Annotated in this window: 59 protein-coding genes (2 of these 59 running past the window's edge); 8 read left to right on the forward strand and 51 right to left on the reverse strand. The window is 31.5% G+C overall.

Features of this window, described 5'->3' with window-relative positions:
• From G6042_RS10830 to G6042_RS10925, 20 genes are all read right to left on the reverse strand, one after another.
• On the reverse strand, nucleotides 1-63 hold the 5' end (the start) of the coding sequence (locus tag G6042_RS10830; RefSeq protein WP_169524455.1) for a tetratricopeptide repeat protein. The gene continues 1,287 nt to the left of window position 1, outside the view; the window shows 63 of its 1,350 coding nt (coding positions 1-63); the start codon lies at nucleotides 61-63; the stop codon falls past the left edge of the window.
• Between the two features lie 84 nt (nucleotides 64-147).
• Nucleotides 148-1,158, reverse strand: a complete 1,011-nt coding sequence (locus G6042_RS10835; protein ID WP_169524456.1) for a sugar nucleotidyltransferase — start codon at nucleotides 1,156-1,158, stop codon at nucleotides 148-150.
• Between the two features lie 39 nt (nucleotides 1,159-1,197).
• Nucleotides 1,198-1,512, reverse strand: coding sequence for a GIY-YIG nuclease family protein (locus G6042_RS10840; protein ID WP_169524457.1), 315 nt, complete (start codon nucleotides 1,510-1,512; stop codon nucleotides 1,198-1,200).
• 131 nt (nucleotides 1,513-1,643) lie between these two features.
• A complete protein-coding gene (gene dut / locus G6042_RS10845; protein ID WP_169524724.1) occupies nucleotides 1,644-2,078 on the reverse strand; it encodes a dUTP diphosphatase in 435 nt (144 codons plus the stop codon).
• On the reverse strand, nucleotides 2,078-3,538 hold the full coding sequence (locus tag G6042_RS10850) for a lipopolysaccharide biosynthesis protein (protein WP_169524458.1): 1,461 nt from the start codon (nucleotides 3,536-3,538) through the stop codon (nucleotides 2,078-2,080). Before G6042_RS10850 ends, dut begins: the two co-directional genes overlap by 1 nt.
• Nucleotides 3,539-3,643: 105 nt before the next feature.
• Nucleotides 3,644-4,501 (reverse strand): ATP synthase F1 subunit gamma, encoded by an 858-nt coding sequence (atpG, locus tag G6042_RS10855; RefSeq protein ID WP_169524459.1) that lies wholly within the window; start codon nucleotides 4,499-4,501, stop codon nucleotides 3,644-3,646.
• A gap of 72 nt (nucleotides 4,502-4,573) precedes the next feature.
• Nucleotides 4,574-6,151, reverse strand: a complete 1,578-nt coding sequence (gene atpA / locus G6042_RS10860; protein ID WP_169524460.1) for a F0F1 ATP synthase subunit alpha — start codon at nucleotides 6,149-6,151, stop codon at nucleotides 4,574-4,576.
• A 21-nt stretch (nucleotides 6,152-6,172) separates the two neighbouring features.
• On the reverse strand, nucleotides 6,173-6,706 hold the full coding sequence (gene atpH, locus G6042_RS10865; RefSeq protein ID WP_169524726.1) for an ATP synthase F1 subunit delta: 534 nt from the start codon (nucleotides 6,704-6,706) through the stop codon (nucleotides 6,173-6,175).
• A complete protein-coding gene (locus G6042_RS10870) occupies nucleotides 6,706-7,206 on the reverse strand; it encodes a F0F1 ATP synthase subunit B (protein ID WP_169524461.1) in 501 nt (166 codons plus the stop codon). The genes atpH and G6042_RS10870 overlap by 1 nt, the downstream gene beginning before the upstream one ends.
• A gap of 81 nt (nucleotides 7,207-7,287) precedes the next feature.
• Nucleotides 7,288-7,479 (reverse strand): ATP synthase F0 subunit C, encoded by a 192-nt coding sequence (atpE, locus tag G6042_RS10875; RefSeq protein WP_008255642.1) that lies wholly within the window; start codon nucleotides 7,477-7,479, stop codon nucleotides 7,288-7,290.
• A gap of 33 nt (nucleotides 7,480-7,512) precedes the next feature.
• The gene (atpB, locus tag G6042_RS10880; protein WP_169524462.1) at nucleotides 7,513-8,667 is read right to left on the reverse strand and encodes a F0F1 ATP synthase subunit A; all 1,155 of its coding nucleotides are present in this window, start codon (nucleotides 8,665-8,667) and stop codon (nucleotides 7,513-7,515) included.
• Between the two features lie 115 nt (nucleotides 8,668-8,782).
• Nucleotides 8,783-9,172, reverse strand: coding sequence for a DUF6168 family protein (locus G6042_RS10885; protein WP_169524463.1), 390 nt, complete (start codon nucleotides 9,170-9,172; stop codon nucleotides 8,783-8,785).
• A 17-nt stretch (nucleotides 9,173-9,189) separates the two neighbouring features.
• Complete coding sequence (locus tag G6042_RS10890; protein ID WP_169524464.1) at nucleotides 9,190-9,417, reverse strand: AtpZ/AtpI family protein; 228 nt, start codon at nucleotides 9,415-9,417, stop codon at nucleotides 9,190-9,192.
• Nucleotides 9,386-9,790 carry a bactofilin family protein gene (locus tag G6042_RS10895; protein ID WP_169524465.1) on the reverse strand — a complete coding sequence of 135 codons (405 nt, stop codon included), beginning with the start codon at nucleotides 9,788-9,790 and terminating at the stop codon, nucleotides 9,386-9,388. The genes G6042_RS10890 and G6042_RS10895 overlap by 32 nt, the downstream gene beginning before the upstream one ends.
• Nucleotides 9,790-12,642 (reverse strand): type IX secretion system periplasmic lipoprotein PorW/SprE, encoded by a 2,853-nt coding sequence (porW, locus tag G6042_RS10900; RefSeq protein WP_235933285.1) that lies wholly within the window; start codon nucleotides 12,640-12,642, stop codon nucleotides 9,790-9,792. Before porW ends, G6042_RS10895 begins: the two co-directional genes overlap by 1 nt.
• A 142-nt stretch (nucleotides 12,643-12,784) precedes the next feature.
• The gene (locus G6042_RS10905; RefSeq protein ID WP_169524467.1) at nucleotides 12,785-13,483 is read right to left on the reverse strand and encodes an ABC transporter ATP-binding protein; all 699 of its coding nucleotides are present in this window, start codon (nucleotides 13,481-13,483) and stop codon (nucleotides 12,785-12,787) included.
• A 39-nt stretch (nucleotides 13,484-13,522) separates the two neighbouring features.
• Nucleotides 13,523-14,989 (reverse strand): DUF5687 family protein, encoded by a 1,467-nt coding sequence (locus tag G6042_RS10910; protein WP_169524468.1) that lies wholly within the window; start codon nucleotides 14,987-14,989, stop codon nucleotides 13,523-13,525.
• Between the two features lie 143 nt (nucleotides 14,990-15,132).
• Nucleotides 15,133-15,834, reverse strand: coding sequence for a hypothetical protein (locus G6042_RS10915; protein WP_169524469.1), 702 nt, complete (start codon nucleotides 15,832-15,834; stop codon nucleotides 15,133-15,135).
• The gene (locus tag G6042_RS10920) at nucleotides 15,831-16,457 is read right to left on the reverse strand and encodes a hypothetical protein (RefSeq protein WP_169524470.1); all 627 of its coding nucleotides are present in this window, start codon (nucleotides 16,455-16,457) and stop codon (nucleotides 15,831-15,833) included. Before G6042_RS10920 ends, G6042_RS10915 begins: the two co-directional genes overlap by 4 nt.
• Nucleotides 16,458-16,460: 3 nt before the next feature.
• Nucleotides 16,461-16,793: a PadR family transcriptional regulator gene (locus G6042_RS10925; protein WP_169524471.1), complete on the reverse strand. Its 333-nt coding sequence runs from the start codon at nucleotides 16,791-16,793 to the stop codon at nucleotides 16,461-16,463.
• A gap of 165 nt (nucleotides 16,794-16,958) precedes the next feature.
• Here G6042_RS10925 and G6042_RS10930 point away from each other — a divergent pair, with 165 nt between their 5' ends.
• Both G6042_RS10930 and G6042_RS10935 read left to right on the forward strand, forming a co-directional pair.
• Complete coding sequence (locus G6042_RS10930) at nucleotides 16,959-18,008, forward strand: ferredoxin--NADP reductase (protein WP_169524472.1); 1,050 nt, start codon at nucleotides 16,959-16,961, stop codon at nucleotides 18,006-18,008.
• Between the two features lie 57 nt (nucleotides 18,009-18,065).
• Nucleotides 18,066-18,374: a hypothetical protein gene (locus tag G6042_RS10935; protein WP_169524473.1), complete on the forward strand. Its 309-nt coding sequence runs from the start codon at nucleotides 18,066-18,068 to the stop codon at nucleotides 18,372-18,374.
• A 118-nt stretch (nucleotides 18,375-18,492) separates the two neighbouring features.
• Here the strand turns inward: G6042_RS10935 and G6042_RS10940 are convergent, their stop codons facing one another.
• Nucleotides 18,493-19,491, reverse strand: coding sequence for a glycosyltransferase family 9 protein (locus tag G6042_RS10940; protein WP_169524728.1), 999 nt, complete (start codon nucleotides 19,489-19,491; stop codon nucleotides 18,493-18,495).
• Nucleotides 19,492-19,578: 87 nt separating this feature from the next.
• A complete protein-coding gene (locus tag G6042_RS10945) occupies nucleotides 19,579-20,184 on the reverse strand; it encodes a DUF4254 domain-containing protein (RefSeq protein WP_169524474.1) in 606 nt (201 codons plus the stop codon).
• A gap of 78 nt (nucleotides 20,185-20,262) precedes the next feature.
• On the opposite strand from G6042_RS10945, the gene upp reads away from it, so the two are divergent.
• Entirely contained in the window at nucleotides 20,263-20,916 is a 654-nt protein-coding gene (gene upp, locus G6042_RS10950) for a uracil phosphoribosyltransferase (RefSeq protein WP_169524475.1), read from the forward strand.
• Here the strand turns inward: upp and G6042_RS10955 are convergent.
• Entirely contained in the window at nucleotides 20,911-21,840 is a 930-nt protein-coding gene (locus tag G6042_RS10955) for a DUF6427 family protein (RefSeq protein WP_169524476.1), read from the reverse strand. The genes upp and G6042_RS10955 overlap by 6 nt on opposite strands.
• 45 nt (nucleotides 21,841-21,885) lie before the next feature.
• Here G6042_RS10955 and G6042_RS10960 point away from each other — a divergent pair, with 45 nt between their 5' ends.
• On the forward strand, nucleotides 21,886-22,116 hold the full coding sequence (locus G6042_RS10960; RefSeq protein WP_169524477.1) for a DUF6341 family protein: 231 nt from the start codon (nucleotides 21,886-21,888) through the stop codon (nucleotides 22,114-22,116).
• Nucleotides 22,117-22,160: 44 nt separating this feature from the next.
• Here G6042_RS10960 and purD read toward each other — a convergent pair whose 3' ends face one another.
• On the reverse strand, nucleotides 22,161-23,432 hold the full coding sequence (gene purD / locus G6042_RS10965) for a phosphoribosylamine--glycine ligase (RefSeq protein ID WP_169524478.1): 1,272 nt from the start codon (nucleotides 23,430-23,432) through the stop codon (nucleotides 22,161-22,163).
• Between the two features lie 116 nt (nucleotides 23,433-23,548).
• Between purD and G6042_RS10970 the strand changes: the two genes are divergently transcribed.
• Complete coding sequence (locus G6042_RS10970) at nucleotides 23,549-24,859, forward strand: phenylacetate--CoA ligase family protein (RefSeq protein WP_169524479.1); 1,311 nt, start codon at nucleotides 23,549-23,551, stop codon at nucleotides 24,857-24,859.
• Here the strand turns inward: G6042_RS10970 and G6042_RS10975 are convergent.
• Genes G6042_RS10975 through G6042_RS11045 form a run of 15 tightly spaced genes read right to left on the reverse strand, consistent with a single transcriptional unit; the run spans nucleotide 24,856 to nucleotide 40,877 of the window.
• Nucleotides 24,856-25,608: a glycosyltransferase family 2 protein gene (locus G6042_RS10975; RefSeq protein WP_169524480.1), complete on the reverse strand. Its 753-nt coding sequence runs from the start codon at nucleotides 25,606-25,608 to the stop codon at nucleotides 24,856-24,858. The two genes, G6042_RS10970 and G6042_RS10975, sit on opposite strands and share 4 nt — an antisense overlap.
• Nucleotides 25,608-26,975 (reverse strand): undecaprenyl-phosphate glucose phosphotransferase, encoded by a 1,368-nt coding sequence (locus G6042_RS10980; RefSeq protein WP_169524481.1) that lies wholly within the window; start codon nucleotides 26,973-26,975, stop codon nucleotides 25,608-25,610. The genes G6042_RS10975 and G6042_RS10980 overlap by 1 nt, the downstream gene beginning before the upstream one ends.
• Nucleotides 26,976-26,981: 6 nt before the next feature.
• On the reverse strand, nucleotides 26,982-27,965 hold the full coding sequence (locus G6042_RS10985) for a UDP-glucuronic acid decarboxylase family protein (protein ID WP_169524482.1): 984 nt from the start codon (nucleotides 27,963-27,965) through the stop codon (nucleotides 26,982-26,984).
• Nucleotides 27,966-27,973: 8 nt separating this feature from the next.
• The gene (locus G6042_RS10990; RefSeq protein WP_169524483.1) at nucleotides 27,974-29,323 is read right to left on the reverse strand and encodes an O-antigen ligase family protein; all 1,350 of its coding nucleotides are present in this window, start codon (nucleotides 29,321-29,323) and stop codon (nucleotides 27,974-27,976) included.
• Entirely contained in the window at nucleotides 29,262-30,371 is a 1,110-nt protein-coding gene (locus G6042_RS10995) for a DUF1972 domain-containing protein (RefSeq protein ID WP_169524484.1), read from the reverse strand. Before G6042_RS10995 ends, G6042_RS10990 begins: the two co-directional genes overlap by 62 nt.
• Before the next feature lie 35 nt (nucleotides 30,372-30,406).
• On the reverse strand, nucleotides 30,407-31,570 hold the full coding sequence (locus G6042_RS11000) for a glycosyltransferase family 4 protein (protein ID WP_169524485.1): 1,164 nt from the start codon (nucleotides 31,568-31,570) through the stop codon (nucleotides 30,407-30,409).
• 3 nt (nucleotides 31,571-31,573) lie between these two features.
• Nucleotides 31,574-32,248, reverse strand: a complete 675-nt coding sequence (locus G6042_RS11005; RefSeq protein WP_169524486.1) for an acyltransferase — start codon at nucleotides 32,246-32,248, stop codon at nucleotides 31,574-31,576.
• The gene (locus G6042_RS14560; protein WP_317168083.1) at nucleotides 32,241-33,494 is read right to left on the reverse strand and encodes an O-antigen ligase family protein; all 1,254 of its coding nucleotides are present in this window, start codon (nucleotides 33,492-33,494) and stop codon (nucleotides 32,241-32,243) included. The genes G6042_RS11005 and G6042_RS14560 overlap by 8 nt, the downstream gene beginning before the upstream one ends.
• 36 nt (nucleotides 33,495-33,530) lie before the next feature.
• Nucleotides 33,531-34,343: a glycosyltransferase family 2 protein gene (locus G6042_RS11015; protein WP_169524488.1), complete on the reverse strand. Its 813-nt coding sequence runs from the start codon at nucleotides 34,341-34,343 to the stop codon at nucleotides 33,531-33,533.
• Nucleotides 34,344-34,355: 12 nt separating this feature from the next.
• On the reverse strand, nucleotides 34,356-35,648 hold the full coding sequence (locus G6042_RS11020) for a flippase (RefSeq protein WP_262887312.1): 1,293 nt from the start codon (nucleotides 35,646-35,648) through the stop codon (nucleotides 34,356-34,358).
• 60 nt (nucleotides 35,649-35,708) lie between these two features.
• A complete protein-coding gene (locus G6042_RS11025) occupies nucleotides 35,709-36,254 on the reverse strand; it encodes a hypothetical protein (RefSeq protein ID WP_169524490.1) in 546 nt (181 codons plus the stop codon).
• Nucleotides 36,255-36,309: 55 nt separating this feature from the next.
• Nucleotides 36,310-38,157: a glycosyltransferase family 39 protein gene (locus tag G6042_RS11030; protein ID WP_169524491.1), complete on the reverse strand. Its 1,848-nt coding sequence runs from the start codon at nucleotides 38,155-38,157 to the stop codon at nucleotides 36,310-36,312.
• 4 nt (nucleotides 38,158-38,161) lie between these two features.
• Entirely contained in the window at nucleotides 38,162-39,283 is a 1,122-nt protein-coding gene (gene rffA / locus G6042_RS11035; protein ID WP_169524492.1) for a dTDP-4-amino-4,6-dideoxygalactose transaminase, read from the reverse strand.
• Nucleotides 39,280-39,957 carry a GNAT family N-acetyltransferase gene (locus tag G6042_RS11040; protein WP_169524493.1) on the reverse strand — a complete coding sequence of 226 codons (678 nt, stop codon included), beginning with the start codon at nucleotides 39,955-39,957 and terminating at the stop codon, nucleotides 39,280-39,282. The genes rffA and G6042_RS11040 overlap by 4 nt, the downstream gene beginning before the upstream one ends.
• On the reverse strand, nucleotides 39,954-40,877 hold the full coding sequence (locus tag G6042_RS11045; protein ID WP_169524494.1) for a glycosyltransferase family 2 protein: 924 nt from the start codon (nucleotides 40,875-40,877) through the stop codon (nucleotides 39,954-39,956). The genes G6042_RS11040 and G6042_RS11045 overlap by 4 nt, the downstream gene beginning before the upstream one ends.
• Before the next feature lie 136 nt (nucleotides 40,878-41,013).
• Here G6042_RS11045 and G6042_RS11050 point away from each other — a divergent pair, with 136 nt between their 5' ends.
• On the forward strand, nucleotides 41,014-44,364 hold the full coding sequence (locus G6042_RS11050) for a CotH kinase family protein (protein WP_169524495.1): 3,351 nt from the start codon (nucleotides 41,014-41,016) through the stop codon (nucleotides 44,362-44,364).
• Here G6042_RS11050 and rfbD read toward each other — a convergent pair whose 3' ends face one another.
• From rfbD to G6042_RS11095, 9 genes are all read right to left on the reverse strand, one after another.
• Nucleotides 44,365-45,219 (reverse strand): dTDP-4-dehydrorhamnose reductase, encoded by an 855-nt coding sequence (gene rfbD, locus G6042_RS11055; protein WP_169524496.1) that lies wholly within the window; start codon nucleotides 45,217-45,219, stop codon nucleotides 44,365-44,367.
• A complete protein-coding gene (rfbC, locus tag G6042_RS11060; RefSeq protein WP_169524497.1) occupies nucleotides 45,213-45,764 on the reverse strand; it encodes a dTDP-4-dehydrorhamnose 3,5-epimerase in 552 nt (183 codons plus the stop codon). The genes rfbD and rfbC overlap by 7 nt, the downstream gene beginning before the upstream one ends.
• Nucleotides 45,765-45,831: 67 nt before the next feature.
• Entirely contained in the window at nucleotides 45,832-46,689 is an 858-nt protein-coding gene (gene rfbA / locus G6042_RS11065; protein WP_169524498.1) for a glucose-1-phosphate thymidylyltransferase RfbA, read from the reverse strand.
• Between the two features lie 3 nt (nucleotides 46,690-46,692).
• Nucleotides 46,693-47,673, reverse strand: coding sequence for a hypothetical protein (locus G6042_RS11070; protein ID WP_169524499.1), 981 nt, complete (start codon nucleotides 47,671-47,673; stop codon nucleotides 46,693-46,695).
• 2 nt (nucleotides 47,674-47,675) lie between these two features.
• The gene (locus G6042_RS11075; protein ID WP_169524500.1) at nucleotides 47,676-49,367 is read right to left on the reverse strand and encodes a DUF6909 family protein; all 1,692 of its coding nucleotides are present in this window, start codon (nucleotides 49,365-49,367) and stop codon (nucleotides 47,676-47,678) included.
• Nucleotides 49,368-49,409: 42 nt separating this feature from the next.
• Nucleotides 49,410-50,285, reverse strand: a complete 876-nt coding sequence (locus G6042_RS11080) for a carboxypeptidase-like regulatory domain-containing protein (RefSeq protein ID WP_169524501.1) — start codon at nucleotides 50,283-50,285, stop codon at nucleotides 49,410-49,412.
• A 144-nt stretch (nucleotides 50,286-50,429) separates the two neighbouring features.
• Complete coding sequence (locus tag G6042_RS11085) at nucleotides 50,430-51,914, reverse strand: GH3 auxin-responsive promoter family protein (protein ID WP_169524502.1); 1,485 nt, start codon at nucleotides 51,912-51,914, stop codon at nucleotides 50,430-50,432.
• 4 nt (nucleotides 51,915-51,918) lie between these two features.
• Entirely contained in the window at nucleotides 51,919-52,284 is a 366-nt protein-coding gene (locus G6042_RS11090; RefSeq protein ID WP_187656080.1) for an SdpI family protein, read from the reverse strand.
• A gap of 1 nt (nucleotide 52,285) precedes the next feature.
• Nucleotides 52,286-53,155 carry a M23 family metallopeptidase gene (locus tag G6042_RS11095; protein WP_169524504.1) on the reverse strand — a complete coding sequence of 290 codons (870 nt, stop codon included), beginning with the start codon at nucleotides 53,153-53,155 and terminating at the stop codon, nucleotides 52,286-52,288.
• A gap of 161 nt (nucleotides 53,156-53,316) precedes the next feature.
• On the opposite strand from G6042_RS11095, the gene tatA reads away from it, so the two are divergent.
• Nucleotides 53,317-53,499: a twin-arginine translocase TatA/TatE family subunit gene (gene tatA, locus G6042_RS11100; protein ID WP_169524505.1), complete on the forward strand. Its 183-nt coding sequence runs from the start codon at nucleotides 53,317-53,319 to the stop codon at nucleotides 53,497-53,499.
• Nucleotides 53,500-53,574: 75 nt separating this feature from the next.
• On the opposite strand, the gene G6042_RS11105 is transcribed toward tatA, so the two are convergent.
• The 3 genes from G6042_RS11105 to G6042_RS11115 form a co-directional block, all read right to left on the reverse strand.
• The gene (locus G6042_RS11105; RefSeq protein WP_169524506.1) at nucleotides 53,575-55,701 is read right to left on the reverse strand and encodes a Tex family protein; all 2,127 of its coding nucleotides are present in this window, start codon (nucleotides 55,699-55,701) and stop codon (nucleotides 53,575-53,577) included.
• Nucleotides 55,702-56,075: 374 nt separating this feature from the next.
• Nucleotides 56,076-56,507 (reverse strand): ribose 5-phosphate isomerase B, encoded by a 432-nt coding sequence (gene rpiB / locus G6042_RS11110; RefSeq protein ID WP_169524507.1) that lies wholly within the window; start codon nucleotides 56,505-56,507, stop codon nucleotides 56,076-56,078.
• A gap of 637 nt (nucleotides 56,508-57,144) precedes the next feature.
• Complete coding sequence (locus G6042_RS11115) at nucleotides 57,145-57,378, reverse strand: DUF2007 domain-containing protein (RefSeq protein WP_169524508.1); 234 nt, start codon at nucleotides 57,376-57,378, stop codon at nucleotides 57,145-57,147.
• 111 nt (nucleotides 57,379-57,489) lie between these two features.
• Here G6042_RS11115 and rnr point away from each other — a divergent pair, with 111 nt between their 5' ends.
• On the forward strand, nucleotides 57,490-57,671 hold the 5' end (the start) of the coding sequence (gene rnr, locus G6042_RS11120) for a ribonuclease R (RefSeq protein ID WP_169524509.1). Its footprint extends 1,999 nt past the window's final position; 182 of the gene's 2,181 nt are visible here — the first part of the coding sequence; the start codon lies at nucleotides 57,490-57,492; its stop codon lies beyond the right edge, outside the window.

A 57,671-nucleotide genomic window follows, 5' to 3' on the forward strand; every position in this document is an offset into this window, starting at 1 on the left:
CAAAAGCGTGTTGGGAATAAAAAATATTCCGAGAAGTAAACCGAAAACAAGAATTTTTTTCATCTATTTATTTTACACGAATTGCACGAATTTGCACGAACTTATTATATTAATGAAATTACACTAACCTTGATATGGTTGTACTTTCTATTCTAAAACGGAATAATCTCCGATGCTTATACTTTTAAAATTGCCATCAAACGCAGCATGATTTCCAATCATAGCATTGTCTAAATTGGCATTTTTAATATGTGCGTGTGTTTGAACCAAACTGTTTTTAATTTTTACATCCGTTAAATGGGTTGCTTTTCCTAGCGAAACATTTGGTCCAACTATAGAATTAATCAACACTACATCATCATCAATAAAACACGGTTCAATAATGGTTGAGTTTTCTATTCTAACGGTTGGAGCAATTAAATTTTCACCATCATTATGTAAAAACCCAAGCATTCTTCCATTAGTTTCTACCGTAACATCTTTGTTTCCGCAATCCATCCATTCATCTACTTTTCCTGGTACAAATTTCATGCCTTTTGCCATCATTTGCTTAATCCCGTCGTTAATTTGGTATTCGCCGCCGTGAATAATGTTGTTGTCCAAAACGGATTGCAGTTCATTTTTCAAAACCGCTACGTCTTTGAAATAGTAAATTCCGATAACCGCCAAATCAGAAACAAATTCCTTTGGTTTTTCTACCAATTCGATTATTTCGCCATTAGCATTTAGATTTACCACACCAAAAGCTTCAGGTTGATCAACTTGTTTTACCCAAATAACGCTATCGGCATTTTGATCTAAATCGAAATCGGCACGAATTAACGTATCGGCATATGCAATAACCGCTGAACCGCTCAAAGAATCTTTGGCACACATAATGGCATGACCTGTTCCAAGTGCTTCGTTTTGATAATAAATGGTTCCTTTTGCACCTAATTTTTCAGCAATGGCAATTAAATCTTCTTCTACTTTTTTACCAAAACTTTCGTGAATGATAAACGCAACTTCTTCTATCGGTTGATTTAAAACGCCTGCGATATCTTCAACCAAACGGTGAACGATTGGTTTTCCTGCAATTGGAATTAATGGTTTTGGTATTGTTAATGTATGTGGTCTTAATCTTGAACCACGACCAGCCATTGGTACTATTATTTTCATATAATTGCCCGCGAATGCGGGTATCTTTTAGGTTAAACTTTATTTTCTTATTTTATTAAAATTGAAATTCCAATTCATACTGATATCCATCCAAGTTGGATTCATATCTTCAATTAAATTTACTTTCCAATCTCTTTTCCATTTTTTTAACTGTTTCTCTCGTTTTGTAGCTTCAAACCCGTTTTCCCATTCTTCAAAATAAATTAATTTATCACAATTGTATCTAGCCGTAAATGAATCTGGATAAACTTTTAGTTTATGCTCTTTAACTCGTTCCATTAAATTATCGGTAACTCCAACATAAATAACACCTTGATGTTTATTTGACATTATATAGACATACCATAATTTCATTTTCTTCTTTATTCCTACAAAGACAGGAAACTTATTTAAAATAATTATTACCATCTCAAAAAGCACTTGAATACTTTCTTGAATTCAACTAATTAATTCTATTCACAAGATTCCTGCCTTCGCAGGAATTCTTACTTTACACCTGTACTTCCAAATCCACCTTCGCCACGAGATGTTTCGGTTAATTCTTGAACTTCAATCCATTCGGCGCGTTCGTGTTTAGCGATTATTAGTTGTGCAATTCGTTCGCCGTTTTCTATAACGAAATCTTCTTGGGATAAATTTACTAAAATCACGCCAATTTCTCCACGATAATCGGCATCGACTGTTCCTGGTGAATTGAGAACGGTAATTCCTTTTTTGGCAGCCAATCCACTTCTTGGTCGAACTTGAGCTTCGTAACCGATTGGTAATTCAATAAAAAGTCCTGTTTTTACAATGGTTCTTTCTAATGATTTCAGCGTTATTGGTTCTTGAATATTAGCGCGTAAATCCATTCCTGCTGAGGCAATGGTTTCGTAGTTGGGTAAATCGTGACTGGATTTATTGATGATTTTTATCTGCATCATTTTCTTTTTAAAATTCGTAAAAGTGTTGCTTTTTCGTTGTGATAAATAAAATATAAAAATAGGGAAAGTAACACTATTTTGACTAAATAATTTTCTCTTAGAACAGGAACATAAAATGAAATAGCGGAAAATAAAATGGTAATTCCTAAGTACTTCAAAATAACATTCATTTCATAAGGAATCGGATACTTTTTTTGTCCCATTTGATAGGAAATAATCATCATTGTTCCATAAGCTGCAATGGTTGCAATAGCTGAACCGATGTAGCTGTATTTTTGGATTAGAATGAAGTTTAAAGCTAAAGTTACCAATGCTCCAACGATGGAAATGTAAGCGCCAACTTTTGTTTTGTCCATCAATTTGTACCAAACGGATAAATTGGTATAAATTCCGAGGAAAAAATTAGCTAAAACAATTAACGGAACGACTTCTAATGCGTACCAATATTCTTCTTTTGGTACTAAAAGGTACTTTAATACATCGACAAAAACGATAACAAACAAGCAAATGAACGAACCAAAAATGACAAAATATTTGGTAATGGTTGCGTAGGTTTGTGGTGCGTTTTCATTGTTAGCATAGCTAAAAAAGAACGGTTCAATCCCCAGTGTATAGGCTGTTCGGAATAAAACCATGAACATTCCAATCTTATAACAAGCCGAATAAGCACCAATATCTGACTTTGAAACGCCTAGTTTTTCTAACAGAATTTTATCTAAATGTTCGTTGATGGCAAAAGCAATTCCGGCAATTAAGATTGGGAAAGCATAACGGAACATTTTTTTCCATAAAACGGAATCAAACTTCCAGCTTATTCTAAAATAATCGGGAGAAAGAATGATAAAGGTTACTAAACTTGAAATTAATCCGGCAACAAAAACATAACCTACTTCAAAATTTTCGTAGTACAACATTTTCAACCATGAATAATTAGGATTTTGAACCCATTTTGGCAAAAAAACTAAAAAGAAAACGTTAAGTAATAGATTTACAGTAACATTAAATATTTTGATAACTGCATATTTCATTGGTCTTTTTTCTGCTCTTAATCGTGAAAACGGAATAATAACCAACGCATCCAAAACCAATATCCAAATAGCATAAGTGATATTTTCTACATTAATATTGGTCCAATCGGCAACGGTTTTTCTAAAAAGTAAACCTATGAATAAAAACGCGATTGACGACCAAAACAAGGAAACCATCGAGGTTGAAATAACTGATTTTTTATCTTCTTCTTTGTTGTAAAACCTAAAAAAAGCGGTTTCCATTCCATAAGCAAGAATGACATTGAAAAAAACCAAATAAGCAAAAATTAATGCTACATCGCCATTCGCAGCTCTATCGGGTAAATATTCTACAAATAAAGGATTGAGAATAAAACTAATTATCCTTGGTAAAACCGTTGCTAATCCGTAGATAGCCGTTTGTTTGAAAAGCGATTTAGATAAACTCAAAGTGTGTTATAATAGAAAGAACAAAAATAGGTATTAAATTGAATGAATAAAAAAAGAGCCAACAAATGTTGACTCTTTTTATTATTTGAAAAACTACCGTTTATCTTATCCGTTCAAAGCTTCTGCTCCACCAACGATTTCAAGGATTTCTCCGGTAATCGCAGCTTGACGTGCTTTGTTATAGGTTAATTTTAATTGATTTCTCAACTCGGTTGCGTTGTCAGTTGCTTTGTGCATTGCCGTCATACGCGCGCCGTGTTCTGCTGCAAATGAATCTCTGATGGCTTTGTATAATTGTGTTTTCAAAGATTTTGGTATCAATGTCAAAACAATTTCTTCTTTTGATGGTTCAAAAATATAATCGCCAGCAGTTGTGTTTTCTGAAACAACTGGTGCCAATGGCAAAAATTGCTCCGTCATTACGATTTGTGTTGCCGCATTTTTAAATTGATTGTAAATGATTTCAATTTTATCATATTCACCAGAAGTGAATTTTGATGTTAATGCTTCAGCAATTTCGGCAACATTATCAAAAGTTAGTTTGTCAAAAACTTCGCTTTGGTTAGCTACAACGTTGTTCGTTTTTCTTAAAACGTCGTTTCCTTTTTTACCAATGGCAAAAATATCTACTTGTTTTCCAGCGTAACTTTCAGCAACAACTTTAGCTTGTTTAATTACGTTTGAATTAAAAGCGCCACACAAACCACGATTTGAAGTAATCACTACAACCAAGACTTTATTTACTTCACGTTGTGCTGTAAATTGTCCGCCTGCATCGCCTTCAAGAGTTGCGCTAACACTTTGTAATAATTCCGTTAATTTTTCGGCATAAGGACGCATTGCTGTAATCGCATCTTGTGCTTTTTTCAACTTTGCTGCAGAAACCATTTTCATCGCCGATGTAATTTGCATCGTTGACTGAACGGAAGTAATTCTATTACGGATTTCCTTTAAGTTTGCCATGTTATTGTATTAAGATTTTAGTATTAAGTACAAAGACATCTTAATTCTTTATACTTAATACTTAATACTTTATTAATTATATTTTGCTGAAATTTCTTTAGCTACTTTTTCTAAAACGTCAGTAATGTTATCATCTAACTTACCTGCTTTTAAAGCATTTAAAGTATCTCTGTGTTTATTGTTCAAGTACTCGATATAATCTTTTTCGAATTCTTTTACCTTGTTCACTGGAACGTTTCTCAACAAGTTTTTAGAACCTGCGTAGATAATTGCAACTTGATTTTCTACTGTAAACGGATCGTTTACTGCTTGCTTCAAGATTTCAACGTTTCTTTTTCCTTTTTCAATTACGTTTAAAGTAACTGCATCAAGGTCAGAACCAAATTTAGCAAACGCTTCCAATTCACGGAATTGCGCTTGGTCTAATTTTAATGTTCCCGAAACTTTTTTCATCGATTTAATTTGAGCGTTTCCTCCAACACGTGATACCGAAATACCTACGTTAATCGCTGGACGAACCCCTGAGTTAAACAAATCACCATCAAGGAAAATCTGTCCGTCAGTAATCGAAATTACGTTTGTTGGAATATAAGCAGAAACGTCACCAGCTTGAGTTTCGATAATTGGTAAAGCTGTTAAAGAACCGCCACCTTTTACGATTGGTTTCAATGAATCTGGTAAATCGTTCATGTTTCTTGCAATATCGTCATCAGCAATTACTTTACAAGCTCTTTCTAATAAACGAGAGTGAAGATAGAAAACGTCTCCAGGATATGCTTCACGTCCTGGTGGTCTTCTTAATAAAAGAGAAACTTCACGGTAAGCTACCGCTTGTTTTGATAAATCATCATAAATAATTAAAGCTGGACGACCTGAGTCACGGAAATACTCTCCAATTGCAGCTCCAGCCATTGGCGCATAAACCTGCATTGGCGCTGGATCAGAAGCATTTGCAGCAACGATAACTGTGTAAGCCATTGCTCCTTTTTCTTCTAATGTTTTAGCAATTCCAGCAACTGTAGACGCTTTTTGACCTACAGCAACATAGATACAAAATACTGGTTGACCAGCATCGTAGAATTCTTTTTGGTTCAAAATGGTATCAATACAAACTGTAGTTTTACCTGTTTGACGGTCACCAATTACCAACTCACGTTGTCCACGACCAACTGGTATCATCGCATCGATTGACTTAATACCTGTTTGTAATGGTTCAGTTACTGGTTGACGGAAGATAACTCCAGGAGCTTTTCTTTCTAATGGCATTTCGTATAAATCACCACCAATTGGACCTTTACCATCTATTGGGTTACCTAATGTATCTACAACACGACCTACAATTCCTTCACCAACTTTTAATGAAGCAATACGTTGTGTTCTTTTTACAGTTGAACCTTCTCTAATTCCAGTAGATGGACCTAAAAGTACAACCCCAACATTGTCTTCTTCTAAGTTCAAAACGATAGCTTCCAATCCGTTTTCGAATTGTACTAACTCACCGTATTGTGCATTGGATAACCCGTAAACACGAGCGATACCATCACCAACTTGAAGAACCGTTCCTACTTCTTCTAATGTAGCTCCAGATTGAAATCCTTCTACTTGTTTCTTTAATATTGCTGAAATTTCAGCAGCTTTAATTTCTGCCATTGTTTGTATATTTAATGGTAATTAATTACTAAATTCTCTTTTTAATTCTTGCAATCTGTTGGCAACAGAAGCATTGTATTGTTTATCGCCTATTCTCAACACAAATCCTCCAATGATTGATGGATCAACAATGTTTTCGATAGTTATTTTCTTGTTTGAAATTTCAGCAATCTTTGCTAAAACTTTAGTTTCCAATTCAGGTGTGATTGGGAAAGCTGTAGTAACTTTTGCAACCTCAATTCCATTCATTTCATCAAAAAGACGATTGAACTGTGAAGCGATTGATTCTAAAATTTCAAATCTTTTGTTCTCTTGTAACAATTTAAAAAGCATTTTTGTCTCTGACTGAACATTGGCAAATACTTCAGACAAAGCGTTCATTTTCACTTCAGAAGAAATGATTGGACTTGACAAAAATTCACTTAGCTCTTGACTACCTGAAACCGAGTCAACGATTGACTTCATGTCATCGTTAACCTGAACGGTTTTTCCAGCAGAAACAGCCGTTTCTAAAATTGCTTTTGCATATCTAATCGCAGCTCTTGACATAACGATTAATTTAATTTTACATCACCTAACATTTTCTCAACCAATTTAGTTTGAGCTTCTTTGTTAGACAATTCGTCTTTTAATAATTTCTCTGCAATTTCTACTGATAAGCTAGAAACTTTAGCTTTTAATTCAGCCATAGCAGCATTTTTTTCACTTTCGATAGCCGCTTTTGCTTGAGAAATCATTTTTTCTCCAGCTACTTGAGCTTCGGTTTTAGCATCGTTAATCATTTTTTCTTTGATTTCTCGAGCTTCTTTAATCATTGTGTCACGCTCTAATCTTGCTTCAGCTAATAATTTCTCATTATCCGATTTAAGATTTTGCATTTCCTTTTTTGCATTTTCTGCAGAAAGCAATGCATTTTTAATTCCTTCTTCTCTTTCGTTTACCGCATCAAGAATTGGTTTCCAAGCGAATTTTTTCAATAAGAATATCAACGCAACGAAGATGACAAGCATCCAGAAAAATAAACCAAGTGAAAATTGTTCTAATAATTTTTCCATTATATATAAATTCTGTTTTAGAAATTTTATTTTAAAAACAACAGTTACAACCAACCGTTGCAACTGTTGTTAATTTATAGATTAAGCAGCGAATAACGCAGCGAAACCAATACCTTCAATCAAAGCAGCAGCAATAAGCATAGCTGTTTGGATTTTTCCAGATGCTTCTGGTTGACGAGCAATAGCGTCCATCGCTGAACCACCAATTTTACCAATACCTAAACCAGCACCGATAACGATCAAACCTGCTCCTACAATAGTTGGAATTTGCATAATGTATATATATTTAATTAAACATTCAATTAATTAATGATGAGCATCATCGTGATGATGTTCTTCATTTGCAGCACCAAAATAAAGTGCTGATAACATAGTGAAAATATATGCCTGTAAAGCGGCAACTAAAATCTCTAATAATGATAACGCAAAAGCAAGTACGAAAGATAAACTACTTCCTAACCAGTTTTTGAAAATAAACATTAATCCAATGATACTCATTAAAACCACGTGTCCAGCAACAATGTTTGCATAAAGACGTATCATCAATGAGAAAGGCTTAATGATTGTTCCTAATAATTCTATTGGAGCTAAAACCAATTTCATTGGTGTTGGAACTCCAGGCATCCAAAAAATATGTCCCCAATAATTTTTATTAGCTGTAAAAGTTGTAATCAAATAAGTTATCAATGCTAAACCTGCAGTAATAGCAATATTTCCCGTAACGTTTACTCCTAGTGGTGTTAATCCGAAAATGTTTAAGAACCAAACGAAGAAGAAAATCGTCAACAAATAACTCATGTATTTTTTATATTTCTTTTCTCCAATGTTTGGAATAGCAATATCATCTCTAATATAAAGAATGATTGGCTCAAAGAAACGACCAGCACCTTTTGCAATTCCGCCATTTTTTGCATACGATTTTGCCAAGCTTGTAAATAACAAGAACATGATTATTGAAACCACCAACATCATGAATACATTTTTAGTGATAGAAAAATCGAATGGCTTTTCATTTGTTGCATGATGATTTTCATCAACAGCAACTTGTTCATCAGCATTGGCTACTTTGTAAATTTTTCCGTGAAATAATCTGTAGTAATTTCCATTGCTTTCCGCAGCACTTTCTCCATGGTGGAATTTTGAAGAAGAAAACAATTGTAAACCATTATCCCAAAGAATTACTGGCAATGGAAAACCAATATGGTGTTCTACTTCTGCATCATCTTTATAAGAAAACAAATGAAAATCATAAGAATCTTGTAAGTGATGATTAATGAATTCTTTAATCTCGGTTTTTAAGTCTTTCGATTCTCCTTCGTGATGTTCTGTTTTTGTTTCAGTAGTAACTGAAGTATGCTCAACAGCAGTTGAATCGATTGTTGGATTTGCAACAGTAACTAATGGTAAAAATGCTACTAAAGCTGCAACTATAAAATGGAGTGGTTTTTTTGAAATCACCATATCTGATTTTATCTAAAGTTTTATTTCTTCAAATTTGGTGCAAAAGTACAATTTTAATTAATATGAAAAAGTATAAGTTTTGTTTTTTTAATTGAATTATCAATTTTTCTTCAATTTATTGCTTATTGTTTAAAATTCTGATGGTTAAAAGTGTTTCTATTGCCAAAAAACAAATAAAAACAATAAAAAAGTTTATTTTCTCTGTCGAATTTTCATCGGTTGTTGTGGCTAAAATTGGTCGCAATAAAAAATAAGCAATTCCCATTTTTACTGATGTTGCTATTAAATAGGTATAACCAACGTAGTCGAGGTTTTTTGTTCTAACGAATAATAGCAAACTCATAATTACTACTGAAAACACAAAAAACATAGAATATAAGTTGGCTATAGAATACGTCCATTTTACCAATTCATGCTTTGGAATAACATTTTCCACCAGAAAAAAATTAATTACAAAAGCAATTATCGAAATAATAAAAAGATGTAAAAAGGTTTTGAAAGTCATTATGGAATTGGGAGAAATTATTCGTTTTTATTGATTTCCTTCAATTGGCGATTGATGTTATAAAAAGCAATGGCAACACCAACTAATACTAAAATTTTGACGTGCCAATCGTTTTTATTGGGATATTTTTCGTCGAGCCAATCGCCTAAAGCGGCAAACAGAAATATGATTATTCCCATTTGGATAGGAATATTAATCAACTGCAACCATTTGTTAGCTTGCTTTTTCTTCTGTTGATTGTCCATCGTTTGGAAGATTTTTTACTTGTGGTTTCATGACACAAGTAGCACTAAATTCGGCTCCAGGTTCAACGGAAAGTTTTCCGCAAATTACTTCGCCTTTGATATGTGCTTTTGCTTTTACATTTAAAATTTCCAGCACTTGTATTTTTCCTTCAAAAATTCCTTCGATATCGGCGTTTTTACAAATTACATCGCCTTTAACCATTCCGGCTGGACCGATAACTAGTTTGCCTTTTGACTGAAAATTACCAATCAAATGCCCGTCCAAACGAAAATCAGCAGGCGAATTTATATTTCCCTGAATGATTGTTCCTTCTACAATTCTATTGGTTTTTCCCAATAAATCGGTGTATGATTTTGGACTTTTTTCAAACATTATTTTCCTCTTTTTGCTGGTTGAACCATTCCTGGAACTGGCGGTAAATCAAGAGTGTTTTGATTTTCTCTATCCATTTTTTGGTTCATATTTTCTTGTTTTTCTCTTTTCTTTTGTTCAAGAATCGTTTGTCTTTCCGCTTTTACATCGCGTTGTTGTTCTTGCTGTTGCTCGTTGTTTTGCTTTTCTTGTTGTGGCGTAACTGGTTTTTCAACAGTTCCATCCCAATTTGGTTTTTGTGGATTGTCCGATAATTTACCCGCTAAATAATCGTCAATGTTTTTCTTGATTTGAACAATTGTATAATTTTCGGTAGAAATAATAATCGGTGTATCTTGAATTTTGTATTCCTTAAACTCTTTTAATATCGAAGCAATTCCTTTGGCATATTCTTCTGATTTCATACCATGAATCACCACAAAATTATCGGTCATGGTGTAAATATCTTTGGATACTGACAATTTATCTAAACTTCTTTCATTGATAAATTTAGTGATTTTCTCCAAAATATGTTTGGTGTTTTTATCTTCAAAATCTTTTGAAGCATATAAAATCTTCCAATTTGTAGATTCATATTTTCCTAATTCTAAGGTTTGAAGCTTTGGAATACTTACGTTTATGATTTTTTCGGCAGTTTTTCCTTCTTCGCTGTTTGGATAATTTAAACTAACGTAGTTCAATGCTTGTTGATATTCTGTCAAACCTTTTAGCTTTCCGATGATATTGGCTTTTAGTAATTCAAATTTTGGCACCATTTCATCGCCAGTAAATCTATCGATTGCGGTTTCGGTTTTGGTTAAAACAGCTTTGAATTCACCGTTTTGATAGTCTTTAAACAATGCTTCATAAACTACTTTTGGCGAATCGCTTGACTCAGCGATGTCGCTGTTTGGATTCAACAAAATTTGTGCATATCTCGAGTCTGGAAATTGCGAAATAATCTGCGATTTCATTTGCGCTGCTTTATTTTTGTCTAAAATTTCATAAAGCTTGTACAAATTATACATTGATGGTAAAACCAATCGTTCTTCGGGTTGATTTTTTAACAGTTTTTCTAGTTTATCAACTGCCAATTCATACTCTTTGAATTTTTCTTTATAAATAACTCCAAGTTGATAGTACGCAAAATTTCTTTCTTTGGCTAAACTATCAATAACGGTTTTATCGGTTGGCAATTGCGCAATGTAAAACTCTGGATTGTAAGGACTGTTTTTATCGTCTTCTTTGGTTTCGGGTGTTTGATTTTCCTCATTATTTTCGGTTACATCGTCATCATCATTTCCTTTGTTTTTGTCTTTGGATTGTCCAGTTGCTGTTTTCCAATTGTCAGTCAACTTAATTTTTCCCCACGTTTTACCAAATTCTTTTTTACCAAAAGCAACCGTTGTTGGATTATAAAAATAGAACATTCCACCAGAACTTGATGTACCAGTTTTTGCAACTGTTGGCGTTTTGATTGCGCTATTGGCTTCCAGTTTTCCTTCGTTTCCAACTTGCGAATTTTGGTTAATTCGTTCAAGCTTTTCTTGTTCTTTTTTAAGTTTTTCTTCTTCAGCTTTTAGTTTAAGAATGTGTTTTTCAAAATAGGCCGTTTTTTCAGCCATTGGCATTTTATACAACGAAATTATACTGTCATTTTTTTGAGCAATTCCTTCATATTTAATAACGTCTTCCAAGTTTTCACGCTTCTTTTTTATGGCATTAAATTCTCTTGTTCTTGGTTTTAAATTCACCAATGTACTATCGTAATATTTTCCTGCCGTTGCATATTTTGCATCATCAAAATAAATCGTAGCCAAATTTCTATAATTGGATGCCACTAAATATTGATCGCGGGTTTTCTTTTTCAACGAAAGATTATAATTTTTCTTTGCTTCTTTGAAATTTTCTTGACCTTCATAAAACTTTGCTTTTTGATGATACAACGCATCAAGATATGGTCGGTTTTCTCTGTCTTCGATTAAATCGTTGAATTTTTTTGTAAAAGCAATCGTGTCACCTTTTTGAATAGCCGTTTGTTTCGCTTGATTGATATGAGCATGAATTACATATTGTCTTGCTGCTTGTCTATTCATATCAATAACTTCTTGATAACTAGCAAAAGCACTGTCTTTGTAACCCATTTTTTCATAAAGTTGTGCCAAAATAAAGTGATATCTTGAAACTTCTTCTTTAGATTTAGTAAAATCTCTGGCTAATTTCAGCTTTGCAACTGCGCTATCTTTTTCTTCTAAATTGATGAAAGCTTGTGCCAAAGTTGCATTAGCATCGGCAAAAATTTGGTCTTTAAATTTAATTTCTTTCAACAATTTGCGAAGATTATTTACTGCCAAAGCATCATTATCCAATCGCATATTGGTTTTTTCACGCCAAATTTTTACTTCATAGATTTTATCGCTCGTTGGATATTTGTACAAAACATAATTGAATGCTTCCAATGCCGGAACAAAACGCTGACTGTAATATCTTGATTTTCCTAATAAAAGATGCGCTTCATCCATTTGTGGATTTTTCTCTGAACCTTGAATATTCATGGAATGCTTTTGAATAGCTTTAGTTGCTTTTTCTTCAGCTCTCTCAAAATCAGGATTTTTGGCTTCATTAGGTTGCAATTGTTCTTCCGAAATTTGCATTCTTTCTACTGGAAGAATTTCCCAAAAATTGTCTTGGTATTTCGATTTTAAGTCTAATAATCCTTTGTCAAGCGCAAGATTTCCGTTGTACAAAATATTGTATTTGGTGCTTAACGCATGAGAATTTCGGGAAAGAAATGTGTTTTTTTTGGTAGAACAAGCTATCAAAAAAACAAATGTTCCTAAAAATATAAAGTATTTAATAGTAGTGGTTTTCAAAGCAAAACGTTTTGTTTTATAACGTAAATTTGTCATAAATAGTATAACTAACGGGTAAAAATACGTTTCTTTTTGATATGGCAAAAAAATAGCCGTATGTTTTTTATGACATACGGCTATAATTATTTAAAAATGAGTAGAATTACACCGCAAAAAACGCTTCTAATTCTTTTAATGTTTCTGGAGATGTTTGAATGTCTTTTACAACTTCGCCTTTGTTCAAAGCTACAATTCTGTTACAAACCTCAACGGTGTGAACTAAATCGTGAGATGAAACTAAAACTGTTGTATTGGCGTCATCAGCTAATTCTTTGATGATTTTTTTCAAACGATTTACGGTTGTTGGATCTAAATTTGCAAATGGTTCGTCAAGAATTACAACTTCTGGATTTCCAATTAAAGCAGCGATAATTCCAACTTTTTTCATGTTTCCTTTTGATAAATCACGAAGGTATTTTTTGCTTTTTAAGATTTCTCCATTAAAAAACTCTTCGTGTTTGGCTAAAAGTGCGTCAACATCGGCTTTGTTTTGATTGCGTAATTCGCCAATGAAATAAAAATATTCTTCGGCAGTTAAATAACCTATCAAGAAACTTTCATCGATGAAAGCTGCCGTGAAAGGTTTCCAGTCTTCGCTAGTATTTACTTGAACATTGCTATTGATAATATGTCCAGTACTTGGCTGAATTAAATCTAATAGTAAACTGAAAAAAGTAGTTTTTCCAGCACCATTATTTCCTACTAATCCAAAGCTTTGTCCTTTTGGAATTTCTAGCGATTCAACGTTTAATACTTTAACTCCGTTGTTATATGTTTTTGAAAGATTATGTACTTGTATCATGATTTCTGTATATTGTATTATGAACTTTATATCTAAATATTAGCTTTTTTGTTTGTATGCGGCAATGGTTGCGTATTTTTCGGATTTGTAGATTTTTTCGATTTTAGTAAACATATAGTTTCTAAACATAAACCCAATAACTCCTGCCAATGCTACAAAAAGCAACCCAATATTTGGCGAAAAAAGATAATAACCTGCTGCATATAAAGCCATTGGTAAAACCATTTTTGGAATAGCAATTAGCATTGTTTTTACATTAAATGCTTGTTTGTCTCCAAAAGCTTGTTTGCTCGTTGTTAAATCGATTGGTGTTTTTACAAAAGCTCCGCCAAGCATAACCAAATGTGAGTTTACTCCGATGTTGAAAATAGCCGCAACCACAACAATTAAATACGTGTGAACTCCAAAATAGATGTAGAATGATGCTAAAAGCGTAGAAATTACCGTTCCAATAACCATCAACCACCATTTTGATTTGATATACTCTTTGTAAGGAATGTTTTGGCTCATTAATAATTGATAATAAGCGCTATCCCAACTTGGAATAAATTGTCCGAAGGTGAATAAAAATCCGCCCGAAACAAATATGGCTGCAAATACTTTCATCGCCGGATTGTCATAGGCTTCGATTGAACCTGTGAAAAATAATAATCCATAGAAAATAAACATCACACTCATAATCAACGTTGTTTTTGAGCGTTTGTTTCGTCGTAATAATCGGATGTCGTTTTTCAAAAATGTTCCTAATGTTCCAAATTGTTCTAGCCAAGTATAATTTTCAGTTTGAGCGACTTCGCTTTTCTTAGCCAAACCTTCGTCCAAATTAAGGTTACTTTTGAAATATTGGAACGAAAAATAATACGCCGCAACCAACAAAATTACCGGAATTAGGAATAAATAATTAGTATCATACATTCCTTGAAAAAACGGTTGTGTATAAGCTGTAATGTCAAAAATATTGTAGTATTGTGTCAATCCTAATCCGGCAAAAACAGCCAAAACACTATAGAAAACAGCATCTTTATTGTTGATTAGAATATTGATAAAATTATTGAAATACACCAAAGCAAACATGGCGATATTCCACAAAATAGCTTGATAACCATAGCCTTTTGCTAATAAAACAACTGTAAAAGGAATAAAAAACAAAGCATGTGTCCAATTGAAAAAAGACAAAGCTGTTTTTCCTAGCGAAAAATGCACAATTGTTCCTTTTTTAATGGGTAAAGTTAACAATGGACGAATGTTCATTACTGGCATTTTTTGCAGAAAATAACGAACCATTAAATCCATAGCAAAGTAATAAATCATAAATTTATTCACGGTTTGCAATGGTTCAAATCCCATATCTTTTAGGATAAAAAAAGCGGCTGTTCCCATGATTGCAAAACATGCTAAGAAATACACGGCAACTAATCCCATGATGATTTTCATGGCTAGATTTGTTCCGAATGATGCCGAACGCAGAAAGGATTTCCACTCGAGCCAAATAAAATGTTTGAACATAGATTTTTGTTTTTGGTTGTAAAAGTTAGTTTCTAAAGATAGGAATTTGTTACAAATACTGTAAAAAATTGTTGGAAGTCAGAAGTTAGAAGTCAGAAGTCAGAAGTCAGAAGTTAGAAGTTGGAAGTTGGAAGAACTACAAACTATAAACTCCCAACTGAAATTTGATATTCAGGATAGGTTTCTTTTAAAAAATTTTCGGCTTTTGACGGAATTAAAACCAGCATAATATATTCGGTTAAACCTAAGACAATCAACAGAAAACTGAACAGTAGCAACAATCCATCATGGTAATTTTCGCCTTTTAAATGAAGTGCAAATTGTATCGGTAAATTTATCAATCCAGCCGAAGAACTGTAGCCAAAAATGATTTCTTTCAACAACCATTTTTTACCGTTTTGCTTGTTTCTCTTTTTATTTCTTCGCATCAAAAATACCATTCCAACAATGTAGGAAATGATTAAACCAAAAAACAAACATTGAACTGCCCAAAATTCTCCTTGAAGTTGTTTCATCAAATAAAATACAATTCCAACGGCAGAAATTGTTCCGATGATTTTTGGAACCGAAAAAAAAGTTTTTAATTCGTTTAAAACTAATTTGTTGTATTTTTTATTCAAGGCAGATTGTCTTTGTTCAACCACATCCATAAACCCGAAAACACCAAATTTTTTGAACTCAATTTGCAAAGCTTCTTCAAAAGATAATTTTGGATTTTGTTGCCATTGTTCTTCAATAGCATTGGCCAAATGATCAACCAATTCGGTTTGTAAATCATAATATTCCACGTAATGTTGACGCGTGAATTGGTATAATCTTTCTATTTGTTCGGCGGATAGTTTCATTTAATAATCAACTTAGAATTAAAAAATTTATTCATTTGATTTAACGCATAAAGAACATATACCACAAACAGACACATGAAAACAATTACTAATACATCTGAAACATATTCTTCTTTTTCAAACGGTTTGAATAAAAATAGGTTTATCCAATATAAAATTGATAAAACAATGTTTGTTCTTTCTATAAAATAATATCTCTTTTTCTTAATCCCGTAAAAATAAATCATACTCAAAACAGAATAACTCAAAAAAATGAGTAAAAAGCAAAACCACAAATCTTCTTTTAGATAAGCATAAACCATTGTTTCACGAAAAATAAAAAACAACGTGATAATCAATATAACAGCAAACAAACTTTTCGGTTTAAGAAAAAAACGAAAATAATTTTTTAATTCTGATAATGTACTCTGCCACGTTTTTTTATTCATACTGAAAATTTCCTTTCGATTTGAATTGACATAACTTACAAAAGCTTCATGAAAGTCAATATCTTCAACTTTCATTTTTTCTTCAACTGCAGTGGCAATGTGATCAATCATTTCAGCTCGAATATCAACATAAATAACATCATTGCGTTGTAGATAACCGTCAATAAACTGTATTTGGTTTTTGTTTAGTTTCATAATTTACGTCAATTTAGGATTTACAATACTTTGCATGTTTTTTATAAATTCTTCCAGTTCTGCCAATCGATTTATGGTTTCCGAAGTTCCTTTTTCGGTGAGTTTATAATATTTACGCAGTCGATTGTCTACGTTTTCAATTTCTACTTCAAGAACGCCTTCGGCTTCCAGTTTATGCAACGCTGGATACAATGCACCTTCGGTGATTTTTAGTTCGCCTTTGGTTATTTCTTTTACTTTTTGGGTAATTTCATAACCATACATTCTGCCGTTTTCTTCCAATAGTTTCATTACTATCGTAGTCAAACTTCCTTTATATAACTGTGAATTCTTCATGCTAAATCGATTTACATCGGAACAAATATACATAAGTTTTTTATATACATAAGATTTCTATGTATTAATTTTTGATTTGAAATTGCTATTGTTTTTTGATATTGAAGTTGATTTTTGAGGTTGCCATTGAACCTGATATTCTTACCTTTGTAAAAATTATTATTCATGTCAACTTTTTATAAACTTCATATTAAAGACGTAAAACGCGAAACACCAAATGCGGTTTCGGTTGCTTTTACAGTTCCAAACGAATTAAAATCGGCTTACCAATTTATTGCTGGTCAATACATTAATTTAAAACTGACGCTTGACGGACAAGAAATTCGTCGTGCCTATTCGATTTGTTCGTCGCCAAATAGTGGTGAACTTCGCATCGCTATTAAATCAGTTCAAAACGGTCATTTTTCGAAATTTGCCAACGACAATTTAAAAGTTGGTGACATTATTGAAGTTGGTCAACCAGAAGGAAAATTTACATTTGAACCTAATGCTGATAAACAAAAAAATTATGCAGGTTTCGTTGCCGGAAGCGGAATTACACCAGTAATGTCCATCTTAAAATCGGTTTTAGAAAGCGAACCAAACAGTACTTTTGTTTTAGTTTATGGTAATAAATCACCCGAAGAAACCATCTTTCATCAGGAACTTCACGATTTACAATTGAAATATGTTGGACGTTTGTTTGTACATTTTGTTTACAGCAAATCAAATGGTGGCGATCTTTTTGGAAGAATTGATAAATCGGCTGTGAATTTCATTCTGAATAACAAACACAAAGAAAAAGAGTTTGATAAATTCTATTTATGCGGACCAGAAGAAATGATTAATTTGGTTTCAACCGTTTTAAAAGAACACAATGTAGCCGAAAAAGATATTAAGTTTGAATTGTTTTCCACTTCAACTGCCGAAAATACAAGCGTTGGCAATCAATCTGGTCACACCAAAATCACCATTATGGTTGATGATGAAGAAACCACTTTTGAGATGTCGCAAAAACAAACGGTTCTAGAAGCTGCTTTAAAACAAGGAATTGATGCACCTTATTCTTGCCAAGGTGGAATTTGCAGTTCGTGTTTAGCCCGAATTACAAACGGTTCAGCCGAAATGAAAAAAAATTCCATTTTAACCGATGGCGAAGTTGCCGAAGGCTTGATTTTAACCTGTCAAGCGCATCCAACATCGGCAGAAATTTATGTGGATTTTGATGATGTGTAGATTTAGTAATTAGTAAAAAGTGATTAGTAATTAGCTAACATTTACTACTTTTATTAAATGAAAAATAAGCTAGAGATATTTAAAAAAGCTCCTGATCTTTTGGATGAACCCGAAGTTCAGGAGCTTTTGGATTATTGCGAGCGATTGGAAGACGAATTAGTTGACTTAAAATTTGAAAAAGAAAAAAGCAAAGAACTCATTATGCTCGACATGATTAAAGAAGTCATTAAAGGTTGTAATGCTATCGAAAAAGAACAGTTGGAACACGAACGTTTTGGCTATGAAGCACCAAATTATCAAGCCACAATTTCCAATCTAAAAAGTTATATTTTAGAGATTTGTAGAATAAATAAAATTTATTTGTAATTGAAAAAGACACAAATTTCACGAATTAACACAAATTAGAAAATTTCACAAAACATATTATTTGTGTAATAATCAACCATTAAAAATTTGTGTGAATTAGTGAAATTTGTGTGAAAAATTATTTTAAAACAGTATTGATTTTTTCCACAATACTTTCCACTGAAATACTTCGCATTACATCTTCGTAACCTTCCACTTTTTTATTTCCATAAACCGAAGTTGGTAACAACGGATATTGATTTCTATCGGCTGTTAAACAATTTTCCAAAGGTTGATTGAATGGTGCAAATCCAGCAAACGGATGTGTTGCACCCCAAAGTGTGATTACTTTTGTTCCAAGCATCGCAGCAATATGTGCGTTTCCGCTATCCATAGAAAGCATTACATCGAGATTGGAAATCAGTTGTAATTCTTGATTGAATTTTAGTTTTCCGGCAACCACAACGATATTTTCTCTTTGTTTTGATAAAGCGTTTAGTTTTTCAGTTTCTTCTTTTCCACCACCAAAAAGGAAGATTTTAGTGTTGCTTTTCAATGCTAAATTATCAACTACTTTTTGCATTAAATCCAAAGGATATACTTTGCTTTCATATTGAGCAAACGGTGCAATTCCAATCCATTTAAAATTATCTTTTTTGCCCGAAACACTTAAAATTTCTTCAGATAAAATAGCTTTTTCAGGGAAACTTGGCAAAGATAAATCAACAGAAAAACCTAGTTTTTTAAACGTTTCAACATGTCTTTCGACCATTGTTTTTACAGGTTGAAAAACTTTGTTTTCAGCACGAGTTAAGGCGCGTTTTTCGGCTCTGCCTTTATCGGTTGCGGCAACTTTTTTTCCTGACAATGAAAACAATGTTCGGATGATTTGGGAACGCAAAACGTTGTGCAAATCGGCAACTGCATCGATATTTAGCTTTTTTAAATCGGAATATAATTTCAATAATCCAAAGAAACCTTTGTGTCGTTCTTTTACATCAACGGCAAAAAAATCTACATTGGAGATTCCATCAAAAAAAGGTTTGAAAAACGGTCGCGAAACGACTGTGATTTTTACATCCGAATTTTGTTCAACCAATGCGCGAATAACCGGAACGGTCATCGCCACATCGCCCATTGCTGAGAGACGAATTACTGCGATATGTTGGATTGGTTTTTGCAAAGTATTAAATTAATTTGTCATTCCAAGGAATGGCAAGGAAGCTTACTTCTTATTCTGATACAACACCGGATTCAAATCATCATCGTTGTACATTTTCATTTGTTTGTACACTTTCATGAACTTGTCACCGTTTTCAATATCGGTTAATAAATCATTGATTGAGGTAAACATATCGCTTTTTTGATCCAACAAAACGTTTAATTTTTCCTGACATTTTGCTCTGTGTTCAGCCGTTGCATCAACTCGAGTTGCTTCTTCATTCATGTGGTAAATTTTCAAAGCTAAAATCGATAATCTATCAATTGCCCATGCTGGACTTTCGGTATTGATTTTAGCATTGGGTTTTACTTGAACCGAAGCATATTTTTGAAGAAAATAACTGTCGATATATTCTACCATATCAGTACGAACCTGATTGGAAGCGTCGATTTTTCGCTTTAAATCCAAAGCTGCAACTGGATCAATTTGTGGATCACGAATGATGTCTTCATAATGCCATTGCACTGTGTCAACCCAATTTTTGGCATACAAAAGATACTCAATACTTCCTTTTTCATAAGGATTTATCGTTGGTTGATATACATCATCAATAATGTGATATTCTTTGATGCTTTGTTCAAAAATTGGAAAGGCAAATTGTGAAAACATATCTATAAATTTTATTTGCAAATATACTTTTTATACATTTGACTTGAAACTTTAAACCTGAAACTTTAAACCTTTATCATGCACATCCATTATATTTCGGAACAAAACAGTATTCTTAATCATTTTTTGGCACAAATTCGTGATGTTTCTATACAAAAAGACAGCATGCGTTTTAGAAAAAACATCGAACGTATTGGCGAAATTATGGCGTATGAACTGAGTAAAACTTTGGAATATAAGGCAATCGATGTGCAAACTCCGCTTGGCATAAAACATACTACAACTGTTGCCGAACCTGTAGTTTTGTGTTCTATTCTTCGTGCTGGATTAGCTTTGCATACTGGTTTTATGAATTTTTTTGACGATGCTGAAAACGGATTTGTTTCTGCTTATCGTCATCATTATGACAACGATGATAAATTTGAAATTTTAGTCGAATATCAAGCTGCACCATCGTTTGAAGGAAAAAATCTAATTCTGATTGATCCAATGTTAGCAACAGGTCAATCGATTGTTGCTGTTTTGCACAAATTACATTTGGAACAAAAACCAAAAGAAATTCACATTGCTGTAGTGATTGCTGCGCCAGAAGGAATTGCTTATTTAGAAGAAAATCTTCCTAAAAATTGTCATCTTTGGGTTGCGGCACTTGATGACAAACTCAACGAAAAAAATTATATTATTCCTGGACTTGGCGATGCTGGTGATTTAGCTTATGGAAGCAAATTATAAGTTGAAAAAGTAAATTGAAATCGTAATAATTGCTACCGTAAACAAAACAATTTCCTGATAGGTTTTGTTCTGCGAATACTCAATATTATTGGTTGATAAAACTGCCAAAGGTAAAAATGTAAATACTAAAATCGTATTGCTTTTTTCTGGTGAAAAAAGGAAAACCAATATTCCAATAAAAAAACTAACTATCATTTTCTTATAAGAAGCTTGAAGCACGAGCGGTTTATTTCCAACGGTAAATATCATCGAAAAGACAAAATAAATTCCAAAAAGAGCAAAAAGCGTCAGCGCAATTTTCTTGTAATTATTCACAAAATAATCCCATTGAAAATTCATTTCGGTTTGCTTGATGAGATGTTCAACCCAATTTTGATCAAAAATTAATGAAAATAAAACAAAAATTATTGCTCCAGCTCCAACGGCAATAAACGGTATCAACCAATTTCTATAATCTCGCGAAACGTGAAAAATGATAGAAACATAAATCACAAAAAGAAAAAGAATACACCAAAAATGGAACAAACTTGCTATAAAAATCCACAACGAAGCGTCGAATATTTTCTCTTTGGGTGATTTTAAGGTTTGTAATGAAATCATTCTTCGGATAGCAAGAATTATAAAAAAATTTGCCAATAATAGTTTCAAATTTCCAAAAATAGAGGGAAATAAAGCTAAATACAGAATAAAAAATAAAATAGCATAACTACTATTTTTAGTCAATCCATTCTTTTTTACGATAAAATTGACCAAGAAAAGCGAACTTAGCAACATTATAATAATCAATGCTTTTTCGTAAATAGAATTGCTATTTACAGTACTAACCGAAGCATTAAATTGAAAGAAAGTAAAAAAGAAAATCAGCAATAATACCGTAAATGCATAATTTATAGGTGTAGATTTTCTAAAAAACGTTGTAATCATAATGATATTTTATACATTTGTGGTGTAAATATAACACTTTATAAAATGAAAGCATTTTTTGAAGCGATTCAGTCTTTATTTGTAGATTTTTTATTCAAACCATTGGATTGGTTACGTGCACTTGAATTAGACAACTGGTGGTTAGCAAATTCTATTAGCTGGATATTAATAGCTATATGTGGTTATTATATGTATTATTGGATCAAACAACTACGTATTTTTGACGAAGCTGGAACTGAAAACCAAGATACAACGGCTCATTCTTTTTTAAAATAAGAAATCTGAAATTAGAATTTAGAAATGTCAATTCTGAATTATAATTAAAGGTCAAAACCGATATCTTTTCTAAAATACATCTTATCAAAATGTAGCTTGTCTATATTTTGATAAGATTTTTTTATGGCTTCTTGAAAAGTATCTCCATAAGAAGTCACAGCGATAACTCGTCCGCCATTAGTTAAAACCTTTCCGTTTTCAAGTTTTGTTCCGGCATGAAAAGCAATTGAACCTTCAATATTTTCTAATCCCGAAATTTCAAATCCTTTTCCATAATCTTCAGGATATCCGCCAGAAACTACCATAATAGTTGTAGCGCTTCGTTCATCAATTTCCAATGAAACTTCATCCAATTTTTGATTAGCAACTGCTTCAAATAATTCCACTAAATCTGATTTTACTCTCGGCATAACCACTTCCGTTTCTGGATCGCCCATTCTAACGTTGTATTCAATAACCATTGGTTCGCCTTTTACATTGATTAATCCTATGAAAATAAAACCTTTGTATTCAATTCCGTCTTTTTGCAAACCAGCAATTGTTGGTTTTACAATTCGGGTTTCGATTTTTTCTAATAAAACTGCATCGGCAAACGGAACTGGAGAAACTGCTCCCATTCCACCAGTATTTAAACCTGTATCGCCTTCGCCAATTCGTTTATAATCTTTGGCCGTTGGAAGGATTTTATAACTTTTTCCATCTGTTAAAACAAAACAGCTCAATTCTATTCCGTCTAAAAATTCTTCGATAACTACTTTTGAACTTGCTTGTCCAAACTTAGCACCAACTAACATATTTCGTAATTCAGTTTTCGCTTCTTCCAAATCTTGAATGATCAAAACACCTTTCCCAGCAGCTAAACCGTCAGCTTTTAAAACAAATGGCGGTTGTAATGTTTCCAAAAAATCACAGCCTTTTTCAACGGTTTCTGCAGTAAAACTATCGTAAGCAGCCGTTGGAATGTTGTGTTTTACCAAAAATTCTTTGGCAAATTCTTTACTTCCTTCTAATTGTGCGCCAACTTTTGACGGACCAATTACCGGAATATGAGTGATTTCAGCATCATTTTTGAAAAAATCATAAATTCCGTGAACCAATGGATCTTCGGAACCAACAACAATCATTTCTACTTTCTCTTGTAAAACAAATGCTTTTATGGCTTCAAAATCTAAAATATTTAAAGAAACATTAGTAGCAATTGTAGCTGTTCCAGCATTTCCAGGTGCAACAAAAAGTTTTGAAGTTTTTGAAGATTGTAGCATTTTCCAAGCCAGTGCGTGTTCGCGACCGCCAGAACCAAGTAGTAAAATTGTCATTGTGATGTGTTGTGTTGTTATGTTGTGGTGCAAAAATACTACTTCTTAGTAAGAAAGAAAAAAGAAAACAAGAAAGATTATTTTCAGATTTATTACATTTGAATAAAATCCAACTAATGACCAATCTGTTTCATATTTCTTTAAAACTAAGCGGTTTTCCTATTACGAAAGCTCAAGCTGATTTTGAGAAAATTCTACAAGTTTCAGAGGCAGATTATCCTAATTATCTTGATACTAAAAAGCGAGAAATTGTGGAATTTCATTTGAAAAACAATGCTTTTTATCAAAATTTAGTTGGGGGAAAAACTTTTGATAATTGGAACGAATTACCAATTCTTACTAAAAAAAATTTACAAAAACCTTTAAAAGATAGGCTTTCAAAAGGTTATCCTGAAAAATCAGTTTTTGTAAATAAAACATCGGGTTCAAGTGGCGATCCGTTTGTTTTTGCTAAAGATAAAGAAGCGCATGCCATAACTTGGGCTTCGATTATTCATCGTTTTGGTTGGTATGGTGTTGATTTTAATTCGTCGTATCAAGCCCGATTTTATGGTATTCCTTTGGATTTTATTGGGTATAGAAAAGAGCGTTTGAAGGATTTTTTGAGTAAAAGATATCGTTTCCCTATTTTTGATTTATCGGATACTATTTTGGATGGTGTTTTGGAACATTTTAAAACCAAAAAGTTTGATTACATCAATGGCTATACGAGTTCGATTGTGCTTTTTGGAAAATATTTGCAAGCCAGAAATATCATTTTAACCGATGTTTGTCCAACATTGAAAGTTTGTATGGTAACTTCCGAAATGTTGTTTGAAGAAGATAAAATTTTACTGGAAAAACATTTGGGAATTCCAGTTGTCAATGAATATGGCGCTTCAGAATTGGATTTAATTGCTTTTCAAAATCCAAATAACGAATGGCAAATGAATTCTGAAACTTTATTTGTAGAAATTTTGGACGAAAATAATCAACCGGTTCCGTATGGAAAAGAAGGAAAAGTAGTGATTACTTCCTTGTACAATAAAGCACATCCATTCATTCGATATGAAATTGGCGATATGGGAATTTTGGATGAAAAAAGCACACCTAAAAAACCAATTCTTAAAAAATTAATTGGAAGAACCAGCGATGTGGCACTTTTACCTAGCGGAAAAAAATCGCCTGGGTTGACTTTTTACTACGTAACCAAAAGCATTATTGAAGACGATGGTAACGTAAAAGAATTTACTGTTCGTCAAACCAAATTAGATAGTTTTGAGATTGATTATGTTAGTTCTGAGGAATTAACTTCGGAACAAATTAAGGAAATTGAAAATGCTATTGCCAAATATTTAGAACCTGGATTGTATTTTACCTACAACCGAAAGGAATTTTTGGAAAGAACCAAACGAGGAAAATTGAAACAGTTTCAATCATTACTTTAATTTCTATATTTCATAAAACCGCGATACATCCAATGCAACATGTAGTAAGCCGATTGAAACACATTTAGTTTCTCAACTTCTCTATAAAATTGCCATTGGTATTTAATTAAATCGGATTTTTTTCTGGAAAGTGAATTTTCTCTAATGCGGTAAATTGCTTGTGTTTCTTGAATTCCGTGAGCAAATGGGATAACTTTTAAATAATTTAGCCACAATCCCATATCTTGACGCTTTCTTATTAACGGCATGTATTTTTTACCTAACTTGTTTATATCCAAAAAAGCCGTCAAACAACTTATTGAGTTGGATTTTAAAATATCAGTATAGGAAACTTTATTGGGCACAACAAAATCAGAATACACAAATTCAAGTTGTTCATTTGCTCTTTTATAAGACGAAAACACAAATGGAATTCCAGTTTCTTGAATGGTTTTAATATTGTTTTCTATGAATGTTGGGAACCAAATATCATCAGCATCAATGAACGTCATATAATCGCCTGAAGCTTTTTCAATTCCAGTATTTCGAGCAACGGCTGGACCAGAATTTTGATTTAATTTATGAAATTGAATTCGGTTATCTTTTTCAATTATAGATAAAACTACATTCTCCGTTTCATCAGAAGAACCATCATCTACGATAATCATTTCCCAGTTTTGATAGGTTTGATTTTGTACTGATTGAATGGTTGCTGCAATAAATTTTGCGGAATTAAACGATGGTGTAATTATGGAAACTAAAGCATTCATTAATATGCCTTTTCTTCTCCTTTAAATATATTTATCACTGTTTGGAAAATAATTTTCAAATCCATAATTATTGACCAATTTTCGATATAAAAAACATCATATTTTATTCTGTTAATCATGTCTTCTTCTGTTTCAATTTCACCTCTAAAACCTTTTACTTGAGCTAAACCTGTAATTCCTGGTTTTACATAATGACGAACCATGTATTTCTTGATTTTGCTGGCATAAGCTTTGTTTTGTGACCAAAGATGCGGTCTTGGACCAACGACTGACATATCACCAAGAAGTACATTAAAAAACTGTGGTAATTCATCAATACTAGTTTTTCGCATAAATTTACCCATTTTGGTAACTCTCGGATCGTTTTTGGAAGCTTCTTTTTCGGTAAAACGATTGACTTGCATCGAACGAAATTTATAACAGAAAAATTCTTCTTCGTCCAATCCTGGTCTTCCTTGTTTGAAAAAAACTGGTCCTTTTGATTCAAGCTTTATTAAAATAGCTAATAATGGAATTAACCATGAAAGTAAAAATAGAATGACTATCAAAGAAAATATTATATCAAATGTCCTTTTAAAAGCTTTAATCAAAGGATTGTGAAGCTCTGTTTTCTGTAATGTTAGTACCGGAAAAAGTTCGTAATAATTGATTTTTAGGTTTTTAGAAAAAATCTCTTTGGTATCTGGAATAAATTTTATTGCTTTTTTATTGTCATCGGCAAATTCAACCAAATCTTTTAATTTCTCATTCGAAATTTCATTTAATGAACAAAAGATTTCGTCAATACTGTTTTCTATTACAAAGTTCTTCAAGTCTTCTATTCTACCTTTTATTTCTTCATTTTGTTTCTTATCCGAAAAATATCCAAAGAAACGATATCCATAATCTTTTCTGTTTTCTAAAACTCCTTTTAATCGTATGGATTCACTTGTATAACCAATAATCACAGCATTTCTAAAATTACTTCCTGTAACTATTCGGTATTTTTTTAGATAAAAAAACCAAAAATATTTAAACCCAACAATGGCAACAAAACTTACCGATATGAATATTGCTATGGCTTTTCCGCTGAAAATAGTTTCTTTAGAAAATGGAAAAAAAGCGATAACAACGAGTAAAAAAAGACAAAATTGTTTTACTAATTTGCTGATGATTTCAACAGGTGTTGTAAAACGAAAAACTTCATAGTATTTTACTATCAATGCTATGACAACCCATGTAATAGTTTGATAAATAATGTAATACAACAACGGAAGGTTTAAATCTCTGAAGAAATATAAACTTAAAGTCGTAATAACTATTAGATCAAAAACAATATTGATTGGTCTAATGTATTTTGAATATCTTCCTGTTTGTTGTGCAACCATATTTTTTTAATGGATGTAACCTTTGAAATCTTTGTGTTCTTCTTTTAACAATTCTTCCGAAGAAAGTGATTTGAAATATTCATAAGTTAACTTCATTCCTTCTTCTCTATTTACTTTGGCTTCCCAACCTAATATTTCTTTGGCTTTAGTAGTATCAGGTTGACGTTGTAATGGATCGTTGATTGGTAACGGATGATACACCACTTTTTGATTGGTTCCGGTTAACTTTATAATTTCTTCAGCAAAATCTTTGATGGTGATTTCATCAGGATTTCCAATGTTTACTGGATAAATATAATCCGAATGTAAAAGTCTAAAAATTCCTTCTACTTGATCTGTAACATAGCAAAAAGAACGAGTTTGACTTCCATCTCCAAAAATGGTTAAATCTTCTCCACGAAGTGCTTGTCCAATAAATGCTGGAATTACACGACCATCATTCAGTCGCATTCTTGGTCCATACGTGTTGAAAATTCTAACAATTCTGGTTTCAACACCATGGAATGTATGATATGCCATCGTAATTGATTCTTGAAAACGCTTGGCTTCATCATAAACACCTCTTGGACCAATGGTGTTTACGTTTCCATAATATTCTTCGGTTTGTGGATGAACTAATGGATCGCCATATACTTCTGAAGTTGAAGCGATAAGAATTCTAGCTTTTTTTACTCGAGCTAATCCAAGTAAATTATGTGTTCCAAGTGAACCTACTTTTAGAGTTTGAATAGGAATTTTCAAATAATCTATCGGACTTGCTGGCGAAGCAAAATGTAGAATATAATCTAATTTTCCTGGCACGTGAACAAATTTTGTTACATCATGATGATAAAATTCGAAGTTTTTATCTTTAAAAAGATGTTCAATATTTTTTAAATCGCCTGTTATTAAATTATCCATTCCGATAACAAAATAACCTTCGGCAATAAAACGGTCGCACAAATGTGAGCCAAGAAAACCTGCTGCACCTGTAATTAAAATTCTTTTCATATAATTTTTTAATTTTTAGGATTGTCTTTCAACACATTAGAATTGAAAAGACAATAAAAAAGTGTAAAAAACACAACACCTCTTTGTCGCCATAAAAATGATTCTGTCAAAAATAAACTTATCATTAGAATTGCAAAAGCAAAATGAACAAAATCTTTATTTTTTATGGCATTTTTTATGTTAAACAGTACTATTATTAGCAATAATGCAAATCCTATAATTCCTAAATCGGAAAAATTTTGAATATATTGATTGTGAAGATTCTTATCTTGATAACCTTCATGTTCATTATCTCCAAGAAATAAATTGTATTGAACTGCTTTTTCTTTAATTTTTTGGGTGGAAGCATTTAATCCAAATCCTAATAAATAATCGTTATTCTCAGAAATAATTTCAGTGAAAATCCTAAATTGATACACTCTGAAAGCTGTTCCTGGAAAATAATCATTTGGTGAAAATGTTTCGTTTGTCCAAGCTTCTTTTAAACTTATGTAATGAACACCTTGAGGAACATTACTAATTACATCTGCACTAATACTTTTGTCTGTATTACTTTGAAATTCTTCTTTAAATCGGTTTTTAATTTTTCCAAACGAAACGATTAAGCCTAATACTAATCCAAAAACTATCAAGTTTCTCAGTCGTAACTTTTGAGAAGATTTTGAAAAATAAAAGAAATACAATAATCCTAACAGTAAAACTACAACGATTATATTTTTGGACGAAAGTAAAATTATAAAGGCAAAAAGTAAAATGGCAGCAACGGTTTCAAATTTAGTCTTAACTTCTTTGGAAACAAAATAAAACAAAGCAACGGCTGCAAAAACCGATACATGGATGGCATTTAAAAGTTTTGGAACTAAACCATAATCAACATAATCTTCGCCGTGGTAAAAAAATGCTCTTGAATCTTGATTTATGAAGTATCTAATCGTTGCTCTCAACATGAAAAAAACAGCCAAAATAACCATCGAATAACTATAATATTGCTTTATTTTTTCGGTTTGAATTGAAGTAAATTTTTTGTTTACCGCAAAAGCAATCGGGATTAATAATAATGTTATTTCTTTTGGAATTGCTTTTAACGTAGTTTCTTGGTCAATACTCCAAAAATAGGATAAAGCCATCCAGAAGAATAGTACAATTGGAACAATCAAAAACAGATTGAAACTTACATTTTCTTTCTTAAATTTTAGGATGCTGATAAGTAAAAATACTGCTAAAACAACATTGTTAACAGCAAATGGAAGCGGAATTGTTACTAAGAGCAACAATGACCATAAAAAAAGGATATTATTATTTGTTTGACTTTTTATGTCTAGCAAAACATTCTTCAAAAAGTTGTAAATATTCGCCATTAATTTTGCTCCAGTTAAATTGATTTACAATTGCTTTAAAGTTGGCTTGAACCAGATGCAAGTTATCATTTTTTTTGATAGTTTCGATAATATTTTTAACTTCCTGAGGATTAGAAAAATAATAGCTGTTTTCTTTTAAAATTCCTTTGTTAAAATCGTTGTTATGAGCAATTACAAATGCTTTTGAAGCCATTGCTTCTAGTAATGATGGATTTGTTCCTCCGACCGAATGACCATGAAAATATAAATTTGAAAAATATCTCAAATTATCCAGATGTTCTAAATTGTATAGTGCGCCAATGAAACGAATATTTGGAAAATCTTTATACTTTTTCTTCAAGTATTCGCCATATTTTGTGTGATTTTTTCCAATGACTAAAATGGTGGTTTCATCATCGCTAATCGATACACCTTCTAGAACCATATCCAAATTATTCTCGGGTTCAAAACGTGCCATTATCATGTTGTACTTTCCTTTTTCAACATAATATTCCTGAAGAATTTGCTCATTAGGATTATCGAACGGATGCGCACCATAAGCAATATAGGTCGAATCTTTCTTATATTTTTCTTTCAAGAATTTTTGAATTCCTATAGAATCTGAAACTAAATAATCACTGCTAATAGCTGCCAATCTTTCGGCAAATTTTAAAAACTGTTGAACTGGTCGCGAATATTTAGAACGTTTCCACTCTAAACCATCCATATTGGTGATAATAATTGGTTTTTTTGGCAAAAGAAAACACCAAATTGAATTACTGGTATAACCTAACTGAAGTATGATATCAAAATTTCTTTTGCGAGAATCCATGATACAATTGTAATCATAAATAAACTGACCAAACGTACCGTATTTATATTCTGGATCGTGTTTATGGATAATATTTACGCCATGAAATGTTTTTTCTTGAAACGGGTGATCATGAGAATTATAGCAATATACTTCGTGACCTTGTTCAACCAAATAAACTGAAAAAAATTCAGCAAATTGTTCAAATCCTCCGTAATAATTGGGCACGCCACGTGTTCCGAGTATAGCTATTTTCATCAAGAATTTTTTACATTTCGGGTGTAAATGTAGCTTTATTTTAAAATTTTATCAAACAAATTTTCAATACTTGATACATATTTATCAACTGAAAATTCACTTTTAGCTCTTTGAAGTCCTGCATTTCCAAACTGTTCACTTAATTCTTGGTTTTTAATTAACTCTTGTAATGCTTCTGAAAGTTGCTTTTGATTATTAGGCTCAACCAAAAATCCGGTTTCGTTATTTACAACAATTTCGGTTAAACCTCCATGATTTGAACCAATTACAGGTTTCTTTGCAAACATAGCTTCGATGGCAACTAATCCAAAAGGTTCGGGTTCTGTAGATGGAACAACCGCTATGTCTATACAACGCCAAATAGTGATAATATCATTTCTAAAAGGCAAAATAGTTACTTTATCTGTTAACTGTTTTTCTTTTATTTGCTCCTTTAAATGTTGTAAAAAAACCTCTTGATTTGGCGGTGGCGAACCAACATAAACTAATTTTATATTTTTATTGTTTTTTGATAATTCTTCAAACGAATCGAGTAAAATTTGCTGTCCTTTCCATCTACTTATTCGACCAACAAGTCCAATTATGATTTCATTTTGTGTAGCATTAAAAAGTTGTTCTCGGAGTTTACTGATTTCTTCATTTGACATTGATAAATCATTGTTTTCTATTCCATTCCAAACAACAACTCCTTTTTTAGAAATTTTTGAATTGGCTTCCCAAAATACCTTAGTTGCTATAGAATTATAAATTATTAAAGAAGTTGTTTTTAGACTTAAAATCTTCATAAATGCTTTTTTAAACACTGATGGTGATTCTATAATTTCGTGAACGTGCCAAATATGTTTAATTTTTGTTTTTCTAACAAAAAATAATCCTAAAAGTACTGCTAAAGTATTGGAATAGACAATATCGAAATGATACTTTTTATGCAATTCATTTGAAATGTTTACTCCTTTCTTAATATCTAAAAAAAAGGTAATCAAATTTTTTGGCGAAAACATTTTTCGATACAATTTCAATACTGGAGCAATGTGAACTTCTATATTTACCTTTTCGAGTTCGTTTTTCAAAGGTCCATCATTGGGTAAAATAACAACTGGATAAAACTTAGCTTTATCCAAATATTTTAGTAGTAAAAGCAATGTTTTATCTGAACCATAAAGTTCTGCCGATTGGTGAATGAAAAGTATATTTTTCATGGATTATATTTCCTTTACAATTTTTGCTGGAACGCCACCAATCACAACATTATCAGGAAAAACACCGTTAACAACTGCTCCTGCAGCAACTACAGAGTTATTGCCAATTCTTGCTCCATCAAGAAAAGTAACTTTGGCACCAACCCAAATATTATTGCCGAGTTTTATACCTTTTGACGTTACGCCTTGTTCTCTGATTAATTTTTCTTTATCCGTGAAAATATGATTCTCTGAATGAAAGCTGATGTAACTTCCCATTATTACGTCGTTCCCGATTTCAATTCCACCAGAAGCACCAAAATGAGTATAATCGCCAATAGCTGAATTATTTCCCATTTTTAATCCTATTCCATATTTTGATAAATGACTTGTTGTGGTTAAACAAGAATATGCTCCTATCTTTACTCCATCTCCAAGAATGATTTTATTTTTTGCATATCCATCCAAAACAGTATGCCTTTCTATTGTTACACTTTTGCCAAAAACAAAATTACTTTTATTTAAAACTTTGCAAGACTTTCCTAAAAACACTTTCTTTCTCAAAAAAAACATTCCTCTTACTAACATCAAAAATCTATTTATCAAAACAGAGATCAAAAGACTATCGGGTATTGACTCGTCAATGGAATAGCTTTTTCCCATTTTTAATAATATTGTCTGAAATAGTTTTTTAATCATGCTGTAACGCTTTTGATTTAGAATGGTAAAAATACAATAAGCTACCCAATATAAAAATAATACCGTCTTTAGTATTATAAATTCCAGTGATGGTTATAGTTGAAAATAGATAAAACAATCCTATTGCTGAAATAAAAACCGTCTCAAAAGTGAACTTTTTATAAATTAACTTATACAAATTAATTAAAAACAATAAGTAGATTATCAAACCTATGAAACCTGTTTTATACAAAATATAAGGTATTCCATTATGTAATTCTGATATATACTTTAGTCCTTTGTCTTTTCTAGGATTATCCGTTAATGGCGCAAAAAATTTCAAATTAACCAATGAACCATAACCTGCTCCAATTAGGTAAAAATGAGGATTCTGATTTAGTAATGCCATTGCTCTTTTTGCTTCATATCCTCGCCAATGATCCCAAAGCTGTTTATGATCTTCTCTATCAATTTTGGTTTCGAAAATCTCTGCTGGTGCTATTTTTACTTTATATAAAAACGACTCAATGCTATTCCCGCTTCTATCAATTTTTACAGAATATAAATAGGCATAAAGAAATCCTATACAAGTTATAATCAATAAAAAGATTTTAATAGTTTTTGTTGTTATTTTTGAATACCCATAGATAGAAATAAATATAATAATAACGCCAACAATCATAGTTCTTGACAAATACAATACATTTGATAAAAGCAATAGCAAAAAAATAAGATTGCTGTTTTGTTGCTTCTTAAACAAAGTTTCGCCAAAGAATTTTTTATAAAACAACAGAAAAAATAGTGCAAACATTTCTATGAAATTATCTTTACTAAACTCTCTTAAACCTGAAACAGTATCTAGTTTACTAAAGAAAAAGACAACAATTAGATGAATGATTGCTGATAAAAAACCTAGTAGTACTATAACTTTTATAAAGTTCTTTATACTGTTGATTTTTTTGTAAAATAAATATCCAATGGCTAAACCTAAAATTGGTTTTATAAAGTGAAAAATATCTTTGAGAGTATTAAATAGAGAATACTTATAAAAAAGCGTTCCGATAAAGCCTATTAAAAAAATTACTATTAAAAACTTTGTTTTTTGGAGTAAGAAAACTGGAATTGTTGGTTTTTTTTCAAGAATAAAAAAAACTGCTAACATGAATATCTGTAAAAAAATATTGGCTTTAAACGAAGGTAAATACAACTGAGCAAATAGTACAATTGCAAAAAGCGCGGTATAAAAATGGACTGCTTTAACCTTCATTATGGTATTCTTGTATTTTTTTCAAAAATAAAGGTTTTAATCTAGTTTAAGATTAGTTTTTATGTTTTTTACTGTCTTATTAATTTTTAGTGAAAGTAAGCAAATTGTTTTTTGAAAACCTTTCATGTGTTTGCTTATATAAATTTGATATCCTTTTATCAAAAGTGGTTTTTTTGAATTATTAAAACCAATAAAATGAATGTAGCTGTAATTTGGTAGAAATACTCTTTTTTTACCTATATCCGCTATTTTTTTGCAAAAATCCACATCTTCAACATACATAAAATAATCTTCGTCGAAACCTTTTATTGCTGTATAAATTTCTTTGGAAAGCATTAAAAAAGAACCTCCAAGCCAACCAACTTCATATTGATTTTTGGTAAATTTTCCAGTTTTAAATTCGGATGAAATATCAAGGAGTTTTATCAACTGAAACATATTTCTAGCATTAGGAAAGTTTCCTGCCACTGGTAAATATTCCTTTTTTGCGTTTAGCATATTTATTCCAATTACTCCAATGTTTTTGTCGCTTTTTAAAACCTCTAAAACTGGCTTTAAATTATCTAAAACGATGGTATCATTGTTAATCAAAAGTAGATTTTCACCTCGCGATTGCTTAACAGCTTCGTTGTTTCCTTTCCCAAAACCGTGATTAATCTTTGATTCTATTAGGATAACTTCGGGGAAATTTTGTTTTATAAAATCGCAGCTTTCGTCTTTGGAATCGTTGTCTATTATTATAATTTCATGAGAAATCCCTATTAGGTTTATTTTTAACGAATTTAAGCAATCTGTTAAAAATTTCAATCCGTTATAGTTTACGATAATGACTGATAGTTCAATATTCATTGCAATTGTATTTTAAACAAAGGTATAGAAACCGAGTTTTCTTTTGATAAAATATAAACAAGTTAAATTAAATAAAGCATTTGTAACTAAACTTGCTGCTGCTGAACCTTCAATTCCATATTTTGGGATTAGAAGATAGTTAAGTATCACATTTAATATAAAACCAAATATCGTTATGTTTTGCAATATTTTTTGATGGTTTGTCATGTTTAATATTTGATCCACATTTCCTGTTGATACATTTATTAAAACGCCAAGCGCTATAATGATAAGTGTTGTTTTTCCTTGTATGAAGTTTTGTCCAAACAATCCAAGTATAAATTCACTAAAAAAGATTAATCCTAAAACTAATGGCGTTGTCAATAGAATAACCAATCGGGTTGATTTTACAATGGTAGAATGTAATTCTTTTATTTCGTTTTGCTTAAATAGTTGAGAGATTTTTGGAGCCAAGACAATATTTAGCGATATTATAACTAGCATTGCCAATGAAGCCAGTCTATAAGCTAAATTATATATTCCAACCTCTTTTTCTGAAACCATTGCACCAAGCATAAAAATATCAGTCCAGTTGAGTAAAAAAAGCATTAAACTACTTAACATCATTGGTGAAGAAAACTGCAAAATTTCTTTAGATGTTAGTGTGTGCTTTTGTTTTTTTTGATGTTTTTTGAAAACAAAAAATAATTCTATAATTCCTGTAAAAACAACAGACAACGAATAAAATAATATGGTATAAAACTGATTATCATTTGATATTGTAATGAATAATAACAAAGACAAAAACAAAAAATTTGGAACAACAAACATGAAGATATTGTACTTTTTAAATTTTTTTGTTGCCACAAAAAAATTCAGAAAAAATTCATGGATGATAAAAAAGGGTAACGTAATACCAACCACTAAAATATAGGATATTAAATTTTTATTGTTAAAAATATCTACCGCTATAAAATTGGCTAAAATCAAGTATAACAAACTTGGAAGTATAGAAACTATAAGGATTATTTTTAAACCTTTTTTGAGTAAAAACTGTGAAAAACAATCGTCAATCTTATAAATTCCTAGATAGTTTATCATTGCATTAGGTAATCCCAACGAGAAAATCATTGTACTGGCTTGTATAAGTGTAAAAATTAATGAATAATTACCAAAAACTCCTTCTCCATATTTTTTTGTGATAATAAATGTTATAATAAAATTGAGAAGTAATCCCAATATTCTGTATAGAAGAGTTACACTTCCAGACTGTAAAATTTGTTTGAAAGTTATGGATTGGTTTATTATTTGCTTGATTTTTTTCAATCGAAATTCGTAATCTTTTACAAAGTAAAAGAGGAAGTTTAAACTTCCTCTTTTACTTTATTATTGTATAATTTTTGATAACTCGTCCGATAACGGCTTATGAGGATAGAGAATAACCGCTGTTTCTTGTTCGGGTTTCATCTTCTTTAAAACCGTTGAATTTGCGGTTATAATATTGACATCTTTGTTTGCATAAAAATAATTAAAAACATTAATATTGTCCGCTTCAAATTTTTTATCAAGATATTCTACTTTGAACCCTTTAATGTCATAATAAGTTTGCTCTGGATTTACGCCTCTACCTAAATCTAATCTTAAGTGTGTAGGCAAAACATCTTTAGGTAGTATAAAAACTAATTCTTGCGGATTTGGTGATCCTTTTACATCTGCCCAAACAGTTTTCTTATCATCAAAATTTATTGTCCCATCTTCTGTATAAAATAAACTGGCTTTATCATCTTTTTCTGCAATTACTTTGAAAGTAATACGCATTAATGTTTTATCAATTGCTTCTTTTTCAACAGCCACAGAAGTCTCTTCATTTTTGTTTTCATTTTTACATGAGAATAAAGAAACAAATAATAGTATCAAAATTGTTTTTTTCATTTTTATTAAATTTTACTGCAAAGGTATATTTATTTTACAATTTCCTTAATTCTTTCTATTTTTTTTCAAAATATTTATCAGAAACAAGTAAACCTCTTTTTCCTTCTTTTTTATTTTCAACATAAACTCCAAGTTTATAAATGCCTGTTTCTAGTAAATTTATGTCATATTCTGTTTTAAATCCAGAATTATCAGCATTAAAAGAACATTTAAAATAAGTCGTAACATCTGGTCTTATAATCGATTGTGAAGGTATTATTTTTGTGTTTTTGATATCTGTTTTTTCGTTTATTAGCACTAAAGAAATTTTTGTGTTTTCCGAAGAAACTCCATTAAAATATGCCCAACCTGATACATTTACTTTATTATCGACTGTTTCAAATATTTCAATGTTACTCATAAAACTATCTCCACTATAAGGTGTTTTAATATCTAAACCTGTTAAATCAATTCTTTGAGGTAATTCACTAGCAAGAACAAAATGTTTTGCCCAAGCTTGAAATCCATCAAATGATTTATCAACAACAAAATGCTTAGCAATTATAGCATTAGCATTATCCGAAGGATTGAATGTTTTTCCAAAAGCATCTACAAACCAAAATGATTTTAATTTTGTTGAATCGGATTCCATTTCGTTTAACAAAGTCTCTAATTCTTTTTCAATTATAGGTTCACTTTTTTCCAAATTGAAATAGTAGTCAAACCAATATTTTTGGCTTGTATAAACCATGTGCTTTTTTGGATTATCTTTGATTACACTTAAGGAAGCTTCTCTAAACTGCGCTTTACTTGGTACTGAATAATATTTATTAACAACAATCATATTAATAAATGTAAATAGTATTACTAGTAATATAACCGAATATTGTATTATACTACTTTTTATCTTTTGAATTCCCCAAGCAATTACTATAAATATTACTGGTAATACACTTGTAAAATATCTTGTCAAGATTAACGATGTTGCGCCATAAGATTTCACTAACAAGAAGATTAGAAAGATAAATAACCAAAAGATTAAAAACAAAAATGTGAACAAATCTTTGTTGGTTGTAAAAGTTCCTCTCTTTTTAAAGATTGAAAATAATAAATAGTAAAATATTGGAACATAAATAAATTGTAAAAATTCAGAATTTATAAAAACTTCTTTAAGCATTAATCCAAAAGATTCATTTGTTGGTCTTGGCACCCAAAAAACACCAATTTCAAAAAGCTTGGTGAATTTAGTCCAGTTTGGTAAAAACATTACAATTGTTATTGCTCCTATTAAAACTAGTTTTTGAACTAAATTTTTATCAATTTTTGTTTTTGTTTGATACAAATAAAAACTTATAAAAATAAACTGGCTAAATAGATTTATAAATCCAAAAAAATTGGTGTTAATTAAAATTCCTGCTGCAATTGCATAATAAATTGAGTTTTTCAAGCTACTATTCTCTAAAAACAACAACAATCTATAATAAACAAAAATTGTTGCGGCTAGATAAAGAGTGTATGGTCTTGCATCTTGAGAAATATAGATATGATAACTGCTAATACACATCAAAAAAGCGGCAATTAAAGCTGCTTTTTGATTAATTAATTTGTTAGTCAACTTATAAATTAATCCAATAGACAGTAATCCACCAATCACAGATAGCGTTCTTGCAACAATGGCTGTATAACCGAAAATTGTATGTAAAATTTTTAACGTTATAAAATAAATATATGGAAAACCATCTCGTAAATTTACTTCATCAATTACCGTTGAAAATGAATTATTTGGACTTGAAATATTCATTGTATAAATTTCATCCATCCATAAACTCTGAAAATCTAGGTGATAAAATCTTAGAAACGATGCCAATAATAAAATTAACAGCAACCACTTATTTTCTTTTACAAGGGGAATAACTTTGTTCATGTTTTTAGTTTATTAACGTTTCAATGATTGATTCTGGATTTAATTCATAAAAAAGGGGCAACCTTACTAATGTATCTGTAAAATTATCGGTTTCTCGCAATTCTCTTCCATCATGTTTATCGTGATAAAAAGGACTTTTATGTAAACTGATATAATGAAAAACGGCTAAGATATTGTTACTTTTTAGCTTTTCAATTAACTGTGACCTTTGTTCCAAGTTTTTACAAATTAAATAAAACATGTGTGCATTATTGGTTGCATAAGTTGGTAATTCTGGTAAACTAATATTATTCTTTTTCGCCCAATCGTTTAATTTAGAAAAATAATCATTCCAAATTTCTTTTCTCTTGGTTTGAATTTTTTCAAGGTTTTCGAGTTGTGCCCAAAGAAAAGCGGCAATAATTTCTGATGGTAGAAATGAACTTCCAATATCAACCCAACCATATTTATCGACTTCTCCTCTAAAAAACGAAGAACGATTGGTTCCTTTTTCCCAAATAATTTCGGCTCTATTTATAAACTGTTCATCGTTTATGGCTAATAATCCACCTTCGCCAGCAATAATATTTTTGGTTTCATGAAAAGAAAAAGCGGCTAAATGTCCTATTGAACCTAATGCCTTTTTCTTTCCATCTTTTCCTGTAAAATAACTATCAATGGCTTGGGCTGCATCTTCTATAACAAATAAATTGTGCTTTTTTGCCAAATCCATTATAGAATCCATTTCACAAGCAACACCAGCATAATGAACTGGAACAATCGCTTTTGTTTTTGACGTGATTAATGCTTCTATTTTTGATGCATCAATGTTTGGATGATTTGGCATACTATCGGCAAAGACAATTTTTGCACCACGAAGCACAAATGCATTTGCAGTAGAAACAAAAGTATAAGAAGGCATAATTACCTCATCACCTTCTTGAATATTTATCAAAATAGCTGCCATTTCTAACGCATCAGTACAAGAAGTGGTTAGAAGTGCTTTTTTGATATTATAATTTGTTTCAAAAAAATCTTGACATTTTTTGGTAAAAACTCCATTACCCGAAATTTTTCCAGACTTAACAGCTTCTTCAATATACTGTGTTTCTTTACCTGTTAAATAAGGTTTATTAAATGGTATCATATTTTCCAATAATGTTTTATAAAGGTATTTTCAAAAATAGAATATCCTTGCTTACTATAAAAATTACACGCTTGTTTATTTTCAAATTGCGTTGGTATCGTTAGGCTCGTTATTCCTTTTTGATATAAAATAGTTTCTAAATGTTTCAATAAAATACTACCAATTCCTTTTCCTTGATGTTTATTGGAAACTGCAATTAATCCTACTGTTGCGTTATCATCAGTGGTTTTGTAGGTTAATAAACCTGCAATTTCTTGATTGTTCTTATACAAAAAAACATTGTCTGCAAAAGTTTTTGAAATAGAATTATCTATCCAAAGACAATATAATTCTTTGAATTTTTCTGTGCCAAAGTTTTTATCGAGTAAAAATCGACTATGCTTTCCGCTTTCAAAAGCTAATTGATATAACTCTTGAATGTTATATTCTATTTCTGAATGTGAAAAAACATTTTCATTAGTTTGAAGAATTTCACTCAGTTTTTTGTGAAATTTTACTTTTTGTTCAGAAAATAAATTTGTAAAACCATCTATTTGTAAATCAAAATCTTCATCTGAAACAATATAAAGTAAATCAAAATCAGCAAAATTTAAACAATCTTTACAATCAGTGAAATTTACTTCACCAATTTTTAGATTAAAAAAATCTGAATCCCATTTCTTTTCTGCTATCATACAATTTCGTCAATTATAAAAACAGGACGGTTTTTTGTTTGGTCAAAAATCTTTCCAATATAAATTCCGGCAACACCAATAGTTGTTATTATTATTCCCGATAAAAACCAAATGGATACAATTAAAGATGTAAAGCCCAAAACTGCAATTTCATGATGTAACGCTTGGTATATATAATAAATGCCGACGCAAAATGATAATAACGATATTATCATTCCAAATTTCACAAACAGTTTTAATGGCTTGTTAGAAAAAGAAATAATGGTATTGAATGCTAAACTTACCAATTTAGAAAAACTATAGCTTGATTTTCCTTCTTCACGAAAAGCATGTTCAACAATAACTGACGTTGATTTAAACCCAACAAAGTTGACAAATAATGGAAAAAACTTAATATAATCAGAAATTTCTAAAATAGAATTAACTACTTTTCTATGATAAATTCCAAAATTGGCTATTTCATTATCATACTTTGTTTCGGTAAAAAAACTATACACTTTTGAGAAAATTTTTGATGATAATTTTTTCAAAAAAGTATCCGATCGTTGTACTCTTCTGGCCAGAACAACTTCAAAACCTTCTTGAGCTTTTTGATACAATTTTATAATTTCCTTAGGTTGATCCTGCAAATCACAGTCCATAACAACAATCCATTCGCCCGAAGCATTAGCCAAACCAGCCATAATTGCTGGATGTTGACCAAAATTTTTACTTAATCGAACTGATTTAACCGTTTCAAATCGTGAAGAAAGTGACTTCATTACTTGCCAAGAATCATCGGGACTTCTATCATCTACCAAGACAATCTCATAAGACAAATCCATCTGTTGCATTGTCTTTTGAATTTCGATTACCAAATTCTCAACAATTCTTTCGGCTCTATAAACAGGACTAACTATTGATATTATTGGTTTTTGCATACTATCTATCAAGTTTTAACCGTGTAAATGTAACGTTTTATCCATAATTTTGATACATCAAAAAATGATTTATTTTTTATTCTCTATTTTTGTAAAATCCCAAATTGTATGTTTAATACCTTACAAATCTATTCCTATGAAAATTTATTGGCTTCTTTTATCTTTATTTCTTTTTTCTTCCCAAAACGTTTCTTCCCAAAATCTAGTAATCAACGAAATCATAACTTCAAATTCTAATGTACTAACTGATGATGACGGCAGTTATGAAGATTGGATTGAGTTGTTCAACAACAGTTCGGAACCCATTAATCTTCAAGGTTATGGTCTCTCCGATAATCCAACTCTTCCATTTCAATGGGTTTTTCCTGAATATTGGATTCAATCTGGAGAACATCTGTTAATTTGGTGTTCGGATAAAAATCGAACTAACCCATTACAACCTTTTCATACTAATTTCAAAATAAGTTCAAGTGGAGAACCAATTACTTTAACAGATAATTTTGGAAATGTTGTAGATAGTTTTCCTGCTACAATCATTCCACAAAATTTTTCATACGGAAGACAAAATGACGGCTCTTTAACTTTTGTAATTTTTTCCGAACCAACACCTGGAACTTCAAATATAACCGAAGGTTATTCGGAGATTTTAAATCCTCCTATTTTTTCTGTAAACTCAGGGTTTTATCAAGACGATTTGTCTTTAACATTATCATCCACAGATGCTGAAACTACAATAATCTACACGCTTGATGGTTCAGAACCTGATGAAAATAATCTTTCTGGAACAACCTATCAATATAAAAATCAATACCAATTTCTTCCTGAAGATTCCGTTGGTAGTTTTTTAGAGGAAAGCTACACTTCTTATATCTATTTGGATGAAATTACTATTTCGGACAGAAGTAACCTGCCGAATAAAATTTCTACTATTTCAACTTCCTATGATAGTTTTCCGCATTATGCTCCAAATGAACCCATTTTTAAAGGTACAGTTGTTCGTGCAAAAACAATAAAACCTGGAGCAATGTCAAGTAATGTCGTAACTAAAAATTATTTTATTTCCAATGAAGGAACTAATCGATTTACACTTCCTGTGGTTGCAATTTCATTAGACGAAAACTTACTTTTTGATTACCAAAACGGAATTCATGTAGCTGGTGTTGATTATGATAACTGGAGAATCGAAAACCCAACTGATGTTGCACATAACTCAAATGCTAATTATAAACGTAGTGGTGATCAATGGGAAGTAAAAGGAAATTTCAGTTTTTTTGATAATAATAATGAAATTCTAAACCAAGATATAGGAATAAGAATTCACGGTGGTTTTACCCGAACACATCCTCAAAAATCGTTACGCCTTTATGCTAGAGGAGAATTTGGAGAAAGTAATTTCAACCATTCTTTCTTCAATAATCCAAACTACAATTCCTATAAAAGATTAATTCTAAGAAACTCTGGAAATGATGCCTACTCTACATACTTTAGAGATGCTTTTATTCAAAAAACAGTTGCTCACCTTAATGTTGATACCCAAGATTACCAACCAACCATTACTTTTATTAATGGAGAATTTTGGGGAATTTTAAACCTACGTGAACGCTATGACAAGCATTATTTTAAAAGAGTTTATGGAATTGAAGATGGTGAATTAGATTTTTTAGAATACAATGGTTATCTAGTTCAAGAAGGAGATTTTGACCATTATGCAAATATGTTTCACTTTATTGAAAATAATGATCTTCAAAATCCAACAAACTACAATTACGTAGAAACACAAATGGATACTGAAAATTTTACCGATCATTTCATCACAAATATTTATGCTAGGAATACCGATTGGCCACATAACAACATTGAGTTTTGGAGAAAAAGAACAACACAATATGAACCCAATGCGACTTATGGTCAAGATGGAAGATGGCGATGGGTTATAAAAGACACCGATTTTGGTTTTGGTGCCGATGGTGGTTCAGAAGCATATCTACATAACACTCTTGCTTTTGCCTCTTCTACAGGTGGAAACGAATTTACTAATCCAGAATGGTCAACGCTTATCTTTAGAAAACTACTCGAAAATCAAGGTTTTAAAATACATTTCATTAATCGTTTTGCCGATATGATGAACACAACTTATAAACCCGAAAGACTAGTGTCCATCATCAATGAAATGAAAAGCGGAATTGAAAATGAAATTCTCGAACACGGTCATCGATGGAGTTCTATTGGTTCATTTGATCAATGGAATTCTAACATTAATATAATGAAGCATTTTGCCCAAAATCGTGCTGAACAACAACGCAATCACATTCGAGAAAAATTCAATATTGAAGAAAACATAACTACTGCCTTAAATGTCTCAGATGATTCTCACGGTTATATTAAAATCAATACTATAGATATTATCCCATCAACACCTGGAGTTATAGAAAATCCATATCCATGGAATGGCGTTTATTTTAAAAATATTCCAATAACTTTAAAAGCTATTGCAAAACCTGGCTTTGACTTCAGTCACTGGTCAGGCGATTCCATTAGTCCTGAAAGTGAAATCACAATAAATCCTAACGGAAATATTCAATTAACCGCACACTTTATTCCATCTGGAGAAATAACTGAAGAAGTTCCGTTATATTTTTGGATTTTCGATTCATCTGTTGCCAATGATACTCCGCTTGAAGAGTTAAAATCTTCCTTTGAAATTCCTGTTGAAGGAACGCTTTCATTCCAATCTTGTTTAGAAGGTTATCCTTTTAATAGTTCCCACCCAAATTGGAGAAAAGCTTCAATGGAAAGGAGAAACAGTCCAACCGATATTAACTATTTACCCGAAGCCAATGATGATATTCCTTTTTCGAGTTCAAATATGAGAGGAATTCAAATTAAGCAACCTTTCCAAAATAATGGATTAGAAAATCAGATGATTTTTAGCTTTTCTACCTATGGTTATGAAAATATTCTTTTTGGATTTACGGCAAAAGATGAAAATGCAGCCGATTCAATTCTTGTTGATTATTCAACTTCTGAAGGTGAACCAACTTGGACATCGGAAAGTTTAGACAATCCAATTTTAACTTTAAACAATGATTATCAATTGTTTGAAACCAATTTTTCTTCTATTGAAACTTCAAGTAATAATCCAAATTTTAAAGTTCGTTTACGTTTTGAAGGAACAAATATGAATATTGACAATGGTGATCGAGTAACATTTAATAATTTTAGTGTTAAAGGAAATGCTTATTTGAATATCGAAGAAAATAAAACTTTGTTGTTCAATATCTACCCAAATCCTGCCACTAATGAATTCTATGTTGTTCATCAATACGATATGGTTGAATATGTTCTTTATTCCATCGACGGAAAAGTAATAAAGCAAGGTATTTTACCGAGTTATTCTATCAATATTGAAGATATCCAACAAGGGATTTACCTTTTAAAATTAACTGCAAACAACAAATCCTTAGTAAAAAAGATACTAAAGAAATAATTACTTTATTGATTCTAAACTTGTTTCCCAGCTTTTAATCGAAAGGTTAAAAGCTGCTTTTATTTTACTCTTATCCAAAACACTAAAACTAGGTCGTTTCGCTGGCGTTGGAAAACTTGTGGTAGGTATTGGAAGTAAATTTATACTTATACTATTGATTTCAAATATTTTTTTGGCAAAATCATACCAAGAACATTGTCCTTCGTTGGAGAAATTGTAAATTCCGAAGTTATCGGTTGTCGGTTGTCGGTTGTCGGTTAGTATAATTTTCACTAAAATTTCAGCCAAATCAACTGCATTTGTTGGAGTTCCAATTTGGTCATTGACTACCGAAATGGTATCTCTTTCTGATGCTAAACGCAACATGGTTTTCATAAAATTATTTCCAAATTGCGAGTAAACCCATGATGTTCTAATGATAAAATGTTTCTCCCAAACTTGTTGAATAGCTTTTTCGCCATCCAATTTTGTTTGTCCATAAACTCCTGTTGGATTGGGTAAATCCTGCTCAAGATATGGAGTTTTTTTATTTCCATCAAACACAAAATCAGTAGAAATATGAAGTAAAACGGTATCAAATTTCTTTGAAACCTCAGCTAAGTTTTTTGCGCCTATCACATTGATTGCAAAAGCTTTTTTAGGTTCGCTTTCGGCTTTGTCAACCGCAGTATACGCTGCTGCATTTATGCAAAAGTCTGGTTTATAATTTGAAAAAATAGTTTCACAATTCTCTAAACTAGTAATATCTAGATTTTTTGTATCACAAAAAACAAAGTCTATTTGCGGATAATTTGGTGCAATAAACTGCAAACTTTGACCTAATTGTCCCGAACTTCCTGTAACTAAAACTACCATGCTTTCTTGGCGTTTTCTAAAGTTGGTTGTACTTTATCTTTCTCGGAAATGATTAAATCTTCCAACGAAAATTGCCAATTGATATTGATGTTTTCATCATTGTAGATAATTCCGCCTTCGCTTTCTTTATTATAAAAGTTGTCACATTTATAAAAAAATGTAGCTGTTTCACTCAAGACTAAAAATCCGTGAGCAAAACCTCTTGGAACAAAAAACTGTTTTTGGTTTTCTCCCGATAAAATCACTGCTTCATATTGTCCAAATGTTGGTGAATCTGGACGAATATCAACGGCTACATCTAAAACTTCGCCTTGTAACACACGAACTAACTTAGCTTGTGCATATTCGCCTGTTTGATAATGCAATCCGCGTAAAACGCCTTTGGAAGAAAACGATTGATTGTCTTGAACAAAATGCACCGCTTGTCCTATTCCATTTTGAAATGTTTTTTCATTGAAACTTTCCATGAAATAACCACGTTCATCCTGAATAATTTTTGGCTCAATAATGTAACAACCTTGTAGTTTCGTTTCTTTAAAAATCATATTCAATGTCAAAAGTCAAATTCAAAAATCAATTTCAATGTCAAAACTTGAAACTTTCAATAAATTTTTATATTAAACTAATTAAGTGTTTTCCATAACCGCTTTTTAACAACGGTTCAGCAATTTTTTTCAATTGTTCAGCATCGATGAAACCCATTTTGAAAGCAGCTTCTTCAATAGCACCAATTTTCAATCCTTGGCGTTCTTCAATAACTTGAACAAATTGACCAGCTTGCATCAACGAATTAAATGTTCCGGTATCAAGCCAAGCTGTTCCTCTATCAAGTATGCTTACTTTTAGTTTTCCGCGACGAAGATATTCTTTATTTACATCGGTAATTTCTAGTTCACCTCGATGACTTGGTTGTATGTTTGCCGCAATTTCAACAACGCTATTGTCATAAAAATATATTCCAGGAACGGCATAATTTGACTTTGGTTTTTCTGGTTTTTCTTCAATGGATAAAACATTACCGTTTGCGTCAAAATCTACAACACCATATCGTTCTGGATCGTGAACATGATACGCATAAATAATTCCACCTTCAGGATTATTATTGGCTAATAACAAGTCGGAAAGTCCTGTTCCGTAGAAAATATTGTCGCCCAAAACCAAGGCTACTTTATCATTTCCAATAAATTCTTTTCCAATGATAAAAGCTTCTGCTAATCCATTTGGATGTTCTTGAACGGCATATTCAAATCGACAACCTAAATTGGAACCATCGCCGAGCAATTGTCTAAATAATGGTAAATCATGTGGTGTTGAAATTATCAAAATCTCTCTAATTCCTGACCAAATTAAGGTTGACAATGGATAATAAATCATCGGTTTGTCATAAATTGGCATCAACTGTTTGCTTACTGCCAAAGTCAACGGATGCAAGCGCGTTCCTGATCCGCCAGCTAATATTATTCCTTTCATAAATTATGCGTTATGTTTTGCCATCTGCTTTTTGTAGAAAGATTTAAAATATCCTACTAAAACAAATATGAAAATGAAAAGTATCGGTAATACTAATTTCATTTTTCCGTTAATTGATTCGGTATTTTTAATATTCAATACTTCAGAATTGTTTTTGACTATTTTGTCTAAATTTACTAACGAAATTCTATGTTGACCTTGTTCATACACAAGCTGATCCTTTGTTTTAATTACATCATTTAACTGAGAATTTTCATTGTAATAAACCAGTTTATCACTTTTTTGTGAACCATTTACATTAGAAGAAAAGGCATTTAACACTCCATTTATTTGTCCAATAATAGAGTCATTCTCAGCCATTTTGATCTTAACATTATTCAGGTATTCTTTTTGAATAAGTGAATAATAGTCGGATTTATTCAAATAATTCAATATAGGTGATACTGTTTTTTCATAATCAGTCTCATTTAAAGTAACGAATTTTAACAAATGATAAGGATAATTTTTACTCGTTAAACTTTCACTTAGAACCTTTTTAATATCTCCATCTTCTGACATCAACTTGATCAATTCAAAGTTTTCTTCCTTGTTCTCTATAAACTTATAAACATCTGCAATAGGTTCAATTTCAATGTCTTTGAATTTCTTTGTGTCTTTTATACCAACAATTTCTTTTAAGAAAATTGTATCATTGTCTTTTATCTTTGACTCTAAAAGATCAATTTTGGAATATAAATAATCAACACTACCAAAATTTGGCTGAACAACAATTTGATGTTCGTATACTTTTGTTGTTTTATCAAGATAAAAACCAAGTCCAGCTCCAAGAACAAACAATATTCCAACCCAAACAATGTTTCTTTTAAAAAACAAGATTGCTCTGAATATTTTAGTTGAAATTCCTTCAAAAAAATCACCTATTTTCTTAGAAAGCTGCGATAAATCAATTTCTTGATTATCGTTATTTTGAGTGTTTGTACTCATGTTTATTTGGTATTAAAGATTTGTTCTAATATTTTAATCGTAATCAAATAGGTAGGTTTTACACCTGTTGTTCCTAAACCTCCCGAAGCCAAAGTGCTTCCGGTTTCCAATGGATTATCCGATGCATAATAAGCATAACGAACTTTTACATCTTGTGGAATGCTTTTTCTAATTTTTGATGCCGATTGGATTGCTTTTTGATAATAAGCACCTTCCATTTCTAGACCGATAACTTCCCAAGTCGACTCGTGGAAAAACTTCAATAAGTCTTTATTTTGAAGTGATGTTCCCAAAACGGTAACCATTGGTCCAGCATAAACCGGAATGTCATTTCCTTCAAACATCTCGGCTGTTAATTCATTTTCAAACGGATAATTATCAGCAGTTCCTTCGTTAATGTGTGCCGATGGTATCATGATGTCGCCTTTTCCACCTTCCAGAATTCCAGCTTTACCCATAATAGAAACGGATTCTACATTCAAGAAAATCTTTTCTTTTCCATTTTTATATGGTTTCAATAATTCATCGATGGTTTCAAAAGCTTGTTCGCCAAAAGCATAATCCATAACGATTAAAACTGGAGCTAATTTTCCAACTTTTGCCGATGGAAAAGCGGTTTTCTTCCAATCGAATTTTGCAGTGTCAAAAATTTGAACGTCAATATTCGTTCCTGATTCGTCTGGCATGGAAATCATTCCGTTTTGTAATGCAAAATCCTCAACTTTTTTACGAAGTTCTTTATTTCCCGAAGCACTTAAATCTTCATAAATTTGATATTCAGGTTTTCCTTTGTATTTCGTTGCTAAAACACTTGGTGCAAAAACCGAATTCATCACACTATGCATATTTGCACTAATGATATGAATTGGTCTTTCCAAAAGGTTGTTTTCTTTTAATTTATTCTTAATGGAATTTGCCCAAATCTCGCCATGAATGTGATGTCCAAGGCGTTCTCTTAAAATTGGACTGAATGTGATAGTTCTTTTATTATTATCAACAATTTCTTCGATAGCAATTTTTCCTAACCAATAAATTACGTGCAAAAATCTATCCGGTTTTTCAGCAGTTCCAAATGCATCATAAATATCCAAAACTTCCGAAAAACTTCTTCCTAAAACATTAGATGCATGTGAGATAGCAATTTCTTTTTCTTTTTGTGTTAACTTTTTGTTTTGAAGAACAGTTTGTTCCAACTTTTGCCAATCGCGTGTTACCTCAACTTCAATGTCGTCCAATAAAACTCTATCCTTAATTTTATGTGATTCAATGAAAATAAAGGTCAAATGTGTCAAAATATCATAGATATCCGAACGTCCGCGTGTAATTTCAACATTCATTTGTTCTTCGTCAATACGATAACAATTACGTTTTCTTTTTGGCGGAACAATCGCTTGAAAATGGGATTTTGAATAACCTTCGTCTGAAGTTAAATTGATGTAACGACATTCTTCAATGCCAACAGGAAGTCGTTCGATAACATAAAGTAAACCGTTAAGTTCTACTTTTTCTTCGGCAATACTTCCATAAATTTCTGGTCTAAGAGAAAGTAAAGCTTCTCTCAAAGTTTCTCCCGAAACACCCATTGGTTTATAAAAACCTCTGTTAAATAAATGTCTCATGGTAATGTACAGTCGTTCAATAGCTGCTGACGACTCTTGCGCTCGTGAGCGCGAAATGTTTTTAATTTCCTTCATTAAATTTTGTTTTCTAACCTGCAAATATACGGATTTTGCCGTTTAATTGGTTAGGATAAGGTTAATTGCTGGTTGATAAGCGTCAATTTTTGTTGTTATTCCTTTGGTTTCTGCTGTTTCTTTTATCCATTTTCCACCCGAAAACGTGTAGATAAAATCTCTGTTTATGTAGTTATAAAGTAACAACGGATAGTAAATTCGCTGTATTTTGGTTGCTTTGGTATTTGGATCGGTGATGGTTTTTTCTTCTTTGTTGCTCTCAATCATTAGTTTTTCAAAACCTACAAAAATTCCCGTTTTTGGAATTGATAAATTGAATTTAGAAACATTGATTTTATTGTTTCTTCCGCCTTTTTTAATGGTAACGATGAAGTCTTTTTTCAAGAGTTTTTCTCCCGGTAATCCGTTTTCGTCCACAGCATAAAAATGAATTTTTAATGTGGCTGTTTCGAGTTTACTGTCGGTTAGAATTCTAACTTGTTTAATGTATCTTGTGCTTTTGTATTTTGGATTATATGGGAAATATTTAACATCAATTTTTGGTCCGTTTTCAAAAGCTTGAAGAATTGAATTTTCTACTTGACCAATTTCTATTTCTTTGGTTTCTTTTTTGTTGACAATAACTATTTCGTTGAGTTCATTAGTTTGTGATTGCAGGACGACTTTTTTGGCTTCGGAGAGTTTTATTATTTTTTTCTCAAAACCAAGAATGGAGAAAATCAAATTCTTGTTTCCGTCGCTACTGTCGATAACGAAAGTTCCGTCTTCTTCGGATGTTGTTCCAATGTTTTCGCCTTCAACCCAAATGTTGACATAAGGAATTGGTAGGTTGTTTTCATCAACCACAATGCCTGTGGTTTGGGCAGAAACCCAAATTGTTTCTAGAAAAAATAATACTATAAAAATGTTTATTTTCATTCCTTTTATTTCCTTTTTAGCCCCGATTGAAGCATGTATCCTTTTTGTTTTTTGGCGATTTGCATCTCGACTGCGCTCGATGTGACAAAAAGATACTGCGAAAAGCGGGAAAATGGTAGGCAAAAATGCCCGAGCTTTTCGCTTCTAATTATTGAAAAAATCAGCAATTTTTCTGTCGTTGCTCAATCTTGGTAATTTATTTTGTCCGCCGAGTTTCCCAATGGATTTCATGTATTCTTGAAAACCGTTTTTTGGCACTTTGGTTATCACGAGCGTTCGCAAAACGTTGCCAACAATCAAATCGTCGTAATAAACGTTTTGTTTTCGCATGGCATTGTCGATTTTCATGGCAAATTCTTCCATATTTTCAGGTTCGCTTTCGAATTCGATAAACCATTCGTGATACGGCAATCCTTGATTTGGATTGATTTGTGGCGCAACGGTAAATTCGTTGACACTAATGGTTGTATTTTCCATGGCTTCTTTGAGCGCTGTTTCAACTTCTTTGCCGATAACGTGCTCACCAAATGCCGAAATATAATGCTTAATTCTGCCCGAAACAATCACTCTGTAAGGTTTCAAACTCGTGAACTGAACGGTATCACCGATGTTGTAAGCCCAAAGTCCGGCGTTGGTAGAAAGCAACAAAACGTAGTTTACGCCAAGTTCGACTTCGCCAATGGTGTAACGTTTTGGATTGGTTGTAAAAAATTCTTCTGATTTTACAAATTCGTAGAAAATTTCAGAATTTAAAAGCAGTAACATTCCTTTTTCTTTTTGCGAATCTTGATAGGCAAAAAATCCTTCGGAAGCTGGAAAAAGTTCGATAGAATCTACTTTTCGCCCGATGAGTTTTTCAAATTTGGCTCGATAAGGTTCATAATTTACGCCGCCATAAATGAACAAATTGAAGTTTTTGAAAATTTCGCCAACAGGTTTTCCTCCTTTTTGTTCTAATTTTTCAAAATACATTTGCACCCAAGACGGAATTCCCGAAATGACGCTCATATCTTCGTTGAACGTTTCTTCGACAATCGCATCTACTTTGGTTTCCCAATCGTCAATACAATTGGTTTCCCAGCTTGGCATTCGGTTTTTTTGAAGGTATTTTGGAACAAAATGCGCTACAATTCCTGAAAGTCGCCCGAGTTTAATTCCGTTTTTATCTTCTAAAATTGGACTTCCTTGCAGGAAAATCATTTTGCCATCAACAAAATCTGCTTTTCCAGTTTCATGAATGTAACTTAAAATAGCGTTTCGCGCTGCTTGAATATGAAAAGGCATTGATTCTTTGGTAAGCGGAATGTATTTTGCTCCCGATGTTGTTCCTGAAGTTTTGGCAAAATAAATTGGTTTTCCTTTCCAAAGTATGTTTTCTTCGCCTTTGACCATTCGGTCAACATAAGGTCGAAGTTCTTCGTAATCTCTTATTGGAACTTGCTTTGCAAAGTCTTCAAAAGTTTTTATTTCGGAAAAATGATGGTCTTTTCCAAAAACGGTATCTTTTGCTTGATGAATTAATTCTTGGAAAACGTTGCGTTGGGTTTCCACAGGATTATTTGCCCAAGCTTGGGTTTTTTTATGGATATGTTTGGCAAATAATTGGGCTGCAAATGACTTAATCGACATAATTCTAAAGATTTGGGAAATTCTTTTTGATGGCTTTTTCAGTTGTATAAAATAAGAAAACACAAACCAAAATTGACAATCCAATTCCAACGATTAACTGAACTTTTTCATCAGGATGAAATACCATTCCTAAAAACGAAATAGCAACCAAAAACAGTCCGCTTTGTATCATTTTAATGGACGAATACTTTTGGGAGAAATTCCAAACTTCTTGATTTTTCATTGAATTTCCTGTTCGATATCCGTATAAATAATTGATATTTTTTGGCGGAAATCGTAGCATAATTAAAGCCGTAATGACAAAAATAATACCGATTAAAAAAGGCATAAAAAACAGATTTTCAATTATATATATTAAAATTGCTTCCATGTTATTCAAATTTTATAAAAATACTTGGATCGATTGGGAAACCATCTTTCCATAGTTCAAAATGCAGATGAATTCCGGTTGATTCGCTTCCGGTGGAACCGGCAAGTGCAATTACTTCTCCAGTTTTCACAGTATCGCCTTGACTTGCTGTTAATGATGCCGCGTGTTTATAAGCCGAAATAAATCCGTTATTATGACGAATGATAATTACATTTCCGGTTGACGGAGTCCAATCGGCAAAAATGACTGTTCCGCTAAGCGTAGCTTTTATCGGTGTGTTTTTTGCCAAAGCAACATCTACTGCAAAATGCTTGTTTTTTGGATTAAACTTTTCAGTGATAATTCCTTTTGCTGGCGCAAATAATACAATACTAACCTTTGGTTTTGCTTTTTCAAAAAGATTGTATTTGTCTTCTTGATTTACTGTTTCTCTGAGTTTTAATTCATCTTTACTTGGTTGTAAATCGTCTTCTTCAACGGTTTCTGTTGCCGAAACTAAAAGCGAATCTTTACTGAATTTTGTATAATCTAAATCGCCTGTTAATACTTTTTTGATAGATGCAATGTAGGCTTCGTTTTTTTTCAATGCTAAAGCTAATGAATCTGATTTTAAAGCTAATTCAGTAGCATCTTTTTTCAATTTTGATGAAGCATAACCTGGAATATATTCGCGAAGCGGTGTAAAAGCAATGATGAATGTAGTCACAAAAATAATCAGCAAAGCACCAACTGTTGCTACCACAAAAACATTCATTAAAGTTAATCGCAACGAAAAAATTTCTTCAAAAGTGTCTTCATTCAAAATAACCAAACGGTTTTTTGTGAATAGCTTTTTCTTGATGATTTTTCGTTTCAGTCTTTTTTCAGACATGTTTTTTAGTATTGTTTTACAAATATAGAAATTATATATTTTATAGTTTAAACGAACTTTAAGCACATTTATTATAGTTTTAAGACAAATACATTCATTTTCTTTTTACCTTTGCTTCATTATTCAAATTAAAAATCAGCGAAAGCTTAAAAATTTATATCATGGGAAGATTTGGTATGACCGAAATAATCGTAATTTTAGTGATTGTTTTGTTGCTTTTTGGAGGTAAAAAAATTCCAGAATTGATGAAAGGTCTTGGAACTGGAATTAAGGAATTTAAAGACGCTTCAAAAGGTGAAGAAAAACAACCTGCAAATTCTAAAAAAGAAGAAGAATCTAAATAAATAGTAAATTCCAATTTTTAAAATTCCAAATTCCATTTGTAAACAATTGGAATTTGGAATTTTGTTTTTTACTTATTAAAGTATCATCGTCAGCTGAATTCGTTTTCGGTCTTCATCAACCTCAACCACTTTTACTTGAACGTGTTGGTGTAATTTTACCACTTCATTTACATCAGAAACAAATCCTTCTTTGAGTTGCGAAATATGAACCAAACCGCTTTCTTTTATTCCAATATCGACAAAGCAACCAAAAGCTGTAATGTTGTTGACAATTCCAGGTAAAATCATTCCAGTTTTTATATTTTTTATGGAAGTTACGCTTGGATCAAATTCAAAAACTTTTGCCGCTTTTCTTGGATCTAATCCTGGTTTTTCAAGTTCTTTTAAAATGTCTTTTATTCCCAAAATTCCAATTTCGTTGGTGATGTAATTTTCGGGTTTTATTAAGGCGATTTTTTCTTTGTTTGCGATTAATTCGTTAGTTTTTAATCCTAAATCTTTAGCCATTTTTTCCACAACTGGATAAGCTTCGGGATGAACTGCCGAATTATCTAACGGATTTTTTCCATCTTTTATTCGGATGAATGCTGCAGCTTGTTGGTATGCTTTTTCGCCCAAACGCGGTACTTTTTTAATCTGTTTTCGGTCTTCAAAAGGTCCGTTTTCCGAACGATATGCCACGATATTTTCCGCCATCTTCTCGCCTATTCCAGAAACATAACTCAACAACGATTTACTTGCCGTATTGATGTTAATTCCAACCGAATTCACACAACGAACTACGGTATTGTCTAATTCTTCTTTTAGTTTGGTTTGGTCAACATCATGTTGGTATTGTCCAACTCCAATGGATTTTGCATCGATTTTTACCAATTCTGCCAACGGATCGGAAAGTCTACGGCCAATGGAAACCGAACCACGAACGGTTACATCATAATTTGGAAATTCATCACGAGCAATTTTACTCGCTGAATAAACCGATGCGCCAGCTTCTGAAACTACAAAAACTTGAACTGGCTTATCGAAAGCTATTTTTTTGATGAAAAATTCGGTTTCGCGAGAAGCTGTTCCGTTTCCGATAGAAATAGCTTCAATGTTATAAGCATTAACCATCGAACGGATTTTTTTCATCGCCATTGCGCTTTCATTTTGTGGTTGATGCGGATAAATGGTTTCGTTGTACAACAAATCGCCTTTTTCGTCGAGGCAAACTACTTTACAACCGCTGCGAAAACCTGGATCGATTGCCAAAATACGTTTTTCGCCCAATGGTGGCGCAAGCAAAAGTTGTCCTAAATTGGAAGCAAAAACATCGATGGCAGTTTTATCAGCTTTGGCTTTAAATTCCTGCAAAGTTTCATTAGAAATTGCAGGATGAAGTAATCGTTTATAACTGTCTTCGATTGCCAATTGAACATGAGAAATTGCTGTACTATTTCCGTTTTTAATGATTAAATTGTCAATTAAATCGTAGGTTTCATCAATATCGGTTTCGATTTTAAGTTTTATAAAACCTTCATTTTCGGCTCGAAGCATGGCTAACAATCGGTGCGATGGTGCTTTTGAAATTGGTTCAGACCAATCGAAATATTGTTTGAATTTTTGAGCTTCTTCTTCATCGGCTTTCTTTTTTACCACTTTGGTTTCAATAACCGCTTTCTTGTTATACAATCGGCGTAAACTTTGACGAACGGCTATATTTTCGTTAATCCATTCGGCTATAATGTCACGCGCACCTTGCAAAGCTTCATCTTCGTTGGCAACATTTTTATTCAAATATTTAGACGAAATGAAGTCGATATCATCGTTTCCTTGCGACATGATTATTTTTGCCAAAGGTTCCAATCCGTTCTCGCGAGCAACATCGGCTTTGGTTTTTTTCTTCTTTTTATAAGGCAAATACAAATCTTCTATTTCTTGTAAATCGAATGATTTCTCTATTTTAGATTTTAATTCTGATGTAAGTTGTCCTTGTTCTTCAATCGATTTTAAAATACTTTCTTTTCGTTTAACAATTTCGTCGTATTGCTTAGAAAGTTTGGCAATTTGCTCAATTATTACTTCATCTAAATTTCCGGTTTGGTCTTTTCGATAACGAGAAATAAACGGAATGGTGCAATCTTCGTTTAGTAAATTAATGGTATTTTCAATTCCTTTTATCGGAGCATTGATTTGGTTTTGAATAAATTGTATGTTGGTCATACTTTGTTAAATTGTATTAAATACTGATTAAATTAGTTTATCAGTCCATTGGAATAAGTTACTGCATCATAAATATCAAATCCTATTTTCATGTAAAAAAGACCAAATGGTAAATTAATTAGAATTAAAAATAATGAAAATAGAACGGGTTTAATTTTATTTTTATTCCTGAAAACACTATATAACAATATAAAAGATATAAACGTATTTATTGGTACAGCGATTAATAAAAAAAAAAGACTTAAATAAATAATACCATGAAAATTTGTAAAATAATATGTAGTGATAATCAAAGAACTTAATAAAAAAGTAAAAAGAGCAATCTTTCTACTAATTAAAATTTGACTGTCAATATTATTTAAAAATTCTTTCATTTATGAACAAGCTATTTTATTCACTCGATTAGCATGTCTTCCGCCTTCAAAATCGGTAGTTAAAAATGTATCCACAATATCAACAGCTTGTTGAATTGAAGTAAATCGCGCCGGAATACTTATTACGTTTGCATTGTTGTGTTGGCGCGCTAGCGCCGAAACTTCTTTGGTCCAACAAAGTGCTGCGCGAATTCCTTGGTGTTTGTTTGCTGTCATTGCAATTCCGTTTCCAGAACCACAAATTACAATTCCTAAATCGGCTTTACCTGTTTCCACATCAATTGCAACCGGATGACCAAAATCAGGATAATCAACACTATCAAAAGTATCGGTTCCGTGGTTTAAAATTTCGTGTCCTTTTGATTGTAAATAATTTACAATAGCAATTTTGTAATCTGGTCCAGCGTGGTCGTTTCCAATTGAAATTTTCATAGTGTTTTGTGTGTTGTTTTATGCTACAAATTTAAGTAAAGTATTGGTTTATTTTTAGGTTTATTCTAACTACTTGATTATTAAAATATAAGAAAAAAAGATTGTTGCTTATTTTTTATAAGTAACTCAAAATCATTGTGTGTTTTTTTTAAAAAATGTTAAAATTTTAGTATGTTAATAGTGTTTTGTAATTATCTCATATTCAGTTAACTTTAATTTAACATCAATTGTTAACAACTTTGGATAGAAAATTAGAAGTTTTTTTAGGTTGTATCGGTATAATTTGTAATCAAAAATTTGATTGAGAAAATCAAATTTAGTTTCGTCTTTTTTTAGAAAAATTATCAGCATTCAAAACCTAGTTTTCAACAGAAATTAACAACTAAACTTATTAGCATTTTTAGTTGTTTTTTATATGTTAACAACTGTTAATAAAAACTAAAATTTTATTCATTTTTAGAACTTTACAATTTCTTTACATTGTTAATTTCTCTGTATAAGTTTAGAAAACTTTTAAAAGGTAATTTTTTTAGAAAAGTTATTGTAACTATTAACACGCTATAATAACCATCATTTTTTTTAAATTTTTTAAAATTCTTTTTTGTTGTTTTAACTATATGTTGACAACTTTCAGTTTTTAAACAATATTTAGATTGTTATTTAAGTTATCTAAAATGGTTTGAACAATTTCTTTATCGTTTGGATGAATTTTTAATTTTATTCCGCCAAAAGCTATACTGGCAAAAGGATCAACTGAAACAATCGTTTCATTTTCGAAGTAATGAACAATACCTTCGTTTTCTAAAACAGATTTTAGAACTACAATTTCCTGAGGAAAATTAAAGATAGCAATCGTAATGAAATCTGTCATTTGATGATTTTTTATAAAGATAATAAATGTTATTTTTTAATTAAAACTATTCACTATTTACTAATTACTAATTACTATTTCGTAATTTTCAGCATTAATAGAAAAGATACAATGAGTAAGAAACCTAAAAAGTTTGGAAAAAAAGTAAAAACATTTTCCGAAAAGATATTTAAAATACTATCTAAAAATGCCAATAAACCATTCAATTATAAACAAATAGCTGCTATTCTTGAATTGGATGATACTAAAAGTAGAAACGAAATTATCAAAGATTTAAAAATTCTTGCGGCTCA

Origin of the sequence: Flavobacterium solisilvae, assembly GCF_012911605.1 — a bacterium.
GTDB classification, from domain to species: domain Bacteria; phylum Bacteroidota; class Bacteroidia; order Flavobacteriales; family Flavobacteriaceae; genus Flavobacterium; species Flavobacterium solisilvae.

Bases quoted from the DNA above. Each gene is read 5' to 3' on its own strand.
- G6042_RS10835 (WP_169524456.1), bottom strand. From the start codon at position 1,158: ATGAAAATAATAGTACCAATGGCTGGTCGTGGTTCAAGATTAAGACCA.
- G6042_RS10840 (WP_169524457.1), bottom strand. From the start codon at position 1,512: ATGAAATTATGGTATGTCTATATAATGTCAAATAAACATCAAGGTGTT.
- dut (WP_169524724.1), bottom strand. From the start codon at position 2,078: ATGCAGATAAAAATCATCAATAAATCCAGTCACGATTTACCCAACTAC.
- atpG (WP_169524459.1), bottom strand. From the start codon at position 4,501: ATGGCAAACTTAAAGGAAATCCGTAATAGAATTACTTCCGTTCAGTCA.
- atpA (WP_169524460.1), bottom strand. From the start codon at position 6,151: ATGGCAGAAATTAAAGCTGCTGAAATTTCAGCAATATTAAAGAAACAA.
- G6042_RS10870 (WP_169524461.1), bottom strand. From the start codon at position 7,206: ATGGAAAAATTATTAGAACAATTTTCACTTGGTTTATTTTTCTGGATG.
- atpE (WP_008255642.1), bottom strand. From the start codon at position 7,479: ATGCAAATTCCAACTATTGTAGGAGCAGGTTTGATCGTTATCGGTGCT.
- atpB (WP_169524462.1), bottom strand. From the start codon at position 8,667: ATGGTGATTTCAAAAAAACCACTCCATTTTATAGTTGCAGCTTTAGTA.
- G6042_RS10885 (WP_169524463.1), bottom strand. From the start codon at position 9,172: ATGACTTTCAAAACCTTTTTACATCTTTTTATTATTTCGATAATTGCT.
- G6042_RS10890 (WP_169524464.1), bottom strand. From the start codon at position 9,417: ATGGACAATCAACAGAAGAAAAAGCAAGCTAACAAATGGTTGCAGTTG.
- G6042_RS10895 (WP_169524465.1), bottom strand. From the start codon at position 9,790: ATGTTTGAAAAAAGTCCAAAATCATACACCGATTTATTGGGAAAAACC.
- G6042_RS10905 (WP_169524467.1), bottom strand. From the start codon at position 13,483: ATGATACAAGTACATAATCTTTCAAAAACATATAACAACGGAGTTAAA.
- G6042_RS10910 (WP_169524468.1), bottom strand. From the start codon at position 14,989: ATGTTCAAACATTTTATTTGGCTCGAGTGGAAATCCTTTCTGCGTTCG.
- G6042_RS10915 (WP_169524469.1), bottom strand. From the start codon at position 15,834: ATGAAACTATCCGCCGAACAAATAGAAAGATTATACCAATTCACGCGT.
- G6042_RS10920 (WP_169524470.1), bottom strand. From the start codon at position 16,457: ATGAAACTAAACAAAAACCAAATACAGTTTATTGACGGTTATCTACAA.
- G6042_RS10925 (WP_169524471.1), bottom strand. From the start codon at position 16,793: ATGAAGAATTCACAGTTATATAAAGGAAGTTTGACTACGATAGTAATG.
- G6042_RS10930 (WP_169524472.1), top strand. From the start codon at position 16,959: ATGTCAACTTTTTATAAACTTCATATTAAAGACGTAAAACGCGAAACA.
- G6042_RS10935 (WP_169524473.1), top strand. From the start codon at position 18,066: ATGAAAAATAAGCTAGAGATATTTAAAAAAGCTCCTGATCTTTTGGAT.
- G6042_RS10940 (WP_169524728.1), bottom strand. From the start codon at position 19,491: ATGGGCGATGTGGCGATGACCGTTCCGGTTATTCGCGCATTGGTTGAA.
- G6042_RS10945 (WP_169524474.1), bottom strand. From the start codon at position 20,184: ATGTTTTCACAATTTGCCTTTCCAATTTTTGAACAAAGCATCAAAGAA.
- upp (WP_169524475.1), top strand. From the start codon at position 20,263: ATGCACATCCATTATATTTCGGAACAAAACAGTATTCTTAATCATTTT.
- G6042_RS10955 (WP_169524476.1), bottom strand. From the start codon at position 21,840: ATGATTACAACGTTTTTTAGAAAATCTACACCTATAAATTATGCATTT.
- G6042_RS10960 (WP_169524477.1), top strand. From the start codon at position 21,886: ATGAAAGCATTTTTTGAAGCGATTCAGTCTTTATTTGTAGATTTTTTA.
- purD (WP_169524478.1), bottom strand. From the start codon at position 23,432: ATGACAATTTTACTACTTGGTTCTGGCGGTCGCGAACACGCACTGGCT.
- G6042_RS10970 (WP_169524479.1), top strand. From the start codon at position 23,549: ATGACCAATCTGTTTCATATTTCTTTAAAACTAAGCGGTTTTCCTATT.
- G6042_RS10975 (WP_169524480.1), bottom strand. From the start codon at position 25,608: ATGAATGCTTTAGTTTCCATAATTACACCATCGTTTAATTCCGCAAAA.
- G6042_RS10980 (WP_169524481.1), bottom strand. From the start codon at position 26,975: ATGGTTGCACAACAAACAGGAAGATATTCAAAATACATTAGACCAATC.
- G6042_RS10985 (WP_169524482.1), bottom strand. From the start codon at position 27,965: ATGAAAAGAATTTTAATTACAGGTGCAGCAGGTTTTCTTGGCTCACAT.
- G6042_RS10990 (WP_169524483.1), bottom strand. From the start codon at position 29,323: ATGGCGAATATTTACAACTTTTTGAAGAATGTTTTGCTAGACATAAAA.
- G6042_RS10995 (WP_169524484.1), bottom strand. From the start codon at position 30,371: ATGAAAATAGCTATACTCGGAACACGTGGCGTGCCCAATTATTACGGA.
- G6042_RS11000 (WP_169524485.1), bottom strand. From the start codon at position 31,570: ATGAAAAATATACTTTTCATTCACCAATCGGCAGAACTTTATGGTTCA.
- G6042_RS11005 (WP_169524486.1), bottom strand. From the start codon at position 32,248: ATGATTAAAAAACTATTTCAGACAATATTATTAAAAATGGGAAAAAGC.
- G6042_RS14560 (WP_317168083.1), bottom strand. From the start codon at position 33,494: ATGAAGGTTAAAGCAGTCCATTTTTATACCGCGCTTTTTGCAATTGTA.
- G6042_RS11015 (WP_169524488.1), bottom strand. From the start codon at position 34,343: ATGAATATTGAACTATCAGTCATTATCGTAAACTATAACGGATTGAAA.
- G6042_RS11025 (WP_169524490.1), bottom strand. From the start codon at position 36,254: ATGAAAAAAACAATTTTGATACTATTATTTGTTTCTTTATTCTCATGT.
- G6042_RS11030 (WP_169524491.1), bottom strand. From the start codon at position 38,157: ATGAACAAAGTTATTCCCCTTGTAAAAGAAAATAAGTGGTTGCTGTTA.
- rffA (WP_169524492.1), bottom strand. From the start codon at position 39,283: ATGATACCATTTAATAAACCTTATTTAACAGGTAAAGAAACACAGTAT.
- G6042_RS11040 (WP_169524493.1), bottom strand. From the start codon at position 39,957: ATGATAGCAGAAAAGAAATGGGATTCAGATTTTTTTAATCTAAAAATT.
- G6042_RS11045 (WP_169524494.1), bottom strand. From the start codon at position 40,877: ATGCAAAAACCAATAATATCAATAGTTAGTCCTGTTTATAGAGCCGAA.
- G6042_RS11050 (WP_169524495.1), top strand. From the start codon at position 41,014: ATGAAAATTTATTGGCTTCTTTTATCTTTATTTCTTTTTTCTTCCCAA.
- rfbD (WP_169524496.1), bottom strand. From the start codon at position 45,219: ATGGTAGTTTTAGTTACAGGAAGTTCGGGACAATTAGGTCAAAGTTTG.
- rfbC (WP_169524497.1), bottom strand. From the start codon at position 45,764: ATGATTTTTAAAGAAACGAAACTACAAGGTTGTTACATTATTGAGCCA.
- rfbA (WP_169524498.1), bottom strand. From the start codon at position 46,689: ATGAAAGGAATAATATTAGCTGGCGGATCAGGAACGCGCTTGCATCCG.
- G6042_RS11070 (WP_169524499.1), bottom strand. From the start codon at position 47,673: ATGAGTACAAACACTCAAAATAACGATAATCAAGAAATTGATTTATCG.
- G6042_RS11075 (WP_169524500.1), bottom strand. From the start codon at position 49,367: ATGAAGGAAATTAAAAACATTTCGCGCTCACGAGCGCAAGAGTCGTCA.
- G6042_RS11080 (WP_169524501.1), bottom strand. From the start codon at position 50,285: ATGAAAATAAACATTTTTATAGTATTATTTTTTCTAGAAACAATTTGG.
- G6042_RS11085 (WP_169524502.1), bottom strand. From the start codon at position 51,914: ATGTCGATTAAGTCATTTGCAGCCCAATTATTTGCCAAACATATCCAT.
- G6042_RS11090 (WP_187656080.1), bottom strand. From the start codon at position 52,284: ATGGAAGCAATTTTAATATATATAATTGAAAATCTGTTTTTTATGCCT.
- G6042_RS11095 (WP_169524504.1), bottom strand. From the start codon at position 53,155: ATGTCTGAAAAAAGACTGAAACGAAAAATCATCAAGAAAAAGCTATTC.
- tatA (WP_169524505.1), top strand. From the start codon at position 53,317: ATGGGAAGATTTGGTATGACCGAAATAATCGTAATTTTAGTGATTGTT.
- G6042_RS11105 (WP_169524506.1), bottom strand. From the start codon at position 55,701: ATGACCAACATACAATTTATTCAAAACCAAATCAATGCTCCGATAAAA.
- rpiB (WP_169524507.1), bottom strand. From the start codon at position 56,507: ATGAAAATTTCAATTGGAAACGACCACGCTGGACCAGATTACAAAATT.
- G6042_RS11115 (WP_169524508.1), bottom strand. From the start codon at position 57,378: ATGACAGATTTCATTACGATTGCTATCTTTAATTTTCCTCAGGAAATT.